Here is a 57671-nt window from a genome sequence, read left to right as displayed (position 1 = left end):
CTGGTGTACGTCCGGTGACGACCGAGCGTTTGCATACGCAGGGCAACCTGTCGCAAACCAACAACTCAAAAGATATCGCCATTAACGGCCAGGGTTTTTTCCAAATCCAGATGCCAGATGGAACTTCTGCGTATACACGTGATGGTTCATTTCAGGTTGACCAGAACGGCCAACTGGTGACCAACGCGGGTTTCCCTGTGCAGCCTGGTATTACCATTCCAGCCAACGCCACAAGTATCACCGTGTCGCGTGATGGTGTGGTGAGCGTAACCCAGCAGGGGCAGACGCAGGCCGCCCAGGTCGGACAGTTAACGCTGAGCACCTTCATGAACAATGCGGGTCTCGATAGCGTGGGTGAAAACCTCTACAAGGAAACGCAGGCATCGGGTGCGCCGACGGACAGTACGCCTGGGCAGAACGGTGCCGGTTTGCTGTATCAGGGTTATACCGAAACCTCTAACGTAAACGTCGCGGAAGAACTGGTTACGATGATCCAGACGCAGCGTGCTTACGAAATTAACAGCAAAGCGATCAGCACCTCCGATCAAATGCTGGCGAAGTTGACACAGCTGTAACACGAACAGGGCCAGCTAAGGCTGGCCTGAAGACTAGTCATGAATAAGGTCGTAACTCCGTGGCGATGCAACATATTCTTAAGCCTGGACATTGGTTAGTAGTCACCGCACTGCTGACGCTTAACGGTTGTGCGTTGGTGCCACGCACGCCACTGGTGCAAGGAGCGACCACGGCTCAGCCGTTGCCCTCTGCGCCACCTGTGGTAAATGGGTCCATTTTTCAGGGTGTTGCGCCGCTCAACTACGGCTATCAGCCGCTGTTTGAAGATCGCCGCCCACGTAATATCGGCGATACGCTGACTATCACCTTGCAGGAAAACGTCAGTGCCAGCAAAAGTTCGACCTCGAATGCCAGCCGTAACGGCAGCGGCAGTCTGGGTATCACTGCAGTGCCTACCGGTTTAGAAGGTTTAGCCGGCGCAACGGGCGAAAAAGCCAACTTTGCGGCGGGTGGCAAAAATGATTTCGCAGGCAAAGGTGGGGCATCTGCTAACAACACCTTTACCGGCACCATCACCGTCACGGTGGATCAGGTTCTGTCGAACGGCAACCTGCACGTGGTCGGAGAAAAACAAATTGAGATCAACCAGGGCACCGAGTTTATTCGTTTCTCGGGCGTGGTTAACCCACGCACCATCAGTGCGAGTAACGCCGTGTTGTCTACAGCCGTGGCCGATGCACGTATTGAGTACGTCGGAAATGGTTATATCAATGAAGCGCAAAATATGGGCTGGTTGCAGCGCTTCTTCCTGAATATCTCGCCGTTCTAAGAGGTTGTAATGAAAAAGCTAACATTATGGCGTGTCGGTCTGGGATTACTGTTAGGCGTAAGCCTGATGGCGCGTGCCGATCTGATCCGCGACTTAACCACCGTACAGGGTGTGCGTGATAACCAACTGCTGGGTTATGGCCTTGTCGTGGGCCTGGACGGAACAGGCGATCAGACAACGCAGACGCCGTTCACGACCCAAACCGTCAGCAACATGCTGTCGCAACTGGGCATTACCGTGCCGCCGGGCACCAACATGCAGCTCAAAAACGTCGCCGCCGTGATGGTTACCGCCAGGCTGCCTTCGTTTGCCCGCCAGGGCCAGACGCTGGATGTGGTGGTGTCGTCCATGGGTAACGCGAAAAGCCTGCGCGGCGGCACGCTGTTAATGACGCCACTGAAAGGCGTGGATAACCAGGTTTATGCGCTGGCCCAGGGTAACATTCTGGTCGGCGGCGCGGGTGCCGCAGCAGGCGGCAGCAGCGTTCAGGTCAACCAGCTTAACGGTGGACGGATTACCGATGGAGCAACGGTTGAACGTGAACTGCAGAGCAACTTTGGTTCGCAGAATACGATTAACCTGCAGCTGAACACCGAAGATTTCTCCATGGCGCAACGAATTGCTGATGCGATCAACGCCCGTGGCGGATACGGTTCGGCCCAGCCGCTGGACGCCCGTACGGTCCAGGTCCGCGTGTCCCCGAATAATGGTGCGCAGGTTCGTTTACTGGCAGAGATTCAGAACATTGATGTCTCCGTGCCGGTTGAGGATGCCAAAGTCATCATTAACTCACGCACCGGCTCTGTTGTGATGAATCGTGAAGTGAAACTGAACACCTGTGCGGTCGCTCAGGGCAACCTGTCTGTCACGGTCAATCAGCAGCAAAACGTGAGTCAGCCGAACACGCCGCTGGCGGGTGGACAGACTGTCGCTACTACCAATACGCAGATCGATCTGCGTCAGAGCGGCGGTGCGTTGCAACGGGTTAACTCCAGCGCCAACCTGAACAGCGTGGTGCGTGCGCTGAATGCGCTGGGTGCGTCGCCTATCGAACTGATGTCCATTTTGCAGTCAATGCAGAGCGCGGGTTGCCTGCGCGCGAAACTGGAAATTATCTGATGAACGATACGCAATCGCTGATGAATGCGGCTTTTGACAGCCGCTCGTTGAACGACCTGAAACGCGATGTCACTGCCGATCCCAAAGGGAAAGCACTGCAGGTCGCGCAGCAGGTTGAAGGGATGTTTGTTCAGATGATGCTGAAGAGTATGCGTGAAGCGTTACCGCAGGACGGCATTCTCAGCAATGAACAGACCAAGCTTTTCACATCAATGTACGATCAGCAGATTGCGCAGGACATCGGTAAACGTGGCCTGGGCCTGGCGGATATCATCGTTAAACAGATGGAACCCGCCAAAGCCCCGGACGAGCGCGCCGGTACGGTGCCGATGAAGCTGGATAACAGTTTCATCATGAGCACCATTGGCGCCACGCCGCTGGAGCAAATGGTGCGCAAAGCTATGCCGCGCCTGCCCGCGCCTTCGCCCACCGGCCTGCCGAGCGACAGTCGTGACTTTATTGCCCAACTGACTCAGCCCGCTCAGGCCGCCAGTCAGCAGAGTGGTATCCCTCATCACCTGATTCTGGCGCAGGCTGCACTGGAGTCAGGCTGGGGGCAACGTCAAATCCTGACCCGTGATGGAAAGCCGAGCTATAACGTCTTTGGCATCAAAGCCAGCGGGAACTGGAAAGGCGAAACGACCGATGTCATGACCACAGAATATGAGCACGGTGAAGCTAAAAAAGTGCGTGCGACATTCCGGGTTTACAGTTCTTATTTCGAAGCGTTAAACGACTACGTCAAACTGCTTTCAAATAACCCACGTTATGCGGCTGTCACCAATGCACAGAGCGCGGAGCAGGGCGCCCAGGCATTGCAGGCTGCGGGTTATGCCACCGATCCGAAATATGCGCAAAAACTGATGGGAATGATTCAGCAATTCAAGAGCATGGGTGAAAAAGTGGTGAAAGCCTATAGCCAGGATTTAAGCACATTGTTCTGAGAATTGTGCCTCAAGTTTCACTTAAGCATGCCGATAATAGCAGCAAGAGCCAGGCGCGCCAGCGCACGCTGGCGACCACACTGATGACAGCGACCCGTGTAGCGGGGAATGTAAGGAACCGAGATGTCCAGCATAATTAACTCCGCAATGAGCGGGCTCAGTGCCGCACAGGCCGCCTTAAGCACCACCAGTAATAACATCAGCAATTACACCGTTGCCGGCTATTCACGTCAGACGACGATTCTTGCAGAAGCCAACAGTACCCTGCAGGGAAAAAGTTATTACGGTAACGGGGTTAACGTAACCGGTGTTCAGCGTGAATACGACAGTTTTATCGCAGCGCAGCTGCGTGGGTCTTCAGCCACCTACAATGCGGCAAATACGCAGTATTCGCAGGTCTCCAATATCGACGATCTGATGTCAACCTCGACGACAAACCTGTCGAGCGCGATTCAGGGCTTCTTTAGCAACATGCAGAACGTGGTCAGTAATGCCAACGATCCTGCAGCGCGTCAGTCTTTGCTCAGCAACTCCCAGGGCCTGGTCAACCAGTTTCAGACCCAGGCGCAATACCTGACCAACATGCAAGACAGCGTGAATACCAACGTGACCTCTGACGTAGATCAGATCAATACCTTTACCAGCCAGATCTCCAGTCTTAACCAGCAGATTGCCAAACTGACAACCGGTAATGGCGCCGCTCCCAATGACTTACTGGATCAACGTGATCAGTTGGTTAATGGTCTGAATAATATCGTCGGTGTGACAGTGTCACAGCAGGATGGAAGCTACACGGTTTCCATGGCCAACGGCCTTTCTCTGGTCAGTGGCTTCCAGTCAACCAAGCTGGTGGCAATGCCATCCAGCAGCGATCTGACGCGCACCACGGTGGGCTATGTTGATCCGCAGGCTGGCAATGTGCAGATTCCGGAATCTTCCATTACCACCGGCTCACTGGGTGGGATGTTAAGCTTCCGCTCGCAGGATCTGGACCTGGCACAAAACCAGCTGGGACAGCTTGCCGCCGCCTTCACCACCAATTTCAATACCGTGCACAAGCAAGGCTATGACAGCAACGGTAACCAGGGCGTCGACTTCTTTACTATCGGCAGCCCAACAGCGCAGGGCAACAGCAAAAATACCTCTTCCGCCACCTTAACCGCGGCGTGGAGCAATACCAATGCGCTGCAGGCTTCCAATTATACCGTGACTTATGACGGAACAAACTGGTCAGCCACGCGTCTGTCAGACAACACCAAAACGACGCTCACGCCCACTACTTCTGGCGGCGTCACCACGCTCAGCCTGGACGGGATGAGCCTGACGGTCAATGGTACACCAAACGCCAAAGACAGTTTCCTGGTAAAACCCGTTCAAAACGTGGTTAACGGGATGTCAGTGGCGATTACCAGCGGCTCGCAGATTGCGGCGGCGGCGGCACCAGGCGGTGAAAGTGATAACCGCAATGCCCAAAATTTGCTGGCGCTACAGGATGCCAAAATCGTCAACGGTAATTCTACGTTGTCCCAGGCCTACGGCGCGATGGTGAGTACCGTTGGTAACAAAACACAGGCCCTGAAAACGGCCAGTACAACGCAGCAGAACGTGGTGACGCAGTTAACAAACCGTCAGCAGTCTGTCTCCGGCGTTAACCTGGACGAAGAGTATGCGAACCTGACCAAATACCAGCAATATTACATGGCGAATGCGCAGGTTTTAAAAGCGGCCAGCACCGTTTTTGACGCCCTGCTTAGCATTAACTAAGAGCAGAGGACATCATGCGACTCAGTACAAATATGATTTTTGACCAGCAGGTTCGCGGCGTAAGTGATGCGCAATCCTCCTGGTTGAGTGCGGGCAAACAACTGTCTACCGGATACAGAGTATCTAACCCCTCTGACGATCCGATCGCCGCTTCCCGCGCCGTGGTGTTATCGCAAACTCAGGCGCAGGCAAGCCAGTATGCGGTTGCCCGTACCTTCGCCGACCAGGGCTTATCCCTGGAAGAAAACACGCTGGACGGTGTGACAAACAGCATTATGAGCGCGCAGTCGATGATTGTGGCCGCCTCAAACGGCTCATTGAGCGACGATGACCGTGCCTCGTATGCGACGCAGCTGGAAGGGTTGCGTGCGCAGTTACTGAACCAGGTCAACAGCAAAGACGCCAACGGGCGTTATATCTTTGCCGGCTATAAGACCGATACACCACCGTTTGTGGATGGTGCCGGCGGCGTGACCTATCAGGGCGGAACCGACGCGATTACGCAAAAAGTCGATACGGACCGTACGATGACGATCGGTCATACCGGCAACAGCATCGTAATGTCGATCACCAGCAACGCGGTGAAAGAACCGAACGGTGGCACCAGTGAAACGAATTTATTCAATATGCTGGACAGTGCTATCAGTGCGCTAAAAGTGCCCCAGAATGGCGCGGATGATGCCACCAAAGCGACCTTTTCAGCGGCAATGGATAAAACCAACCGTGGTCTGAGCAACTCGCTTAACAACGTGCTCAGCGTGCGTTCCGAAATCGGAACACAGCTGAAAGAGCTGGATACGTTGAATGCGCAGGGTGACGATCGCAAAGTGATTTATGACTCGCAGATGAGTAGCCTGGTGGATGTGGATTACACCCAAGCGATTTCCAGCTACACCATGCAACAACAGGCGCTGCAGGCTTCTTATAAGACCTTCACTGATATGTCTCAGATGTCATTGTTCCAGTTAAATTCATAAAAATTTTAGGCGTACTTTAACCGGGTGCGCTTAGTTTTTCCCATCGTCCTACAGGGACGGTGGGATTTTTTTTGTCTGCGTAATGCCTCTTTCGCTGCTCAATTAACATGGCGACCTGTGCGGAGAACCTTTGCTGCATGATTGACGCCGCGCTGCACGGATCAGGCTAATGTAGCGCTGATTACATACCTCAGGATGATCCCTCCGTGGTGTTTCTGCCCGCATACCTCACCCGAAATGTCCGTAACAGACAATAAAAAACCCGGCCGGAGCCGGGTTTATCACGTCTGCGAACCATGCTTATGGCTTGGTCGCAGGGGCCGTTGCCTGGTGGGTAGCACTATGGCCGCCCGCAGAACCTTTGCCTTCAAAATTGAAGGAAGGACGCTGCCAGTCGCTGTGACGCGCAGGCTCTGGTTGCCATGCTGGCGCAGGCGCTTTGGTCATTGGGGCTGACGCAAAGTGCTTCCAGCGCGTTTCCGCATTGGCCTGGAGGGCTTCTACAGCAACGTCGCGCGCAGCCACAGGCGCATGCGGTTCGGTGATGGGTGCAACGGTTTCCTCTGCAGCAACCGGTGCATTTAACACTGCGTCAACCTGAGCTTCGGTTGTCGGGCTCACCGCCGTACCGGCCTGCTCTGCGGGCTCAACGTGCTCGTGTTGGGCAACCTCAGGCGCGGCGGTCACGTCGGACTTATGCGCGTCTTCAGCCGTAACATCGGCAGGTTGTGCCTGCTGCGCGACGGCGTCGGCGCGGGCTTCTGCAGCCGCAGGAATCACAGAGGGTTCCTGATGCACAGGGGCATCAATCGCCTGCGTGTCATCCGTATTCACCACAGTAACCGGCGTGTCTGTCTGGGGTTCAGCAACCTGTACTGGATCGGGCTGTGAAACCGGCGCCTCGTCTACGGCCGCTGCCACAGGCAGGGCGATAGCAGGTGCTGTGTCTGCATGGCTGTCGTCCTGTGCGGTTTTAACTGCATCCTGTGTGGTCTGCTCTTCGTTCGTCTGTGCGACCGGATAGCGCACCCAGACTTTGCCTGACGCCATCTCAGGTGAGGCCGAAGCGGCTTCTAATGGCATAGCAGACTGTGTTGGGTAGCGTTCATCGCGGTAACGACGGCGCCGCTGACCACTGACGCGCAGATGACGCGGTGAACGACGAGAGCGACGCGGCATGTTGGCGTTGTCACGCGCTTCGGTTTCGTCCGCGTCGTCGACCTGTGAGGCTTCTGCAACCGGCTGAATCTGACGGGCTTCAACAGATTCTGCTGACTCGACGGCAGCATGCTGAGGCTGAGCATTGTTGTCACCAACGCGCACTTTTTGCGTCAGCTGACGCGGTTTGCGGCGTGGCATAGCCTGAACGCGCTCATCGTCCTGTGCTTCAGCTGCAACGGGCTCAGCGGTTTCAACGGCCTGTTCAACCGCGCTGTTCGCTTCCTGCTGGGCACGTTTCTCTTCCTGACGACGACGCTGACGTTCAGCACGCTGTTCACGACGCTGCTGCTGTTGCTCATCGCGTTGCTGGCGAGCTTCATCGCTCAGCGCCGGACGTTCATCACGCGCCTCGTTAGACTGCCCCTGACGCTTATTACGACGGTTGTCTTCACGCGGTTCACGATTGTCACGGGTTTCGCGGTTGTCCCGAGATTCACGCTGCTGGGTGGTGTCACCATTACGTGGCGTGCGCTCACGGCGGTTATTGTTACGGCGGTTGTTACGACGATCGCCACGCTGATTGCCGTTCTCCTCACCGCTGGTTTTCTGCGGTTCGGTCACTTCAGCAACGGGCTCTGCCGTGGCAGGCGCAGGCTCACCGGCGAACATTTTTTTCAGGCCCGCCAGCAGGCGACCAACAAAGCCTGTTCCGTTGGATGGCGTTGCAGGGGCGGTTTCAGCAACCGGCGCAGTTCGCGCTTTGGTCGCTTCCGGCGCTGCTTCCGTCGGTGCCGGTGGCGCATCAGGCATCACAAATGCCGCCAGGGCCGGTTGTTCTGGACGACGACGTTCGGCATGTTCTTCTTCCGAAGGCATCGCCATTTCGGCTTCGTGCAGCTTAGGCAGGTGATAGCTCAGCGTCTGCGTTTCTTCACCTTTCCGCACGCGCAACACGGAGTAGTGCGGCGTTTCCATCCGGTCGTCCGGTACGATAACCGCACGCACGCCGCCCTGGCGTTTTTCGATAGCATTGACCGCTTCACGTTTTTCATTCAGCAGGTAAGAGGCCACAGGCACCGGGACAATAGCATGCACTTCTTTGGTGTTGTCCTTCAGCGCTTCTTCTTCGATCAGGCGCAGAATAGACAGTGACAGCGACTCGTTATCACGAATGGTGCCGGTACCGCTACAGCGCGGGCAGACATGATGGCTCGACTCACCCAGTGACGGGCTGAGACGCTGGCGGGACATTTCCAGCAGGCCAAAACGTGAAATATGGCTGATCTGAATACGGGCGCGATCCTGACGGACCGCTTCACGCAGACGGTTTTCTACCGCGCGCTGATGGCGAACCGGCGTCATATCGATAAAGTCGATAACAATCAAACCGCCGAGGTCGCGCAGGCGTAACTGGCGGGCGATTTCATCTGCTGCTTCAAGGTTCGTGTTAAACGCGGTTTCTTCGATATCGCCACCACGCGTAGCGCGTGCCGAGTTGATATCGATGGCGGTCAGTGCTTCGGTGCTGTCGATAACAATCGAGCCACCGGAAGGCAGGCGCACTTCACGCTGGAAAGCGGACTCGATCTGCGACTCGATTTGATAGTGGCTGAACAACGGGATTTCGCCGGTGTAGAGCTTGATCTTGCTGGTAAAGTCCGGACGGCCCAGAGCCGCAATATGCTGACGCGCCAGTTCCAGGACCTTCGGGTTATCGATAAGAATTTCGCCGATGTCCTGGCGCAGGTAATCGCGGAATGCGCGCACGATTACGTTACTTTCCTGATGAATCAGGAAGGGCGCAGGACGGCTGTCAGCGGCTTTCTTAATCGCTTCCCAGTGTTTCAGACGGAAGCTGAGATCCCACTGCAGCGATTCGGCTGATTTGCCTACACCTGCGGTACGGACAATCAGCCCCATACCATCAGGCAGTTCCAGTGCCGAAAGCGCTTCTTTCAGTTCGGTACGGTCGTCACCTTCAATCCGACGAGAAATGCCGCCCGCGCGCGGGTTGTTCGGCATCAATACCAGATAACTTCCTGCCAGCGAGATAAAGGTGGTCAGGGCGGCGCCTTTATTACCCCGTTCTTCTTTATCGATCTGAACAATAACTTCCTGGCCTTCACGCAGCACATCCTTAATGTTTGGACGACCGTGAGCGTTGTAGGAAGCAGGGAAGTATTCGCGAGAAATTTCTTTGAGAGGGAGAAAACCGTGACGTTCTGCACCGTAGTCGACGAAAGCCGCTTCAAGGCTGGGTTCGATACGGGTGATTTTACCTTTGTAGATATTGGCTTTTTTCTGTTCGTGTCCGGGACTTTCGATATCCAGATCGTACAGACGTTGACCATCAACCAGGGCAACGCGCAACTCCTCCTGCTGAGTTGCGTTAATTAACATTCTTTTCATCGTAACGTACTCGTTATTCTTTCATGAGTGATTAAAGCTGCGGGCATAGTTACCCTGGACGAGTATCAACCGATGGCCCCGTGACTTAGTGCAATGTCGTCAACCTCACGGTTATCGACCGCGCGAGGGGCGCAAATAACGTCGGTGGCCTGTTTTTCATAAGGAACAACAGCACCAGATAGTGGAAATGCGAGAGATAATTCTGTAAACCCGTGCACTCCATCTCATGTCCAGGCCGCAACCCGCAGCCCGCTAAGTGCCTGATTTCGCATTACGTCTTACGCCATTGCTGCGTGTCTGCTCAATCCGACAAAATAACTAATTTCGCTTTTTTTCTTATCTGAATCCTCAGCTAAGAAACCTAAGCATTATTCCACTGCTAACCTTCATATAGCAAGGTGACTTTAACTGACTGATCAATTTTCTTTACATTTTAAGAACCCTGCGACAGAAAGCGCATTCAGGCTGTTGAAAATGCCAGCAATCTGATTGCTCATCCCGACGCTACGCAGAGAGTTAAGCACATAAAAAGGGGTGGCGCTATCAGGGGACACTATTTAGAATCGCCGCCATGAAAACAGAGAATCCCGGCGTACAGTTTGTCGCCATCACGGCTGAAAACGCCGGACAACGTATTGATAACTTTTTGCGCACCCAGTTAAAGGGCGTGCCGAAGAGCATGATTTATCGCATCGTGCGAAAAGGTGAAGTGCGCGTGAATAAAAAACGCATCAAGCCTGAATATAAACTCGAAGAGGGCGATGAGGTGCGCATTCCGCCAGTACGTGTGGCGGAGCGTGATGAGGACGCTGTCTCGCCCAAACTGGCCAAAGTTGCCTCACTGGCTAACGCCATCCTCTTTGAAGACGATCATTTGCTGGTCATGAACAAACCGTCCGGTACAGCCGTACACGGCGGCAGCGGCTTAAGCTTTGGTGTGATTGAAGGACTGCGCGCCCTGCGTCCGGAAGCGCGCTTTCTGGAGCTGGTACATCGCCTTGACCGCGATACGTCCGGCATTTTACTGGTGGCCAAAAAGCGCTCAGCATTGCGTTCGCTGCATGAACAGCTGCGTGAGAAGGGCATGCAGAAAGATTATCTTGCGCTGGTGCAGGGCAACTGGCCCTCGCATATCAAAGTGGTTCAGGCGCCGCTGCTGAAAAATATTCTGCAAAGCGGTGAACGTATGGTGCGTGTCAGCAGTGACGGCAAACCGTCGGAAACCCGCTTTAAAGTGGAAGAACGTTTTGCGTTTGCCACGCTGGTCAAAGCCAGTCCGGTAACCGGGCGTACGCACCAGATTCGTGTACACACCTTGCACGCCGGTCATCCCATCGCCTTTGACGATCGTTACGGCGAGCGCGACTTTGACAGCAAACTGGCCTCTACGGGGCTGGATCGGCTCTTCCTGCACGCGGCTGCGTTGACATTTACGCACCCGAATACAGGGGAAACCCTGCGTATGGAAGCGCCGCTGGATGACACGTTACAGCAGTGCCTGACGAAGCTGCGCCAGCAAAAAAACTGACGCAGGGCGGCATCACGTTCCCAGGGGATTGATGCCCGCTTCACGCAGCATCGCGCTGAGCGCGATAAGCGGTAGTCCCACCAACGCATTCGGATCGCGCCCTTCAAGCCGGTCAAATAAGCAGATGCCCAGTCCTTCACTTTTGAAACTGCCGGCGCACTGTAGCGGTTGCTCTTTCTTTATATAGTTGGTGATGTCGGCCTGACTCAGCGTGCGGAAATGCACGGTAAAAGGTTCGCAGCACTGCATCAGCCGCTGGCTGGCAGGGTGGTAGAGGGCGAGGCCGGTGTAAAAGGTTACGCGGTTGCCACTGGCAGCGCGCAGTTGTGCTTCTGCGTTCTTCGCCGTATGGGGTTTTCCGGTAATCCTGCCGTTAAGGACGCAAACCTGATCGGAACCAATGATCCAGTGATGTGGATAACGCTCAGCCAGCGCCTGAGCTTTGGCTATGGCCAGGCGCGTAACCAGATCCTCTGCGCGTTCATTTTCTAACGGCGTTTCATCTGTCTGGGGTGAATCTACTGTAAAAGGCAGGCCAAGCTTGCTCAGCAGCGCCTGACGAAACGGTGAGGTTGATGCTAAAAGAATCGATGCTGTCATTTTTTTTCAATATTGATAGCGAATTGGTGGCAGTCATTTTAAACTGTGCGCCGCACTGGATGCGAATAGTGGTTGAAAGATGCTGTCCAACGGCCTTTTTCTTTGACTCTATGTGATTACAAAGTTAATATGCGCGCCCTATGCAAAAGGTAAAATTACCCCTGACGCTGGACCCCGTCCGCACCGCTCAAAAACGCCTTGATTACCAGGGTGTTTATACCTCGCAACAGGTAGAGCGTGTGGCTGAGTCGGTCGTCAGTGTGGACAGTGATGTTGAATGTGCCATGTCGTTCGCGGTTGATAACCAGCGTCTGGCAGTACTGACGGGTACTGCTGATGTTGAGGTTACGCTTCGTTGTCAGCGCTGCAACCAGGTTTTTCCACATCATGTTCACGTAAGCTATTGCTTCAGTCCTGTTTCATCTGATGAGCAGGCCGAGGCGTTGCCGGAAGCGTACGAGCCGGTTGATGTCAACGAATTCGGTGAGATCGACTTGCTGGCGGTTATCGAGGATGAAGTTATTCTCGCGCTGCCTGTGGTTCCGGTGCACGATTCTGAACACTGTGAAGTGTCCGAGGCGGACATGGTCTTTGGTCAATTGCCTGCAGAGGCAGAAAAACCAAACCCATTTGCCGTATTAGCCAGTTTAAAGCGTAAGTAATAGGAGTAAGGTCCATGGCCGTACAACAGAATAAACCCACCCGTTCTAAGCGTGGTATGCGTCGTTCGCACGATGCGCTGACCACTGCTGCTCTGTCAGTAGATAAAGTTTCTGGTGAAACTCATCTGCGTCACCACATCACTGCGGATGGTTACTACCGCGGTCGCAAGGTTATCGTTAAGTAAGATCTTTGCTTAGCAAGGCGATACCTTGACACGTTTGACCCTGGCTATCGATGCCATGGGCGGGGATTTCGGTCCCTGCGTGACGGTGCCTGCAGCATTGCAGGCACTGGCCTCTCATTCGGAACTTATCCTTCTTCTGGTCGGAGACCCCGACATTCTCACGCCATTGCTTGCCAAAGCCGATTCCGCCCTGCTGGCGCGTTTGCAGGTTGTCCCTGCCGAATCCGTTATTGCAAGTGATGCGCGACCCGCACAAGCCATACGTAACAGCCGCGGCAGTTCAATGCGAGTGGCGTTAGAGTTGGTGAAAGAAGGGCGGGCAGAGGCCTGCGTCAGCAGCGGCAGTACCGGCGCGCTGATGGGGCTGGCGACATTATTACTGAAGCCGCTGGACGGCATTAAGCGTCCGGCGTTGATGACCGTTTTACCCCACCAACATCAGGGAAAGACGGTCATTCTGGATTTAGGTGCCAACGTCGATTCTGACAGTGCGATGCTGGTGCAGTTTGCGGTAATGGGCGCGGTCATGGCCGAAGAAGTGTTAGGCATAGCGCATCCCCGCGTGGCACTTCTCAATATTGGCCATGAAGAGCATAAAGGGCTTGAAAGCATTCGCGATGCGGCGTTAAGTCTGAAGGCATTACCGCAAATTAATTACATTGGTTACCTTGAAGGTAATGATTTGCTGACCGGCAAAACGGACGTGCTGGTTTGTGATGGTTTCGCTGGAAACATCACACTGAAGACAATGGAAGGCGTGGTAAGAATGTTCCTTTCTCTGCTGAAATCATCGGGAGAAGGTGAAAAGCGGTCGTGGTGGCTGACGTTGCTGGGGCGCTGGGTTAAAAAGCGTTTGGTCAGGCGTTTCGGCCATCTCAACCCCGACCAGTATAATGGCGCTTGTCTGTTAGGATTGCGCGGGACAGTGATCAAGAGTCATGGCGCAGCAAATCAACATGCCTTTGCCATGGCGATCAATCAGGCCGAGCAGGCGGTGAGGCGGCAGGTTCCTGAACACATTGCCGCCCGTCTGGACGCTGTATTAGCCAGGAGTGACAAAGCCTAGATGTTTACCAAAATTATCGGTACGGGCAGTTATTTGCCCAGCCAGGTCCGCACCAATGCCGACCTGGAAAAAATGGTGGAGACCTCGGACGAGTGGATTGTTACCCGTACCGGCATCCGTGAGCGCCGTATTGCTGCGCCGGATGAGACTGTTGCAAGTATGGGCCACCAGGCAGCACAACGTGCCCTGGAGATGGCGGGCGTCGATGCCAATGACGTGGGCCTGATCATTGTGGCGACCACGTCTTCCAGTCATGCCTTCCCCAGCTCTGCCTGCCTGATTCAGCAGATGCTTGAAATCAAGGATTGCGCCGCGTTTGACCTGGCTGCGGCCTGTGCAGGCTTTACTTATGCGTTAAGCGTTGCCGATCAATACATCAAAAATGGTGCAGTGAAACATGCGTTGGTCATCGGTTCTGATGTCCTAGCGCGTACGCTCGATCCTGAAGATCGTGGCACGATCATTCTGTTCGGTGACGGTGCGGGCGCAGTGGTACTGGGTCAAAGTGAAGAGCAGGGCATCATTTCTACCCATCTGCATGCTGATGGCCGTTACGCCAAATTGCTGACGCTGCCTTATCAGGATCGCGCGCATCAGGATCAACCCGCTTACCTGACAATGGCAGGTAATGAAGTCTTCAAAGTGGCCGTGACAGAACTGGCGCACATCGTTGATGAGACCTTGCAGGCGAACAACATTGCGCGTGAAGAGCTGGACTGGCTGGTGCCGCATCAGGCAAACCTTCGCATTATCAGCGCCACGGCGAAAAAACTGGGCATGACCATGGAAAAAGTGGTAGTCACGCTGGATCGTCATGGAAATACCTCAGCCGCATCGGTGCCCAGCGCACTGGATGAAGCCGTGCGCGATGGCCGCATCAAACCCGGACAACTTATTTTGCTGGAAGCCTTTGGTGGTGGATTCACCTGGGGTTCTGCGCTGGTTCGCTTTTGATTGACAGGAACTGAAAATGACGCAACTTGCTTTTGTTTTCCCAGGTCAGGGCTCACAGTCTGTGGGCATGTTGACAGAACTCGCTGCCGCTTATCCGGTGGTTGAAGAGACGTTCCGTGAAGCCTCTGAGGCCCTCGGTTATGATCTGTGGCAGTTAGTGAGCCAGGGGCCCGCGGAAGAGTTGAACAAAACCTGGCAGACGCAGCCTGCGCTGCTGGCCGCTTCTGTGGCGATTTACCGTGTCTGGCAGCAGCAGGGGGGCAAACAGCCTGTGCTGATGGCGGGCCACAGCCTGGGCGAATATTCTGCGCTGGTCTGTGCGGGCGTACTGGATTTCGCGGACGCAATCAAACTGGTTGAACTGCGCGGTAAACTGATGCAGGAAGCCGTGCCAGAAGGTACCGGTGCCATGCAGGCGATCATCGGTCTTGATGATGCGGCCATTGCGAAAGCCTGTGAAGAAAGCGCGCAGGGTGAAGTCGTTTCGCCGGTGAACTTCAATTCGCCAGGCCAGGTCGTTATCGCGGGTAACAAAGATGCGGTAGAACGTGCAGGCGCGGCCTGTAAAGCGGCGGGCGCCAAGCGCGCGTTGCCGCTGCCGGTCAGCGTACCTTCGCATTGTGCACTGATGAAGCCTGCGGCGGAAAAACTGGCACTGACGCTGGAAACGCTCACCTTTAAAGCACCCCAGGTGCCGGTGATTAACAACGTCGACGTGAAAGCCGAAACGGATGCCGACGCGATTCGTCAGGCGCTGATTCGCCAGCTTTACAGCCCGGTACGCTGGACAGAAAGCGTAGAGGCGATGGCTGCGCAGGGCGTGACGCAACTGATTGAAATGGGTCCGGGTAAAGTGCTCACTGGCCTGACCAAACGTATCGTAGATGGCCTGTCTGCGGCAGCGGTGAACGATACTGCGTCATTGGCTGCGGCACTTGCACAGGAATAAGAGGAAAATCATGAGCTTTGAAGGTAAAGTAGCGCTGGTAACGGGCGCGAGCCGCGGCATTGGCCGTGCGATTGCAGAAACCCTGGCTGCACGTGGTGCAAAAGTGGTGGGAACTGCAACCAGCCAAAGTGGTGCCGATGCGATCAGTGCTTACCTTGGCGATAAGGGACTGGGCCTGCTGTTAAATGTGACAGATGCCGCTTCCATCGACAGCGTTTTAGAGAAAATTCGCGCTGAATTTGGCGAAGTGGACATTTTGGTCAATAATGCAGGCATTACGCGTGATAATTTACTGATGCGTATGAAAGACGATGAGTGGCAGGATATCCTTGATACCAACCTCACATCAGTTTTCCGTCTTTCTAAGGCGGTGATGCGTGCCATGATGAAAAAGCGCATGGGACGTATCATCACCATTGGTTCCGTTGTCGGAACCATGGGTAATGCGGGTCAGGCAAACTATGCTGCAGCAAAAGCGGGTTTGATTGGCTTTAGCAAATCACTGGCGCGGGAAATCGCGTCACGTGGCATTACCGTCAACGTCGTGGCTCCGGGCTTCATAGAGACCGACATGACGCGGGCACTGAACGAAGATCAACGTTCCGGTATTCTGGCAGAAGTGCCTGCGGGTCGCTTAGGCGAAGCGCAGGAAATTGCTAATGCTGTTGCATTCTTAGCCTCTGACGAAGCAGCCTACATCACGGGTGAGACGCTGCACGTCAATGGCGGCATGTATATGGTCTGATAATCACGAAATCATTTGCATTATTTGCGTATAAAACCGCACAATAGCGTAAATCGTGGTTAGACCAGCCGGGATTTTGTTGCATCTTTTTCAACATTTTATACACTACGAAAACCATCGCGAAAGCGAGTTTTGATAGGAAATTAAATAGTATGAGCGATATCGAACAACGCGTTAAGAAAATCATCAGTGAGCAGCTGGGTGTGAAAGAGGAAGAAGTGACCAACTCTGCATCTTTCGTAGAAGACCTGGGTGCCGATTCTCTTGATACCGTTGAGCTGGTAATGGCTCTGGAAGAAGAGTTTGATACTGAAATTCCAGACGAAGAAGCTGAGAAAATCACTACCGTTCAGGCAGCGATCGACTATATCAATAGCCACAAAGGCTAATGAATATCTTCAGGCGGTCAATTGACCGCCTGAGTTTTATGTTTGCCCCACAATAGTCATTTTTTTCCCTCCCTGGAGGACGAACGTGTCTAAGCGTCGTGTAGTTGTGACTGGTCTTGGCATGTTGTCTCCTGTCGGCAATACCGTAGAGTCTACCTGGAGTGCTCTCCTTGCCGGTCAGAGCGGCATTAACCTGATCGACCATTTTGATACCAGCGCCTATGCAACACGCTTTGCAGGTCTGGTAAGAGATTTCAATTGCGATGACTTTATTTCCCGTAAAGATCAACGCAAGATGGATGACTTCATTCAGTACGGCATCGTGGCAGGCATTCAGGCCATGCAGGACAGCGGTCTTGAAGTGACCGAGGAAAATGCAGGCCGGATTGGCGCGGCAATTGGTTCGGGCATTGGTGGTTTGGGTCTGATTGAAGAAAACCATACCTCGCTGGTGAACGGCGGTCCGCGTAAAATCAGCCCTTTCTTCGTGCCTTCCACAATCGTCAATATGGTGGCGGGACATCTCACCATCATGTATGGCCTGAAAGGCCCCAGCATTTCCATTGCGACCGCCTGTACTTCTGGCGTTCACAACATTGGTCATGCGGCACGTATCATCGCCTATAACGATGCTGACGTGATGCTGGCAGGTGGCGCGGAAAAAGCCAGTACACCATTGGGTGTAGGTGGGTTTGGCGCGGCGCGTGCACTGTCTACACGTAACGACAACCCACAGGCGGCAAGCCGTCCATGGGATAAAGACCGTGATGGTTTTGTACTGGGCGACGGCGCGGGCATTATCGTACTGGAAGAGTACGAGCATGCTAAGAAGCGTGGCGCTAAAATCTACGCGGAAATCGTGGGCTTTGGGATGAGCAGCGATGCCTATCACATGACCTCGCCACCGGAAGACGGCTCTGGCGCAGCCGCAGCGATGATCAATGCGCTGCGTGATGCACAGATGACGCCTGACAGGATCGGTTACGTCAACGCGCATGGCACGTCAACGCCAGCAGGCGATAAAGCCGAAGCGCAGGCGGTGAAATCAGTGTTTGGTGAGGCTGCCAGCAAGGTTATGGTCAGCTCAACTAAGTCGATGACCGGCCATTTACTGGGTGCGGCAGGCGCGGTTGAATCGATCTATTCGATTCTGGCGCTGCGCGATCAGGCGGTTCCACCGACCCTGAACCTGGATAACCCGGACGAAGGTTGCGATCTTGATTTCGTTCCTCACACTGCACGTCAGGTGTCTGGACTGGAATATACGCTGTGTAACTCTTTCGGTTTCGGTGGCACTAACGGTTCACTGATTTTCCGTAAAATCTAAACCTGGCGTTTATGATTGCTTAAAAGGCCCGCTATGCGGGCCTTTTTTCTGTCCAGCGACGAAGAGAAACCGATAAAATCACCGTCATGACAACCACGATATCGATACGGGAGACGCGGTAATGTGGATTAACGGCATCGAACAATCTCATCTCACGGCCCGCGATCGCGCCGTACAATTTGGCGATGGCTGCTTTACCACGGCCGCTATCATCAAGGGCAATATCGCGCTGTTTGACTGGCATATTCAGCGGCTACAGCAAAGCTGCGAACGCCTGTGGTTACAGAATGTTGACTGGCAGGCTCTGGCGGGGGAAATGCTGCAGGCGGCCTCGGGCCATGACAGCGCGGTGCTTAAAGTCATTATCAGCGCAGGCAGTGGGGGACGCGGTTACAGTCGTGCGGGCTGTAGCGGGCCGACGCGCATTGTCTCGGTCTCTGACTGGCCCGGACACTATGCTGCGTTAGAAAATACCGGTGTCAGGCTGGTGGTCAGTCCGGTCCGGCTGGCACGCAACCCCCAGTTTGCCGGGCTAAAACATCTCAACCGGCTTGAACAGGTGATGATTCGTGCCCATCTTGAGCAGACAGACGCGGATGAAGCCCTGGTGCTTGACACCGAAGGTTGGGTGGTGGAATGCTGTGCGGCCAATTTATTCTGGCGGAGCGGCAACACGATCTTTACGCCCCGGCTGGATCAGGCTGGCGTTGACGGCATTATGCGGCAGAATCTGATAGCGCAAATACGTGCAGCAGGACAGAGTTGTCAGGTGGTGCAGGCGACGCTGGCGGCGCTGTTAGCCGCAGACGAAATTGTCATCTGTAATACGCTCATGCCCGTCTTGCCCGTTCGACAACTTGATGCGGTGACCTTTCATCAACGCACATTGTTTAACCAGCTACAGGCAAGCTGTAAAACGATAATGGAAGCAGAATGAGTCGAAGCAAAAAAATTATTGCGGGTGTGCTGGCAGTGCTGCTGGCGGCCGCAGGCGTCAGCTACTGGCAGGTGAAGCAACTTGCTGCCAGCCGTCTGACCCTTTCCCAGGAAACGATTTACACGCTGCCCGCCGGGACGGGCCGTGTGGCGTTAGAAGCCCAGATGGAAAGTCAGCATATTATTCCCCACAGCATCTGGTTTGGCGCGTTGCTTAAGTTTGAGCCTGAACTGGCAAAATTCAAAGCCGGGACCTATCGTCTGGAACCGTCAATGACGGTGCGCGAGCTACTGGCGTTGCTGGCCAGCGGCAAAGAGGCCCAGTTCCCGCTGCGCTTTGTAGAAGGACAACGCCTGCAGGAGTGGCTGAGTGAATTACGCCAGGCACCCTATGTAAAACATACGTTGCCTGATGATAAGTATGCCACCGTGGCAAAGGCGCTCAGGCTGGATGAAAATCAGCTGGAAGGGAGCTTCTGTCCGGATACCTATCTGTATACCGCCAATACAACGGATATTGCGTTGCTGACGCGTGCGCATCAGCGAATGCAAAAGATGGTTGATGAAGTCTGGCAAGGCCGCATGGACAACCTGCCCTACAAGAATGAGCAGGAGATGGTGACGATGGCGTCGATCATTGAAAAAGAGACGGGCGTCAGCGAAGAGCGGGCGAAAGTGGCCTCTGTGTTTATTAACCGACTGCGGACGGGCATGCGTCTGCAGACCGATCCGACCGTGATTTACGGTATGGGCGCAGCCTACAATGGCACGCTGACGCGCAAAGATCTGGAAACAGCGACGCCGTACAATACCTATATCATCAGTGGTTTGCCGCCAGGCCCGATTGCGATGCCGGGTAAGGCCTCATTGATTGCCGCCGCCCATCCGGAAAAGACCAATTACCTCTATTTTGTGGCGGATGGCAAAGGTGGACATACGTTCACGACCAATCTTGCCAGCCATAACAAGGCCGTCCAGGCTTACCGGCTTGCGTTAAAGGAAAAAAATGGACAGTAAGTTTATTGTGATTGAAGGCCTGGAAGGCGCGGGAAAAACCACGGCCCGTGAGGCCATTGTGGCAACGTTACAGGCAAACGGGATTGAAGACATCGTCTTTACCCGTGAACCCGGTGGTACGCCGCTGGCTGAACAGCTCCGTATTCTGGTGAAGCAGGGCATTGAGGGCGAGCAGGTGACCGATAAAGCGGAACTGTTAATGCTGTACGCCGCCCGTGTCCAGCTGGTCGAAACCGTGATTAAACCGGCCCTTGCGCGCGGCGCCTGGGTGGTGGGCGATCGGCATGATCTCTCCTCTCAGGCTTACCAGGGCGGCGGCCGTGGGGTTGATGCCGAATTGATGCGTACATTGCGTGATACGGTGCTGGGGGATTTTCGTCCTGACCTGACGTTGTATCTGGATGTCACACCGGAAACAGGATTACAACGTGCCCGCGCTCGTGGTGTGCTGGATCGCATTGAGCAGGAGTCACTGCGCTTTTTCGAACGCACGCGTGACCGCTACCTGGCCCTGGCGGCGGAAGATGCGACGATTCGGACAATCGATGCGACGCAGCCTCTGGAACAGGTGACCACCGCGCTGCAATCCACATTGTCTGCCTGGCTGGCGGAACAGCGGGCATGAACTGGTATCCCTGGCTAAACCAGCCTTACCGGCAGGTGATTGCACAGCACCAGGCGGATCGCGCGCATCACGCGCTGCTGGTGAATGCCATGGAAGGCATGGGCGATGATGCCCTGGTGTGGGGAATGAGCCGCTGGCTGATGTGTCAGCGCCGCGACGGACTGAAAAGCTGCGGTCACTGTCATGGCTGTCAACTGATGCAGGCAAACACGCATCCTGACTGGTACCGGCTGGAAGCCGAAAAAGGCAAAGCCACGCTCGGCATTGATGCCGTGCGCCAGGTGACGGAAAAAATGTACCACCACGCACAGCAGGGCGGGGCTAAAGTCGTTTGGCTACCCGATGCGTCGCAGCTCAGTGATGCGGCAGCGAACGCCTTGCTGAAAACCCTTGAAGAACCGCCGGCAAACAGCTGGTTCTTTCTGAGCAGTCGTGAACCTTCGCGTTTGCTGGCGACGCTGCGCAGCCGCTGTATGGTGTTAACGCTGGCACCGCCAGACGAAGCCCACAGTCTGGCATGGCTCAGAAAGCAGGGAGCGTATGACGAGTCACACTTACTGGCTGCGCTGCGCCTGAGTGCGGGCGCGCCCGGTGCCGCCCTGGCGCTGCTGGATGAGCGAGCATGGCAGGCAAGGCAGGCACTCTGTGATGCCCTTGCCAGCGCCCTGCAACAGGACATCCTGCAACTGCTTCCAGTACTGAATACTGATAACCCAGGCACGCGCATAGGCTGGCTGCTGGCGTTGATACTGGATGCCATCAAGTGGCAGCAGGGTGCGACACAGTGGCTGACCAATGTGGATCGTCAGGATGTAGTGGTGATGCTGGCGCAGCATTTCTCGCAAACGGCGCTGAACAACAGCGCTCAGGACTGGATGCGCTGCCGCGAAACGCTGTCAGAGGTTGCGGCAGTGAATCGTGAACTTTTGTTAACTGACAGGCTACTGAGCTGGGCGGACAACCTGAAGCCCGCAGTACCCGGCTGACTGAGAAAACTATGTTTATTGTTGATTCCCACTGCCATCTTGATGGCCTTGACTATGAAAAAAACCATCAGGATCTTGATGACGTGATCGCCAAAGCGGCAGCGCGCGACGTCAGGTTTATGCTGGCGATTGCCACAACGTTACCTGGCTTTAGCACGTTAAAGGCGCTGGTAGGCGGTCGCGAAAATATCGCACTCTCCTGCGGTGTACATCCGCTTAATCAGGAGGAACCTTACGATGTCGACGAATTCCGTCGGCTGGCCGCCGATCCACAGGTGGTGGCCTTGGGTGAAACCGGACTGGATTATTATTACCAGCAGGAAACCAAAGCGCAGCAGCAGCACTCGTTTCGCGAGCATATCCGTACCGGGATCGCGCTGAACAAGCCGATCATCGTGCACACGCGTGATGCGCGTGAAGATACCCTGGCGATTCTGCGTGAAGAACAGGTTGAACGCTGCGGCGGTGTACTACACTGTTTTACGGAAGATCAGGCGACAGCGGCGAAGCTGCTGGATATGGGGTTCTACATTTCTTTCTCAGGGATCGTGACGTTCCGCAATGCTGAGCAGATACGCGAGGCGGCACGCTATGTTCCCCTTGATCGTATTCTGGTTGAAACCGATTCGCCCTATCTGGCACCTGTACCTTATCGCGGCAAGGAGAATCAACCGGCCTATACACGCGATGTGGCCGACTATCTGGCGGTACTGAAAGGCGTGGATATCGAGACGCTGGCGGCAACCACCACGCAGAATTTCTCCACGCTTTTCCATATCCCCATGAGCCGCCTCGGCGCCTGACAGTTAGTTTATTTCAGGCTTTGTAATAAATACGAAATATCCGCTGCTGACTCTGTTTTTGTCCAACAGAGTCAGAGGATTTCGCTGAAAAAATAGGCGGTTATGCACGTATGTTTACTCGTCTGAGCGCTCTGGTTTGCGAAACGTGATAGCCGTCAAAGTAACGAGGCATAATTTATTTTACCCTTCGTAATAAATCAAAATGGCGGATAACGCCAACCGGTAAAGAACCTCCCTCTTTACCACGCGCACTGCGCGAAAAACGCACTCATACTCAGGAGTTTCACGTTATGTTCAAAAACGCTTTTGCCAACTTACAAAAGGTTGGTAAATCGCTCATGCTGCCGGTGTCGGTTCTGCCTATCGCCGGTATTTTATTAGGAGTAGGTTCCGCCAATTTCAGCTGGTTACCTGTGGTCGTCTCACATGTTATGGCGGAAGCGGGCGGCTCGGTCTTTGCGAATATGCCGTTGATTTTTGCCATCGGTGTTGCGCTGGGCTTCACCAATAACGATGGCGTTTCGGCCCTGGCGGCGGTAGTGGCTTATGGCATCATGGTGAAAACCATGGCCGTGGTGGCACCGTTAGTGCTGCATCTGCCTGCGGCAGAAATTGAGGCCAAACACCTGGCGGACACCGGTGTGCTGGGCGGTATCATTGCCGGCTCCATCGCGGCTTACATGTTCAACCGCTTCTATCGCATCAAGCTGCCTGAGTATCTGGGCTTTTTTGCGGGCAAGCGCTTTGTGCCGATTATTTCCGGTCTGGCGGCTATCGCGATGGGCCTGGTACTGTCATTTATCTGGCCGCCGGTCGGTTCAGCGATTCAGGATTTCTCACAGTGGGCAGCCTATCAGAACCCTGTGGTCGCTTTTGGTATTTACGGCGTGGTTGAACGTGCGCTGGTGCCATTTGGTCTGCACCACATCTGGAACGTCCCTTTCCAGATGCAGATTGGTGAATATACCAATGCGGCAGGTCAGGTCTTCCACGGCGATATTCCGCGCTATATGGCGGGTGACCCAACCGCAGGTAAACTGTCGGGTGGCTTCCTGTTTAAGATGTATGGCTTGCCTGCGGCCGCCATTGCGATTTGGCATTCGGCAAAACCCGAAAACCGGGCGAAAGTGGGCGGCATCATGATTTCGGCTGCACTGACCTCGTTCCTGACCGGGATTACCGAGCCGATCGAATTCTCGTTCATGTTCGTTGCGCCTGTCCTGTATGTCATCCATGCGATCCTGGCCGGTCTGGCGTTCCCGATTTGTATTCTGCTCGGCATGCGTGATGGCACCAGCTTCTCTCACGGACTGATCGACTTTATCGTTCTGAGTGGTAACAGCAGCAAAATCTGGCTGTTCCCGATCATCGGGATGATTTATGCGGCGGTTTACTACACCGTGTTCCGTGTGCTGATCGTTAAGCTGGATCTGAAAACGCCAGGCCGTGAAGACAGCGCCAGCGAGCAGTCGTCATCAGCAACCGGCACCGAAATGGCGGGCAAACTGGTTACGGCGTTTGGCGGTAAAGATAACATTACCAACCTGGATGCCTGTATTACCCGTCTGCGCGTCAGCGTGGCGGATGTCAGCAAGGTCGATCAAACAGAACTGAAAAACCTGGGTGCACGCGGTGTGGTCGTGGCAGGTTCAGGGGTTCAGGCCATTTTCGGCACCAAATCTGATAACCTGAAAACCGATATGGATGACTATATCCGTAAAATGTAACAGGCCGTAGCGTACGTTTTTGCCTTTCATAAACAGCGTTGAGTTCCGACTCAACGCTGTTTTTTTATGGCATGACATAACGGCATGACGGCGATAACCTGTTTTGGGCTGGCTTTAGCTGGCCTGACGCGTCACAAATTTAGAGGTCGTCTGCAACAGCAGATCGGACAACCGTTGCAGCTGAGCTGTGGCCGCCGCCGTTTCTTCAACCAGTGCCGCATTCTGCTGCGTATCGCTGTCCATCTGCGCTACGGCAATGCCGACCTGTTTCACGCCGGTACTCTGCTCATGGCTTCCGGTGCTGATTTCGGCAACCAGATCGTTAACGCGATGAATCTCTTTCACCACCGCCTTCATGGTCTCGCCCGCCACGCTGACATTATTCACCCCGGTTGCTACCCGCGAGTGGCTCTCCGTAATCAACGCTTTGATTTCCTGAGCCGCCACGGCACTGCGTTGTGCCAGACTGCGAACCTCACCGGCTACCACAGCAAAACCCCGTCCCTGATCGCCCGCCCGGGCCGCTTCGACCGCCGCGTTAAGCGCCAGGATATTGGTCTGAAAAGCAATGCCGTCAATCACGCTAATGATTTCACCTATCCGGCTGCTGCTGTCCTGGATAGCGTGCATGGTCTCTTCTACATCCGAGACGGACTGGCCGCCGCTGGCCACAATCTGAAACGCGTGTTTGACGACATCATTGGCCACCCGCGCATTATCTGCATTGCTCTGTACTGCCGAAGAGAGCTGTTCCATTGAGGCGCTGGTTTCTTCCAGTGCAGATGCCTGAGACTCGGTACGGCGTGACAAATCCTGCGTGCCGTTGGCGATTTCTGCGGAGGATTTTGCCACCTGCTCAGCGGCGTCCTGAACTTCACTGATCAGATCGCGGATGTGCTGACGCATCACAGACAACTGAAAAATCAGGCTGGAGGTATCACCGGGTTTTGTTTCGTTGTGCCCGTGAAGGTCACCGCGCGCAATCAGTCCCGCCATGTGGACCGCCACTTCCGGTTCCGCCCCCAGTTGCTTCATGACGGAGATAAAAATCAGCGTACCGAGTACGCCGCCGGCGAGGAAGGTCAGACCGATTAACAGAATGAGCGTGAACGAGGTACTGTCTATGTGGGAAACATTGTCATCAATGACCTGATGCACAGAGGCGTTGTAAATCTTCACGGCCTCCAGCAGCGGATCTCTGACAGCGACGTGCAGGCGGTCGGTCTGAGTGGCAATTTCCTTCAGGGCGCCCGGAATGTCGTTATTGTTCGCCAGCGCATAAACCCGCTGCATAGAGGCCAGATAGTCCGGCCAGGCCTGCAACACTTTTTGCGTAATCGCGACCAACGCGGGATCCTGGGACTGTTTCAGAAAATCCACTGCGGTCTGGACCGACTGCTGTGATTTTTGGTTAAATTTTATCGTATTTTGACGGGATTCGGCCGCGGTGACGTTGCCACCCGGAAAAACATACGCATAGCCCCGACGAAAGTGGGTCGCCATTTCGCGGGCCGCCACGTTCATCATCTGAACCGGCTCAAGCCGCGATGTGTATAACTGCTGTTCTGACGTCGCCAGTGTTCTGAGAGAATGAAGACAGATAACGGCAATAATGACCATGGCGATGAGGAAAAAAGCGGTGAGAAAAATCAGTCGGTGTGACAGTTTAACGCGTTGTAAGAATCGCATAATTAACATCCTGTTTAACGGTTAATTGTAATCGTTTTCATTCAGGCACGTTATTGCGCATCAAGATTTAACGGCCTGAAGCGGTGTAAAACGCGACGGGCTCGGGATCAAACTAATCCGACACGTTATTTATAGTTTCGGCAAGAAATGATGGGGCTTTAATGATCAAATGTTGCAACCTTTTGCTGTCACCCCCGCTCAGTAATGCAGGGACTTAAGCAACGCCCGTCACGCTGTGGATGAGCCGACTGTTGGGGTCAACAGTGCGTAGAGCAGAAAGGGCTGTTGTTGCACGGAAAGACAGCGGGTGATATCCGTCAACCCGGCCAGGACAGCAGGGGAGCGGAGACTGTGGCAACGACCCAACGTTTGCAGGGCTACTGCGCGTGAAAACCAGAGATACGTGATCGTTTCATTACCCGGCAGGTCGCAGGAAAGGAGACGACACTGACTGTGGGGTGATAAAAATGGAAAGGCCCGTTTCGTGTCCTTACAAGGGCGGAAATGCGTTAAACACCGCCACTTAATGTAAGAAAGAGCGGCGCGAGGTTGAAAGAAAACGAATTTCTCCCGCATACTGAGAGATTATCTACCCAGGCTAAAGGAACTGCTCTCTATGGCTGAAGAAACGATTTTCAGTAAAATCATCCGTCGCGAAATTCCCGCCGACGTGGTTTATCAGGATGAACTCGTCACGGCGTTTCGCGATATCTCGCCTAAAGCCCCCACGCACATCCTGATTGTCCCTAACATTCTTATCCCGACCGCCAACGATGTTGAGGCGGCACATGAGCAGGCGCTTGGCCGGATGTTCACGGCGGCGGCGAAGATTGCGCGTGAAGAAGGGATTGATAAAGAGGGTTATCGCCTGATCGTCAACTGCAATCAGCACGGTGGTCAGGAAGTTTACCATATTCATATGCATCTGGTAGGCGGTAAACCGCTTGGTCCGATGCTGTCACATTGATCCCTGAAGGGGACCTTGCTATGCGTTCATGGCTGACAGGACTGGCCGTTTTGCTGAGTCTGACCGGTTGCAGTAGTGATAAACCGATGATCAATACGTCTCAGTCGCTGGTGATGGAATCATCCGTGCTTTCAGCGGGCATTATTACCGATGAGCCCACGCTGGATGACCACGACGGTCAGAAACGTGCCAGCAGCATACTCTACAATCAGCGTGAAATGCCGGTTGTGGTGCACTATCGTTATTACTGGTACGACGATAAAGGGCTGGAAATAACGCCGCGTGAACCCGCGCAGATTGTCACGGTGCCGCCTGACGGCAGCGTCGCTGCGGTGTCGCAACTGGGTAACCTGACGGCCAGCAAGGTTCGTCTCTATATCTATCTCTGAGGACTGTTACGTGATTCGCAGTGTTAATCGTACTGGCGCACTGATGATGGCGCTTATTCTTTCGGGCTGTGTGTTGAAACAGCAGCAGCCTGCCCCCGTGGAACAGCAAACTCAGCCCGAGGAGCAGACTCAGCCCGTTCCTCAGCCTGAGCCGCAGCCGGTTCCTCAGCCTCAACCCGTTCCGCAGCCGCCAAAGCTGGTGACAATTAACTGGGATGCCACCGTACAGCCGCTGGTCGCCCAAATGGTGCGTGCCGCAACTGTGCAGCCGGGCAGCGTGCTGTTGGTTGATCGTATCAAAAACAACACTAACGGTTCACTCCAGTCGGAGAAGGCAACCAGTGCCATTCAGACGGCGCTGAACAACAATGGTAAGTTCAGCCTGGTGTCGCCGGAGCAGCTGGCGCAGGCCAAACAGGCGCTGGGGCTTTCGCCGGACGACAGTCTTAACTCACGCAGTAAAGCGATTGGCCTGGCGCGTAACGTTAACGCCCAGTATGTGCTTTACAGCACGGCGAAGGGTGACGTCAAAACGCCGACCATCCAGATGCAGCTCATGCTGGTGCAGACGGGCGAAATTATCTGGTCGGGCAACGGTGTCGCCCAGAATTAATGCCGCTTTTTTACAGCTGATTCAGGCTACAACGGGTGAACAGCCGGGCAACCTGACCTCACTCGCGGGCTTAACCGGGCAGAGTTGTCGCATCCTGACCGCACAGGGACGCTATCTTCTCCGCCCGGCACCGCATCCCGCGATACCGTTCGTTAATCGCCAGCGCGAGCACCGTGTGTTGCGCAAGTTGCAGCCCAGCGGGCTGGTGAACGCGCCGCTGGCGGGTAACCGCCATGGCCTTATCCTGCCCTGGCAGGAAGGTGAGGTGCTGGATGAGGCGGGTTTTCGTGCACAGCGGTACGAGGTGATTACGCTCCTCCAGCGGCTTCATCACCAGCCGCTGACCGGTTATCGTGTCGTGCTGTTACCCCTGCTGTGGCAATACTGGCAGCAGTGCCAGCAGCGTCAGTATTGCTGGCTGCGCCAGCTAAAACGGCTGACAGAGCAGGGTGAGCCGCGTCCGTTGCGCCTTGCCCCGCTGCATATGGATGTTCATCCTGCCAACCTGATCCAGTCATCGCAGGGGCTGCATCTTATCGACTGGGAATATGCCGCGGACGGGGATGTGGCGCTGGAGCTGGCCGCCGTCTGTTTAGCCGTGCCGGATCAGCAAACGGGTTGGCTAACCGACTATGCTGAGCGGATGCAGTTACCGCTGGCTTCACTTCAGCGTCAGGTTCGTCGCTGGCAACCATGGCTGCACCTGCTAGTGGCCAGCTGGTATCAACTGCGCGCAGAACAGAGTGGCGATGCCCAATTACAACAGCTGGCTCAACAGAGCTGGTCACAGATTTAACGGCTTTGCGCAGAGGCGCAGAGAGACAGGATACAGGTTATGACAACACGTTTTCCCGGCCCACTCATGCTGGACGTTGAGCGTTTCGAGCTGGATGCCGAAGAGCGCGACATACTGCGCCATCCGCTGGTAGGTGGCGTGATTCTTTTTGCCCGCAATTACCACGATCCGGCGCAACTGGCCGAGCTGGTCCGTCAGATCCGCGCCGCGTCGCACACTCGTCTGGTTGTGGCCGTCGATCAGGAAGGTGGGCGGGTACAGCGTTTTCGTGACGGCTTCACCACACTACCGGCGATGCAGTCATTTGCTGCGCTCCACGATATGAGCACGGCAGGGGAGTTGGCCCAGCAGGCAGGCTGGCAGATGGCCGCCGAAATGATAGCGATGGATATCGACATCAGCTTTGCGCCGGTGCTGGATATCGGCCACATCAGTGCGGCCATTGGCGACCGCTCATTTCACGCGGATCCGCAGATCGCTCTCGCGATAGCGCGCCGCTTTATTGCCGGTATGCATGAGGCGGGAATGAAGACGACCGGTAAGCATTTCCCCGGTCATGGTGCGGTCAGCGCAGATTCCCATAAAGAAACCCCGCGTGACAATCGCCGTGAAGCCGAGGTGCGCGAGCACGATATGGCCATTTTCCGTACGCTGATTCATGAACAGGCGCTGGATGCCATTATGCCTGCCCATGTGATCTACAGCGAAGCGGACCCGCTTCCTGCCAGCGGATCACCCTACTGGCTGAAAACGGTGTTACGCCAGGAACTGGGCTTTAAGGGCGTGATTTTCTCTGACGATCTCTCCATGGAAGGTGCCGCCGTGATGGGCAGCTATGCGGAGCGTGCGCAGCAGTCACTGTCTGCCGGTTGTGACATGGTTCTGGTTTGTAACGATCGCAAGGGCGCCGTCAGTGTCATAGATAATTTGACCCTGATCGAAGCGGAGCCTGTCATGCAGTTGTATCATCGTGGAACCCTGAGCCGGGAGAGCCTGAAAGCGAGTCGCCGCTGGAAAGACAATGCGCAGCAGCTCAGTGCGCTACAGGCGCGCTGGCTGGCACATAAAGCCGCGTTATAGCCATCAGGTTGCCCGGCGCGAAAGCCATAGAGGATAAACATGATTATTTATCTGCACGGTTTTGACGCGACGAGCCCGGGCAACCACGAAAAAGTGTTGCAACTGCAGTTTATCGATCCTGATGTCAGACTCATCAGTTACAGCACCCGTCATCCTAAACATGACATGCAATTTCTGCTGAAAGAAACGGATAAGATGCTGGGCCTCAGTGATGATCCCCGTCCGCTGATCTGCGGAGTCGGCTTAGGAGGCTACTGGTCCGAGCGTATTGGTTTTTTATGCGGTATCCGTCAGGTCCTGTTTAATCCCAACCTCTTTCCCTTCAAGACCATGGAAGGCAGGATTGATCGTCCTGAAGAGTACCTGGATATAGCCACCAAGTGCGTCAGCGATTTTCGCGAGCGTAATCGTGACCGCTGCCTGACCATTTTAGCGCGTCATGATGAGGCGCTTGACAGCCAGCGCACCGCAACGCTGCTCCAGCCTTATTACCCCCTTATCTGGGACGAAAGCGAAAGCCATAAGTTCAGGAATCTCTCGCCCCATCTCCAGCGAATCAACGCCTTCAAAACCACCGTGTAACACAACGCGGCAACCGCACGATGCCGGGCTTTATGCCAGGAACAGTCTGCTAAATTTGATGTACATCAATTTTCTGAGGCCCATCCGGGGCCGTCATGGTATTCTGCCTTCAGATAGCGATGTTATGTCGCCAACCCTATGTTTATTAAGGTTTAATTTAACCATTGATTAACTTTTGGTTCACAATTTGAGGGGGTCCTTGTTGACTGCATCTGTTAAGAAAATTGTTATTGTTGGCGGCGGTGCCGGCGGGCTGGAAATGGCCACGCAACTGGGCCACAAGCTGGGGCGTAAAAAGAAAGCCGAGATTATTCTGGTCGATCGCAACCACAGTCACTTGTGGAAGCCGCTGCTGCATGAAGTCGCTACCGGATCGATGGATGAAGGGATTGATGCGCTGAGTTATCTGGCGCATGCCCGTAATCACGGTTTCCAGTTCCAGCTGGGTTCGCTCACTAACATCAACCGCGAAAAGAAAGTGATTCAGCTGGCCGAAGTGGTCAATGCGCAGGGGGGCGTATTAGTGCCCGAGCGCGAACTGGCCTACGACACGCTGGTGATGGCGCTGGGCAGTACCTCAAACGACTTTGGGACGCCGGGCGTCAAAGATCACTGCATTTTTCTCGATAACCCGCAACAGGCTCGCCGTTTCCATAACGAAATGCTCAACCTGTTCCTGAAATTCTCGGCCAGTGAAGGGGCGCTGGAGAAGGTCAATATCGCCATCGTCGGGGGCGGAGCAACAGGCGTTGAGCTGTCGGCGGAGCTGCATAATGCCGTAAAGCAACTGCACAGCTATGGCTATAAGGCGCTCGACAGTGAAGCGCTGAACGTAACGCTGGTGGAAGCGGGCGAACGTATCCTGCCGGCCTTACCACCGCGTATTTCGGCTGCGGCCCATCAGGAACTGTCAAAGCTGGGTGTTCGCGTGCTGACACAAACGATGGTCACCAGCGCAGATAAGCAGGGCCTGCACACGAAGAGCGGCGAATTTATCGAAGCCGATTTAATGGTCTGGGCAGCGGGCATCAAAGCGCCTGATTTTATGAAAGGCATTGGTGGACTGGAAACGAATCGCATTAATCAACTGGTGGTCAAAGACACGCTGCAAACCACGCTGGATGAGGATATCTACGCTATCGGCGACTGCGCATCCTGTGCCTTGCCGGGTGGCGGATTCGTACCACCGCGTGCGCAGTCAGCTCACCAGATGGCTTCCTGTGCGCTGGATAACATCCTGCTGCAGTACCGGGGGAAGCCGTTGAAAGCCTACGTCTATAAAGACCACGGCTCGCTGGTGTCGCTGTCGCGCTTTAGTACGGTAGGAAGCCTGATGGGCAACCTGATGCGTGGCTCTATGATGATTGAAGGGCGCATCGCCCGTGTTGTCTATATCTCCCTGTACCGCATGCATCAGGTCGCCCTGCATGGCTATATCAAAACTGGCCTGATGATGGTGGTGGGGAGCCTGAACCGGGTGATTCGCCCCCGGCTGAAACTGCACTAAGAGTACGGGGCGGATTCGCCTGACTTCGCCACCGGTGCTGTTCCGGTGGCGAAACCCGCGCACGATTTTACGCTGTCATTTCTGTTCAGAACTCTCCGAAAACGTGGTAGTACCACTGTTGGCGCGATTTTCTTCCCAAATTCCGATATTGCAAAAGCTTTACATCTGTAAAACTTATCTCAACCAAACGGCGAGTCGCGCACGCCGGTTCTGCCAGTGCTGTGAGGGATATCCAGCGGCAGGAATGCGCGGTAACACTTTCAGGAGGAACTTCCTGTGAATAAATCAATGTTAGCGGGTATCGGTATTGGCGTGGCAGCGGCACTGGGTGTTGCCGCCGTAGCAAGCATTAACGTGTTTGACCGCGGTCCTCAATACGCACAGGTGCTGTCAGCAACACCAATAAAAGAATCTATCAAACAACCGCGTCAGGAATGTCGTAACGTGACGCTGACGCATCGTCGTCCGGTTCAGGATGAAAACCGTATCGCCGGTTCAGTACTGGGTGCGGTAGCGGGCGGTGTGCTGGGTCATCAGTTTGGCGGCGGTCGCGGACGCGATGTCGCAACGGTAGCCGGTGCGCTGGCAGGTGGTTATGCCGGTAACCAGGTTCAGGGCGGCCTGCAGGATCGTGATACCTACACGACGTCTGAACAGCGTTGCAGAACCGTATACGACAAACAAGAAAAGATGCTGGGTTATGACGTAACCTACAAGATCGGCGACCAGCAGGGTAAAATCCGTATGGAAAACGATCCGGGTACGCGTATTCCGGTTGACCGTAACGGACAATTGATCCTGAACGGCGACAAGGCTTAAGGGCAAAGCTTGCCGCATTGCGGTCACACAGCACACATAACAAAAATGATAAGCGCATCTCCGGATGCGCTTTTTTTTGCTTATCCGAACGCTAAAGCGCGCAACCGAACGATAGCCTCTTCCAGGCTGCTCGCCGTGCGTGGCTGACCTTATGCATCAGATCCCCGCTGCCCGGTAAATATGGCTGCGTTAAAGCGGCGGCGTCAGGCTGACATTTTCATTCACGTGATTCACAGACAGTCACGTCAGGACAGTTTTTGTAACACATTACTTGCTGGATTTTTACATATTTATAACAAAGTGCACAGTCAGGGAAAGAGCATTACGCTTAATTACTCTTTCTTATCAAATGCATTGAGAAAGCAGGCTAACCGTTGATAACAAAACCGGTTTGCTTCGGTGCAAAAGTAAAAGGGAGCAGTTCAATGCGTGATAACACCTCAGTCGAGCACAGCACGGTGCGCAAGATGGCATGGCGGCTGATGCCGCTGTTTACGGTAGGCTATTTTCTGGCGTCCCTGGACCGCGTCAACGTCGGCTTTGCGGCATTACAAATGAATGGCGACATCGGCTTATCCGCTGCCGCATACGGCCTGGGTGCAGGGCTGTTTTTCTTTGCCTACTGCCTTTTCGCCGTGCCCTGCAATATGATAATGACAAAAGTGGGCGCAACCCGCTGGCTGTCTGCCGTCATGATTGCATGGGGATTGCTGGCGGCGGGCATGTCAATGGCGCAGGGCCCGGTATCTTTTTATCTTCTCCGGTTTTTACTGGGGATTGCGGAAGCCGGCTTTTTCCCGGGCGTCATTTATTACTTTACGCTTTGTTTTCCCAAACGTTATCGCGGACAAATGGTGGCCATCCTGATGATGGCGCTGCCGGTGTCCAGCGTGCTGGGTTCACCGCTGTCCGCCGCACTGCTTAATTTCGATGGCCTGATGAACCTGCGTGGCTGGCATTGGTTATTTATCCTTGAAGGTGCGCCGGCTGTCGCGCTGGGCTTCCTGACTTTTCTGATGTTGCCGAAGCAGCCTCTGGAGGCTAAATGGCTGAGCCCGCAGGAAAGCAGCTGGTTACGTCATACGATGGCAGAAGAGCAGAAAAGTACCGCCCCGACAACTCCGCGCGTCAGCCTGTTCGCCACGTTGTTCAGTCCGCGCGTGCTGCTGCTGACGCTTATTTATCTGGGCGGAACCGCCGTTACCAATGGTCTGGCATTATGGCAACCTCAAATCATTAAAACCTTTAACCTGAGCGTTATTCAGATTGGCTTAGTCAATGCCATTCCGTTCGCGGTGGCGAGCCTGGCCATGTATCTGTGGGGACGTCACTCTGACCAGACAGGCGAGCGTCGTCTGCACACCGCTTTTCCGTTATTGCTGGGAGCGACCGGTCTTGCGGCCAGCATGTATGTTACTCATCTCTGGCCGATGCTGATGGTGCTATGCCTGACCATTACCGCAGCGTCAATGATTAAGGGCCCGTTCTGGGCGATGGCAACCGAGATGATCCCCGCCAGCGCGGCGGCTGTGGTCATCGGGCAAATCAATGCCCTTAATAATCTGGGCGTGTTTGTGGGCACCTGGCTAATCGGCTTAATTCGCACCAGCACGGGGAGTTTTACCTATGCGCTGACGCCCCTGATGCTGGTCACGTCCTGTGCCTGCCTTGGCGCGCTGTTGATTGGCCGACGTCAGTCACCGTGTGATCCGCATAAAAAGCCTGTCTGACACCACGGCATGAATGCACGCTCCTGATGAAAAGCGTGGCAGCGGAAACAGGCGCATGATACGCACTTCTCAGCCAACCATAAAAAAAGCCGCCGTAAGGCGGCTTGTCAGCTGCATGAATGCAAAACGATAAGCGAGTTTAAGACGCGACCTGATTTTCCAGTAACTGGTTCATAAATGACTGCACCCAGTCCATGCGCACCTTTCGTTCCGTCAGCTCACGGGTAAAGCGTAACCGTGTCGGACCTTCCAGTTTCCACTGCTTTGCATCTTTCTGCAGCAGACCAATGAGCCAGGCCGGATCGACACTGTTCTGCGGAGCAAAATCAAAATAACCGCCTTTGTCGCTGGCTTCAATTTTGCGCACGCCCACCGCTCGCGCTTTCATGCGCAGCACGGCGATGTCCAGCAGATTACGCGCCGGATCGGGTAACAGACCGAAGCGATCGATCATTTCCACCTTCAGCTCCTGCAACTCCTCTTCCGTTTCGGCACTGGCTACGCGTTTATACAGCGATAAACGGGTATTCACGTCCGGAATAAAGTCTTCCGGCAGCAGGGCAGGCATACGCAGTTCCACTTCGGTCTGGTTACTGGTGAGATCTTCCAGCGAAGGCTCGCGACCGGCTTTCAATGCATCGACCGCATTTTCCAGCAGTTCCATGTACAGCGAGAAGCCCAGGGTTTCCATCTGACCACTTTGCTCTTCACCCAGCAGTTCACCGGCACCCCGAATTTCGAGATCGTGCGTAGCCAGCGCAAAGCCTGCCCCCAGATCTTCCAGGGAGGCGATGGCTTCCAGACGTTTTTGCGCGTCGGTCGTCATGGCTTTGGGATGTGGGGTCAGCAGCCAGGCATAAGCCTGATGGTGCGACCGGCCCACGCGACCACGCAACTGATGTAGCTGTGCCAGCCCGAAGTGATCGGCCCGTTCAATAATGATGGTATTCGCCGTCGGAATATCAATGCCGGTTTCGATGATGGTGGTACATACCAGAACATTGAAACGCTGATGATGGAAGTCATTCATCACCCGTTCCAGATCGCGTTCGCGCATCTGTCCGTGACCAATGGCAATGCGCGCTTCCGGCACCAGTTCCGCCAGCCGCTGCGAGGCTTTCTCGATATTTTCGACATCGTTATACAGGTAATAGACCTGACCACCGCGCAAAATTTCACGCAAAATGGCTTCGCGAATCACTAAGTCGTCGTATTCCCGTACAAAGGTTTTTACCGCCAGACGACGCGCGGGTGGCGTGGCGATGATGGACAGGTCGCGCATCCCGCTCATGGCCATATTCAGCGTACGGGGAATCGGCGTGGCGGTCAGCGTAAGGATATCCACATCGGCGCGCATCGCCTTGATGCGCTCTTTATGACGCACGCCAAAGCGGTGTTCTTCATCGACGATCAGTAAGCCCAGATCGTGCCACTTAATGTCGCTCATCAACAGCTTGTGAGTGCCAATCAGCACATCAATTTTGCCTTCGCTGGCCTCCTGCAAAATCTGATTCTGCTCTTTGGCGCTACGGAAGCGTGACAGCATTTCGATGCGCACCGGCCAGTTAGCGAAGCGGTCACGGAAATTATCGAAATGCTGCTGAGCCAGCAGGGTGGTGGGAACCAGCACCGCCACCTGCTTGTTGTTCTCCACCGCCAGGAAGGCCGCGCGCATGGCAACTTCGGTTTTACCAAAGCCCACATCACCGCACACCAGACGATCCATGGCCAGCGGCTGGCACATGTCACTTAACACGGCATTGATGGCCTGGGTTTGATCGGGTGTGGTTTCAAACGGAAAACTTTCGCAGAACAGTTGATACTGCTCACGGTCATGTTTGAAGGCAAAACCGGCCTTGGCGGCACGCTGAGCATAGATATCCAGCAGTTCAGCGGCCACGTCGCGCACTTTCTCCGCCGCTTTCTGCCGCGCGCGCGACCAGGCATCGCTGCCCAGTTTATGCAGCGGTGCATTTTCGTCGGCACCGCCGGCATAACGACTGATAAGATGCAGGGAGGAAACCGGGACGTACAACTTGGCGTCATTGGCATAGGAGAGCATCAAATACTCTGCCTGAATGCCGCCGGCTTCCAGCGTGGTCAGGCCGATGTAGCGCCCGACGCCGTGTTCAAGGTGCACCACAGGCTGGCCTGGATGCAGTTCCGCCAGGTTGCGAATCAGGATGTCTGGATTAATGGTGCGGCGCGTATCCTGGCGGCGGCGGCTGATGCGTTCGCCCAGCAAATCGCTTTCACAGATGAAAGCCAGCTTCCCCTGTGTATCCACAAAGCCACGCTCGCTGGCACCGATCATCAGACCATACTGTGCCTCACGGGCCTCGCGCAGATGACGAATGGGTTTCGGCCGTACTTTAATGCGCGCCAGCAACTCCTGCAGGCTTTCACGGCGGCCTTCGCTTTCCACAGAAAACACCACGTCGCCGGTAAACTGTTCCAGGAACTGACGTAAATGATCCAGCGGCGCTTTCGCCTGCGCCTGAACGGACAGATCGGGCAGGGATTCATAGCCCAGGTTGGTATTGGCGGCCCTGGCCGGCAGCACCTCATGGGTCATACGGATACGCGGCCAGGCTTTGAGTTCCCCCATTAAGGCATCCGGGCGCAGCCACAGCGTGGTCGGCTCCAGCAGCGGGCGCATGGGATCGACACGGCGGTTTTCGTAACGCGCATTCGCATCCTGCCAGAAGCGCTCGGCACTGCCTTCCAGATCGCCACAGTTCACGATCAACGTGTTGTCAGGCAGATAGCTAAACAGCGACGGTAACGGCTGGTCGAAGAACAGCGGTTGCCAGTATTCAATACCGGCCGGCAGGGTGCCTTTGCTCACCTGCTGATAAATATGCTCTGCCTCACGGCGCACATCAAAGTTTTCACGCCAGCGGCTACGGAACAGTTCAATGGCTGTTTTATCGCTGGGAAATTCATGGGCCGGCAGCAAATTAATGGCGGGAACGGCTTCCAGCGTTCGCTGGCTGTCGACATCAAACAGGCGCAGGCTGTCGATCTCGTCATCAAAAAAATCGATACGGTAGGGCTGATCACTGCCCATCGGGAACAGATCGAGCAGGGCGCCGCGTGTGGCGTACTCGCCGTGCTCCATCACCTGATCGACATGGCGATAGCCGGCCTGTTCAAGCTGGTCGCGCAGGCGGTCGCGTGACAGTTTCTGGCCCTGCTGCATCACCAGCGCATGACCGTGCAGGTAGCTGTGAGGACAAACACGCTGCATCAGCGTGTTGACCGGCATAATCAGCATGCCGCGTTGCAGCGTGGGCAACTGATACAGGGTGGACAGACGTGCCGAGATAATATCCTGGTGGGGTGAGAAGCTGTCATAAGGCAGCGTTTCCCAGTCCGCAAGGTGGGTAACAGGTAAATCGGTAAACTGACGAATCTCGTCCAGCAGACGCAGAGCGGTTTGCGTATCGGGTGTAATCATTAACACCGGACCTGCATGGCGCTCAGTGATGCTGGCACACTCAACCGCGTGCGCAGCGCCAGTCAGCTGACCGAGCAGGCGTTGGTCGCCTGATTTCACGGGCAGGGTATAGCGAGTCGGTTCGGACATGTGATCTCGAGGTTGCTCCATTTTTACCAGGGCGTCATCATTCCATAATACGCCATGGGGATCACCTCTGCGGCAGATTTTTTCTGCCGCTTCGCCTGAAGCAGGCGATGCAGAAGGGTTGCTGTGTGTAAATCTTTTTTGCGAACAGGGCTCGCAGGAAAGTGAATCGGGTACATCAGAGTCACGGTCATAGCCGTCACCGCTTTACCCGAATAAGTATACCGATGTGGGGCGTGAATGATCGTACGATAAACATCATCTTTGTGGCGTAATCCTGTGCATCAAACCGTCTGCTAACCTATTCTGATACAACTTTGCAGCAGACTCAGAGGGTTAGAGGTTTCATAAAGTGCACAGCTCCTTTATCATCCTCTCTACTTATTTTCCAGCAACTGCACATTGGATACCATGTATCAACCTGTCGCGCTATTTATCGGTCTGCGCTACATGCGCGGAAGAGCAGCGGATCGTTTCGGTCGCTTTGTCTCCTGGCTCTCCACCATTGGTATCACGCTTGGCGTGCTGGCCATGATTACTGTGCTGTCTGTGATGAACGGTTTCGAGCGCGAGCTTGAGGGCAACATCCTGGGCCTGATGCCACAGGCGCTGATCACCAGCAACACGGGCAGCATCAATCCGCAGCAATTCCCTGCCTCTGCACTCAAGCTCAACGGCGTTGACCGCATCGCGCCGCTGACCACCGGTAATGTGGTGCTGCAAAGTGCACACAACGTCTCAGTCGGGGTGATGCTGGGGATCCAGCCGGACGAAAAGGATCCCCTGACGCCTTTTCTCGTTAACACGCCGCAAAGCGTGTTACAGCCCGGTCAGTATAACGTCATCCTGGGCGAACAACTGGCCTCGCAGTTGGGCGTGAAACGGGGTGATCAGATCCGCCTGATGGTGCCGTCCGTCAGCCAGTTCACGCCCATGGGGCGCGTGCCGAGCCAGCGCCTGTTTACCGTGGCGGGCACGTATGCGGCTAACAGCGAAGTTGATGGCTATCAGATTCTGGTTAACCAGCAGGATGCGTCGCGCATTATGCGCTATCCCGCGGGCAATATTACCGGCTGGCGTCTGTGGCTGGATAAGCCGCTTGAGGTTGACAGCGTGAGCCAACAGGCTCTGCCCGCGGGCATGGTCTGGAAAGACTGGCGCGAACGCAAAGGGGATTTATTCCAGGCCGTGCGTATGGAGAAAAACATGATGGGGCTGCTACTGAGCCTGATCATTGCCGTTGCGGCCTTCAATATCATCACCTCGCTGGGCCTGCTGATCATGGAGAAGCAAGGTGAAGTGGCCATTCTACAAACCCAGGGATTAACCCGCCGTCAGATTGTCGCCGTTTTTATGGTGCAGGGTGCCAGTGCCGGGATTATTGGCACGTTGCTCGGGGCGCTGCTTGGCGTCCTGTTAGCCAGCCAGCTTAATAACCTGATGCCGGTCATTGGCCTGTTTTTGGACGGTGCCGCGCTGCCTGTGGATATTAATCTGTGGCAGGTGGTGACTATCGCCTTCAGCGCAATGGTGATTGCGCTGCTTTCTACGCTTTACCCTTCATGGCGCGCTGCCGCCGTACAACCCGCTGAGGCTTTACGCTATGAGTAACTCTCCTTTGTTGCAGTGCCGCGACCTGTGCAAACGCTATCAGGAAGGCAGCGTACAGACCGACGTACTGCGCAACGTGAATTTTGATGTGCAACCTGGTGAACTGATGGCGATTGTCGGCAGTTCAGGATCAGGAAAAAGTACCCTGCTGCACCTGCTGGGCGGGCTGGATACGCCCACTGCGGGCGATGTGGTGTTTGACGGACGTTCGCTGAACAGCATGTCTTCTTCTGATAAGGCCGAACTGCGTAACCGCGAACTGGGCTTTATCTACCAGTTTCACCACCTGCTGCCCGACTTTAGCGCGCTGGAAAACGTCGCGATGCCGCTGCTGATTGGCAAAACCGCTAAAGGCGAAGCCCAGGCACGCGCGCGGGAAATGCTGGCCGCCGTCGGGCTGGAACACCGCGCCGCCCATCGTCCGTCTGAACTGTCTGGTGGTGAGCGTCAGCGCGTGGCGATTGCCCGTGCGCTGGTGAATCGTCCCCGCCTGGTCATGGCTGATGAGCCCACCGGTAACCTGGATGCCCGCAATGCGGATGCCATTTTTGAACTGCTGGGGGAGCTGAATGTGCGTCAGGGCACGGCGTTTCTGGTGGTCACCCACGATCTGCATCTGGCAAAACGCATGACGCGTCAGATGGAAATGCGCGACGGCCAGCTCAGCGATCAGATTATCCTGGCGGGAGCGGTCTGATGGGATCGTCGCTATCACTGTTACTGGGGCTGCGTTTTAGCCGTGGCCGTCGTCGCGGCGGCATGGTGTCGCTGATCTCGGTGATTTCCACCGTGGGCATTGCACTCGGCGTTGCGGTGCTGATCATTGGCCTGAGCGCCATGAACGGCTTCGAGCGTGAGCTGAATAAACGCATTCTTGCCGTGGTCCCGCACGGTGAAATCGAAGCCGTTAATCAGCCTTTTCAGCGCTGGCAGTCATTGATCGCGCCGATTGAGCAGGTGCCCGGCATCGCGGCTGCCGCGCCCTATGTCAACTTTACCGGCCTGATTGAAAGTGGCGCGAAGATGGAAGCGTTGCAGGTGAAAGGCGTGGATCCGGCACAGGAGCCACGGCTGAGTGCCTTACCTTCTTTTGTCACCGACAATGCCTGGTCATCCTTTGCGGCAGGGAAACAACAAATCATCCTCGGTGGTGGTATCGCAAAGGCGCTCAACGTGAAGCAGGGCGACTGGATCACCATCATGATCCCGAACAACGACGGTGAGAATAAGCTCCTGCAACCCAAACGTATTCGCCTGCAGGTGAGCGGTATTCTGCAACTGAGCGGAATGCTGGATCACAGCCTGGCTCTGGTGCCGCTGGCGGACGCGCAGCAGTATCTGGATATGGGTGACAGCGTGACCGGCATCGCGCTGAAGATGAACGATCCCTTCCAGGCGGCCAAACTGGTGCGCGCGGCGGGTGAAGTGACGCACGCTTACGTGTATATCAAAAGCTGGATTGGCACCTACGGTTATATGTACCGCGATATCCAGATGATTCGCGCCATCATGTACCTGGCCATGGTGCTGGTGATCGGCGTCGCCTGTTTCAACATTGTGTCGACACTGGTGATGGCCGTTAAAGACAAGAGCAGTGATATCGCCGTTCTGCGGACGCTGGGCGCAAAAGATGGCCTGATTCGGGCAATTTTTATCTGGTACGGCCTGCTGGCAGGCCTGCTGGGCAGCGTGAGCGGCGTGGTGGTCGGTGTACTGGTGGCGCTGAATCTGACATCGCTGATGAAAGGTCTTGAAACGCTGACCGGTCACCATTTGTTAGCCGGCGATATCTACTTCATCGACTTCCTGCCGTCTGAATTGCACTGGCTGGACGTGTTTTCAGTACTGATTACCGCTATTGTGCTAAGCCTGCTGGCAAGTTGGTATCCCGCACGGCGCGCCAGCCGCATCGATCCGGCGCGTGTCCTGAGTGGACAGTAGTCGTACCAGACAGCGCCGTTCATGCTGCGCTGTCGGCCCTGTTCTTTAGATTGTCGGGCCAACTGGCCCAAACTTTGTTGATTGACCTGCGGACGTTTTACTCACCGCACCAGGAGACTTTATGCGTACACCTCGTCGCCGTATACGACTTGCCCGCCTGAAGAAAACACGCAGGAAAGTGCATCAGCGCTTTCGCCAGCGTATTTTCGAACGCGATCGTCAGGCCGAACTGGCGGCGCACCCGTTGCCGCGCATCGTCGTGTTAACGGGGGCAGGGATATCCGCCGAATCCGGTATCAGGACCTTTCGTGCCGCGGACGGATTATGGGAAGAGCATCGGGTTGAAGATGTCGCCACGCCAGAAGGTTTCCGACGCGATCCGGCGCTGGTGCAGCGCTTTTATAACGCGCGGCGTCAGCAGCTTCAGCAGCCCGAGATCCAGCCCAATGCCGCGCATCTGGCGCTGGCAGAACTGGAACAGGTGCTGGGCGACAACTTTTTCCTTGTCACGCAAAATATCGATAACTTGCACGAGCGCGCGGGCAACAGCCGTGTGCTGCATATGCACGGCGAATTGTTAAAAGTGCGCTGTGCCAGTAGCGGACAGGTGATCGACTGGCAGGAAGACGTCACGGAGAACGACCGGTGTACCTGCTGTCAGTTTCCCTCTGTCCTGCGCCCCCATGTCGTCTGGTTTGGCGAAATGCCGCTGGGTATGGAAGACATCTACCAGGCGCTGGAACAGGCCGATCTGTTTATCGCCATCGGCACCTCAGGCCACGTGTATCCCGCGGCGGGCTTTGTTCATGAGGCAAAGCTGCAAGGCGCGCATACGGTGGAACTGAATCTGGAGCCCAGCCAGGTGGGCAATGAGTTTGCCGAAAGTCACTACGGGCTCGCAAGTGAAGTGGTTCCCGCCTTCGTACATAAGCTGTTGCACGGGCTGCACAAATAATCTTGTGTGTGATGCCACCGCACACCTGAAAGAAAACACTTTCAGCAGTAAGACGGTCGCGCCACACGCCGGCCTCAGGGTTTACGGCAGCCCAGCGGCGGCAGGGAGTCAGGCCGCCTGTTGATGCACGGGTTAACGGCCTGCGTGCGGTTTCCGAACGGCATGCGGCTGTTGCCTGCCTCCTCTCGTCCTCAGCCGCGTTAAACCCCGCCGCCGTATGATTAAGCGCAGCCGGATGCTTCCCGGGGCGCATCACAAAGGTTACAGGTGCCCGAAACGGCTGTGTGCGTGCTTACCTTATTAATATTTCTGTCTGCTGACACAAGAGCCTGTCAGCAAAGAAAAGGGCCGCGATAGCGGGAAAAAACGCGCCCCGGTTTTGACTCTGAATCTGGCTGATGCAGCGCAGGATTGCGTTAAGCGCCGCAAAAACCAGCGATTGCCCGTTTTTTTATGCTGTCTGGCGTGCGGAATATGCCCCGGCAGCCTTAACCTGAACGATAATGATTTGACGCAACACGATGTCTTGCCGGTTTATCAATAATGACCGGCGGTAAATTTTAAGGATGGCATATGAAGCAACTATTAGAACGCTTTTTGCGTTATGTGGCAGTAGAGACGCAGGCAAAACCGCAGGCACGTCAGGTGCCCAGCAGCGAAGGTCAGTGGGTACTGGCCCGCCAGTTGCAGGAAGAACTGCTGGCCCTGGGTTTTGTGGATGTCAGCCTGAGCGATCACTGTTGTGTGATGGGCACGCTACCGGCCAATGTGGACTGGCCAACGCCGGTGGTGGGCTTTATTTCGCACATGGATACCTCACCAGATTTCACCGCGAAACATGTTAATCCGCAAATCATCGAAAACTACCGGGGCGGCGATATCGCGTTGGGCAATGGTGATGAAGTGCTGTCACCGGTCATGTTCCCCGTGTTGCATAAGCTTATCGGTCACACCCTGATCACCACCGATGGCAAAACCCTGCTGGGCGCGGATGATAAAGCGGGCATTGCCGAGATCATGACGGCCATGGCCAGACTGGCGGAAGGCGATATTCCGCACGGTGCCATTCGCGTTGCCTTTACCCCAGACGAAGAGATTGGGCGGGGCACGTCGCATTTCGATGTTGAAGGCTTTGCGGCTGACTGGGCCTATACCGTCGACGGCAGCGATCTGGGCGAATTTGAATACGAAAACTTCAATGCGGCCTCGGCGCTGGTGAAAGTCGTGGGCAACAATGTTCATCCCGGGTCTGCGAAAAATGTCATGGTCAATGCGCTGGAGCTGGCGACGCGTTTCAGTGCAGCGTTGCCTGCGAAAGAGAAGCCGGAATGGACAGACGGTTATGAGGGCTTCTTTCATCTGCACCAGATGAAAGGCACGGTTGAGCACGCTGAGCTGCACTACATCATTCGTGATTTTGATACCGAGGCGTTTGAACAACGCAAACGCACACTGCAGCAAATTGCGGATGAGATCAATAAAGACCTGCATCCCGGCTGTGGTATTACGGTAGAGATCAGCAACAGCTACCGCAATATGCGCGAAAAAGTCGAACCTTTCCCGCACATTATCGATCTGGCCTTGCAGGCGATGCGCGACTGCGGCATCGAGCCGGTGGTGAAACCGATTCGCGGCGGTACGGACGGTTCGTCCCTGTCATGGAAAGGATTGCCCTGTCCAAACCTGTTTACCGGGGGCTATAACTACCACGGCAAGCACGAGTTTGCCTCGCTGAACATCATGGCGCAGTCCGTCGACGTCATCGTTCGCCTGGCAGAACTGGCCGGTCAGAAGAAAGGTTAAAACAACGTCTCCTCGTCCGGGCCGGGCGAGGAGACGGCGTAAACGGATGGGAACAACACTTCTCCAGCGGTTTATTCAGCGCCGAAATACCAGTAACCCGCGTTAATCAGCCCGGCAATCTGCGCCAGCACGGCCGGATCGTCAAGAGCCTCTCCCAAATCATCCAGGGTGATTTCATCACGATGTGCCAGCACGGACATCACGCGCGGATCGGCGCATTCGACGCGCTCGCCGTTGATATAAATCGCATCGCCCAGCGTCAGGACACGTAATCCACCCAGACGGGACAATACATCGCCCTGTTGCAGCGCATCATAGATTTCATCGGGCTGATAAGGCGGTTCCGGTGGCGCAACGTCAAGTTCGTGGCGTGATTGTGAAATAAATTCGCCCAGCCACTGCTCAAAATGTGCAGGCTGATTCACCACATCCAGCATCACCTTGCGTAAGCCTTCCACTTCTTCAGGCAAAATCAGCGACGGGCAGTCGCGCGAAGGCACATCGGGATCGGTATAACGCAGACTGCCCAGCTCGTTGGCCAGCGCATAATCGGCGAAGCCGCTGATGAGTTCACGTCCGCTGGGCGCGCGGAATCCTACAGAGTAGTTCAGCGCATTTTCGAGGGAGTAGCCTTCATGCGGGAAACCCGGCGGAATATAGAGAATATCGCCCGGTTCCATTTCTTCATCGATAATGGCGTCAAACGGCTCGACCTGCAGCAGGTCAGGATGCGGGCAGTGCTGTTTCATCGGCACTTTTTCCCCGACGCGCCAGCGGCGGCGGCCGGTGCCCTGAATAATAAACACATCGTACTGATCGAAATGCGGACCCACGCCGCCGCCGGGCACGGAGAACGAGATCATCAGATCGTCAATGCGCCAGTCCGGCAGAAAGCGGAAAGGGCGCATCAGTGCGGCAGAGGGCTCATGCCAGTGATTGACCGCCTGAACCAGCAGTGACCAGTTGTTTTCGCCCAGGTGATCGTAGCTTTCAAACGGACCATGGCTGACCTGCCACTTTCCGTTTGGCTGGCTGACCAGCCGACTGTCGACCTCATTTTCCATGGCTAAGCCCGCCAGTTCATCCGGCGAAATGGGATCGATAAAATTTTTAAAGCCACGCTTCAGCACTACCGGGCGCTTTTGCCAGTAACGCTGAATAAAATCGGGCCAGTTGAGATCGAGCTGATAATCCATAAGAAAGTCCGCTAAGGGCTGAAAATACCTGCAAGTATAACAGCCCGCAGCCTGAACTACTCGCGGCGATGTTCCATTTCCTGACGCTGAAATACGACTTCCATGCGCGCACCGCCTAACGGGCTGCTGGAGGCGATGACATTACCGGCGTACTGCTCAAGGATATCTCGCACCACGGCCAGCCCGAGCCCCTGGCCTGGTCGCATGGTGTCGACGCGCTGTCCCCGCACGAAAATCAGGTCGCGTTTACTTTCCGGAATGCCCGGACCGTCATCATCAATATAGATGTGCAGCGCATCTTCGGTCTGATGAGCACTGACCTCAATAAATTCCAGACAGTATTTGCAGGCGTTATCCAGCACATTGCCCATCACTTCCATAAAGTCGTTCTGATCGCCAAAGAAGGTGATTTCCGGGGAAATATCCAGGGTAATTTCCACCCCTTTACGCTGATACACTTTATTCAGTGCCGAGCACAGGCTGTCCAGTAAACCCGATACCGAATGCAGATCACGCTGCAGGGGATTATGATCGGCCTGCATGCTGGCTCGGTGCAGGTAATAACCGACCTGCTGAGAGATGCGGCTGATCTGCTCCAGCATCACCGGCTCGGCCTGTTCGATGGTTAACTCTTTTCCGCCGCGCAGCGAACGCAGGGTACTTTGCAGGACCGCCAGCGGTGTTTTCAGGCTGTGGGTCAGGTCGGCCAGGGTCGTGCGGTAACGCGTGTAACGTTGACGCTCGTTGGTCAGCAACAGATTGAGGTTACGCACCAGCGAACGCAGCTCCTGCGGGGGCTTATCGTCCAGATTTTCACGCTGTCCGGTTTCCAGTTCGCGTACCTGAAGCGTCAGATGCCCAATCGGCCGTAAACTCCAGTGCGCCGCCAGCCAGAGCAGCGGGACAATTAAAATCAGGTTAGCGGCCAGAACATAGCTGAACCATGACCAGACCACATCGGAGTGCTGTAGCTCTTGCGGAATGGTATCGACCACCACAATGGTCAGGGCGGGCAGGTTGGTGGTGGCATCGTAGCGGTTGACGGCAACCGAATGGGTAAACGTATCCTGATCGTCATCGTCGTTATCATCCCACGCATGAAGCTGCTGCTGTGCCGTCAGATTGTCGCCCATGGCGGCCCGGCTGGTGCTGTTGTTGGTATCAATCTCGTAGAAATCAGGTTTTAACAGCCATTCGGGTTGAATCTTCTCACGAATTTCCGGCACATCACGCTGCTGCCAGAGCAGCTTGCCGTGTTCATCATAAATAAATACCAGGGTGGGGAAATTAAGCATGGTGCGCTCGGGCTGCGCAATTGTCAGCTTATTATCTTTCCACTGTGCCAGGGTAAAAAATAAATTACTCTCGCCTCGCATCACGCGATAGGTGTTTTTATCAAAACTCACCACATAGCCAATCACGGCGACCATGCCATAAGAAAGCGAGAGAATGAGAACGATGGCTGCGGAGGCCAGTAAAAAGCGTGTCCGCAGCGAAATAGGGCGATAACGTTTAAGCCAGGACATCATCAGAGATCAAAGCGGTAACCCTGGCCGCGAACGGTAGCGATAACTTCGTCAGAATGCAGCGCGAGGATTTTTTTGCGCAGGCGGCCCATTAATACATCGATCGTGTGGCTTTCACGCAATTCCGCATCGGGATACAGCTGCAGCATTAATGAATCTTTACTCACCACTTTACCCGCATTACGAATTAAGGTTTCCACGATGGTATATTCAAAGGCGGTCAGCTTAACCGGGCTTTCATTCACCGTCAGTTCGCGACGCGATAAATCGACCTGAAACGGCGGCATGGCAATAATTTGCGACGCATGACCACTGTTGCGGCGCATTAATGCCTGGAGGCGTGCGGCAACTTCCTCAATATGAAACGGTTTTGTGACGTAATCATCCGCACCGGCTTCCAGCGCTTCGACTTTCGCCTGCCAGCCTTCACGGGCGGTCAGCACCAGAATAGGCTGACGCACGGCATCATTGCGCCAGCGACGAATTAACGACATGCCGTCTTCACCGGGTAAGCCCAGATCAACCAACGCGATATCAGGTAAATGTTCCTGGAGAAAATAATCGGCTTCTTTGGCATCTTCAGCAGCATCAACCTGATGACCCATTTCTCGCAGTTGTACTGAAAGATGGTGGCGCAGCAGGGCATTATCTTCCACAACCAGAACACGCATAGGATTTCCTTAGCATCAGATCGAAACGAATTTAAATAAGTATAAGCGAAATGAATTAAACAGCAGGTTAACGCAGACCGGCGGGAACCGGTCTGCAGAAGGGATATTATTTCAGATCATCAACCATTTGAATCGCACGGCCAAGATAATTTGCCGGGGTCATCTGTTTTAAACGGGTTTTTTCTTCTTCAGGCAGCGCCAGGCTGTCGATAAAGGCCTGCATGCCTGCGGCGTCAACACGTTTACCGCGGGTCAGCTCTTTCAGCTTCTCGTACGGTTTTTCGATGCCGTAACGGCGCATCACGGTCTGAATCGGCTCGGCCAGCACTTCCCAGTTGTGATCCAGTTCATCCAGCAGGCGCTCGCGGTTCACTTCCAGTTTTGAAATGCCTTTTAAGGTGGCCTGATAGGCGATCAGCGCATAGCCTACGCCGACACCCAGGTTACGCAGCACGGTAGAATCGGTCAGATCACGCTGCCAGCGGGAAACCGGCAGTTTGCTGGCCAGATGCTGCATGACCGCGTTGGCCAGGCCCAGATTGCCTTCCGAGTTTTCAAAATCGATAGGGTTTACTTTATGCGGCATGGTCGACGAGCCGATTTCGCCCGCAACGGTTTTCTGTTTGAAGTGGTTGAGTGCCACATAGCCCCAGATATCGCGATCAAAGTCGATCAGGATGGTGTTAAAGCGGGCGATACAGTCAAACAGCTCGGCAATGTAGTCGTGCGGCTCGATTTGCGTCGTATAGGGATTCCAGGTGATGCCCAGCGAGGTAACAAACTCTTCACTCAACTGGTGCCAGTCGGCTTCCGGGTACGCCGCAATGTGCGCGTTGTAGTTACCCACGGCGCCGTTGATTTTGCCCAGCACTTCAATCTGCGACAGCTGACGTAGCTGACGTTCCATGCGGTAGGCTACGTTGGCCATCTCTTTACCCATGGTCGATGGCGTAGCGGGCTGGCCGTGCGTGCGAGACAGCAGGGGAATATCACGGTATTCCTGCGCCAGGCCTTTTACGGCGGCGATCAGCTGCTGCCAGTAAGGCAGAATGACATCGCGGCGTGCTGTTTCCAGCATCAACGCATGGGACAGGTTATTAATGTCTTCCGAGGTGCAGGCAAAATGAATAAATTCCGACACTGCATGCAGGGCGGGCACATCCGCCACTTTTTCTTTCAGGAAATACTCAACCGCTTTCACGTCATGGTTGGTGGTGCGCTCAATGGTTTTGATGCGTGCGGCGTCTGCTTCGCTGAAACGGGCGACGATCTCGTCAAGGAAAGCGTTTGCGTCAGCATCAAATGCAGGAACTTCCTTGATCTCTGCGGTCGCAGCCAGTTTTTGTAACCAGCGAACTTCAACCTCAACGCGGAACTTCAGCAAACCAAATTCGCTGAAAATTGCGCGCAGCGGGCTGACTTTATCGCCGTAACGACCATCGACAGGTGAGACGGCGGTCAGAGAGGATAATTCCATCAGTGCAACTCCTGATTCATTTAACGGTGTTTGCCTCACTGACTCAGTAAGTCAGTGGCAGGCGGGATAAAATCGATTTGGCTTCGCGCAGTAAACGCTGGCGCGAAAACATCAGCTGCAGTCGGCCTCCGCCAACCTGTTGCCACAACACGGCGGCACGAATGCCGGCCAGCAGCGTGGCGCGAACTTTACTCTGTAGCAGGGAATTCTGTAGCACTGCCGGCGATCCGGTTACCTGAATACGTGGGCCGAGCGGGCTAATCACATCGACATAAATACCCGCCATGGCGCTCAGAATAGTGTCGGATTCCAACGCGTAATGCGCCAGCTGACGATCGAGCTGGCTGATACGCTGAGCCAGGGTGTTCATAGCCTGCTTGTTCGCATTGAGCTTGCGCTCCAGTACCATCAGGCTCAACGTGTAACGGGTCAGTTCGGCACCAGCGCCCTGACGTTGCGTGCTGTTCAACACGGCCATCAGGGTTTCCAGCCCCATGCGCAGGTTGGCTTCGTTGTTACCAAATACCGCCAGGGTCGAGGGAGGATTCAGGTCCAGTACGCTGCGCAGTGACACCGTCAGCGCCTCCGGCTGACAATGTCCCTGATTGGCTAACTGCTGCACCAGATGGGCCGCCTGGCAAATCCCCGCCAGTGCAAAGGTAATGTCCTGATAGTTTTTTGCCACGGTTACTCCTGTTTACGCGTTATTCCCACCGGTATTATGCGGCAACCCAAGGCAAACGTTCTTCGATGATACCGCCACCCAGGCAGACTTCATCAAGGTAGAACACCGCAGACTGACCCGGCGTGACCGCAGCAACGGGCTCATCAAACCGGACTTCAATTTTATCCTCGCCGTGCGGGATAATTTCGCAGGGGATATCGGTCTGACGGTAGCGGGTTTTCACCGTACAACGCAGCGGTGCGGTTAGCGGCTGACGATCAACCCAGTGTAACTGCTGGGCAATCAGACCCACTGACATCAGTCGGGGATGGTCGCCGCCCTGCGCCACGATCAGGCGGTTGCGCGCCACATCTTTATCAACGACGTACCAGGGATCGTCTTTGCTTTCTTTAAGACCGCCAATGCCCAGCCCTTTACGCTGGCCGAGCGTGTGATACATCAGGCCCTGGTGCTCACCCACAACCTGTCCGTCGACGGTTTCAATTTCACCCGGCTGGGCAGGGAGGTAGCGCGCGAGGAATTCGGTAAACTTGCGTTCACCAATGAAGCAAATGCCGGTGGAGTCTTTTTTCTTCGCCGTCACCAGCTCAAGTTGTTCAGCGATGCGACGCACTTCAGGCTTTTCCAGCTCGCCGACCGGGAACAGGCTCTGCGCGATTTGCTGGTGGCTGAGTGTGTAAAGGAAATAGCTCTGGTCTTTGTTACCATCCAGACCGCGCAGCAGGTGGCTGCGGCCATCGATATCCTGACGGCGGACATAGTGCCCGGTGGCGATGAAGTCTGCACCCAGATCCTCTGCGGCAAACTCCAGAAACGCCTTGAATTTGATTTCTTTATTACACAGGATATCGGGATTGGGAGTGCGGCCCGCTTTGTACTCTTCCAGGAAGTGTTCAAAGACATTGTCCCAGTACTCTGCCGCAAAGTTCACTTTGTGCAGTTTAATACCTAACTTGTCGCACACGGCTTGCGCATCCGCCAGATCGTCAGCGGCGGTACAGTATTCCTCGCCATCGTCTTCCTCCCAGTTCTTCATGAACAGGCCTTCAACCTGATAGCCCTGCTGTTGCAGTAACCAGGCGGAAACGGAAGAATCGACGCCGCCGGACATTCCGACGATCACTTTTTTCTGGCAGTTATCAGACATCACAAGCTCGCAAAACAGTAAAACAGGCGGCGCATTCTATCACGCTGAACGCGGGTGCGCACCTTCATGAAACGGCCAGTTGAACGGGCTGATCAGGTCGAGCGGATAGCGTACGCCCTGTTGCCAGCGGCGTACGCTTTCGGCAACCAGGGGCGAACGCAGGTTAGAGGCCGACAGAATCTGCTCTGGCGCGACCCACCAGCAGCAATCAATGTCGCTGTCCTGCGGAGCCGTTGGCTGGATATCGTCCAGATCCACGCCAAACAGAAACCGCACAAAAGGCGTATTATCCGGGGCGATCCACTGGTTTATGCCGATAAAATACTGCATTTCGGCCCGAATGCCGGTCTCTTCAAACAATTCCCGTGATGCGGCTTCATGCAGCGTTTCATCGGCTTCAAGATGACCGGCAGGCTGGTTCCAGGTGGCGATGCCGTTGACGCGTTCTTCAACGACCAGTAATGCACCCCGAGCCTGCACCAGGCACGCGACGGTGACATGCGGTTTAAACATCGATCCTCCTGAATTGTTAACTTAAAGTTATGGAAATGATAATGGCAGTCAGTCTTGTGCGCTGATATCGCGCCAGGCACCCGGGGCCAAATCGCCCAGCGTAAACTCGCCCATGGCATAGCGCACCAGACGCAGGGTTGGAAAGCCAATATGGGCCGTCATACGTCTGACCTGACGGTTGCGTCCTTCAAAAAGTGTTATTTTCAGCCACTGTGTTGGAATGGCTTTGCGTTCGCGAATCGGCGGCTGGCGCGGCCACAACCAGTCGGGCTCAGCCACTTTTTCGACGCCAGCCGGTAACGTCGGGCCATCTTTCAGATTAACGCCATCACGCAAAGGTTGTAGATCGGTTTCCTCAGGCGCGCCTTCCACCTGCACATAGTAAATCTTGCCGGTGCGCTTGCCGGGCTGCGTCAGCGCCGCCTGTAGCGGACCATCGTTAGTCAGGACCATCAGTCCTTCGCTGTCGCGATCGAGTCGGCCCGCCGCGTAAACGTCACTCACGTCGATAAAATCTTTGAGTGTGCGGCGGCCGGCTTCATCGGTAAATTGCGGCAGAACATCGAAGGGTTTGTTGAACAGAAGCACGCGGCGGACGGCAGGCGGCGAGGACGCCTTGCGATGCACGGGACGTGTTTGTCGGCTGAATCGTTTATTTGGATGAGAAGTCTGATTAGTTTTTCGCATACGCTTTGCAGTCTGGAACATTCAGCGCATTATAACGCGAAATTGCGGTGATTGGCGTGGCGTGAATATTCAAGTAGTATTGACGCGCATCTTACAAATCATTAACAAAAAATCGCTCGAAGGAGAGGTTAATGGAAAGCAAAGTAGTTGTTCCGGCGGAAGGTCAGAAAATCACCCTGAATCAAGGTAAACTGGTTGTCCCAAATAACCCGGTTATCCCTTACATCGAAGGGGATGGTATCGGCGTTGATGTGTCACCAGTGATGCTGAAAGTGGTTGATGCCGCTGTGAAAAAAGCCTACAACGGCGAGCGTAAAATCTCCTGGATGGAGATTTATACCGGTGAAAAATCGGTTGAACTCTACGGTCAGGATGTCTGGCTGCCGCAAGAAACCCTCGATTTAATCAAAGAATACCGCGTAGCGATCAAAGGCCCACTGACCACGCCAGTTGGCGGCGGCATCCGTTCTCTGAACGTTGCGCTGCGTCAGGAACTGGATCTGTACGTTTGCCTGCGTCCGGTGCGCTACTACACCGGTACACCAAGCCCGGTAAAACGTCCTGAAGACACGGATATGGTGATCTTCCGCGAAAACTCCGAAGATATCTATGCCGGTATCGAATGGAAAGCGGGCACGCCAGAAGCGGATAAAGTCATCAAATTCCTGCGTGAAGAAATGGGCGTGAAGAAAATTCGCTTCCCAGAAAACTGCGGTATCGGTGTTAAACCGTGTTCGGAAGAGGGCACCAAGCGCCTGGTCCGTGCAGCAGTGGAATATACCATCACTAACGATCGTGATTCACTGACGCTGGTACACAAAGGCAACATCATGAAGTTCACCGAAGGCTCCTTCAAAGACTGGGGTTACCAGTTAGTGAAAGACGAGTTCGGCGGCGAGCTGATCGATGGCGGCCCATGGATGAAATTTAAAAATCCAAACACCGGTAAAGAGATCATCGTAAAAGACGTGATCGCCGATGCCTTCCTGCAGCAAATCCTGCTGCGTCCGGCAGAATATGACGTTATCGCCTGTATGAACCTGAACGGTGACTACATCTCTGACGCCCTGGCGGCGCAGGTTGGCGGTATCGGTATTGCACCAGGCGCAAACATCGGTGACGAATGTGCGCTGTTCGAAGCCACCCACGGTACGGCACCGAAGTACGCAGGTCAGGATAAAGTGAACCCAGGTTCCGTGATTCTGTCCGCTGAAATGATGTTGCGTCATATGGAATGGTTCGAAGCCGCAGACCTGATTGTTAAAGGCATGGAAGGCGCAATCGCTGCCAAGACCGTGACCTATGACTTCGAACGTCTGATGGATGGCGCTAAGCTGCTGAAATGTTCAGAGTTTGGTGACGCGATTATCGCGAATATGTAACACTTTCTCATTAAAAATGGAGCCGACATAGATGCTTAATTTATGTCGGCTTTTTGTGTAGCGATTAATTTTGCCAACATTTGCAACATTCTCTCCTCAAGATTACTCACTAAAGAGCACCCTGAGCGTGGGTAGTGGTCCATTCTTTGCCCAGTCATCACGATATTTAACTGTTTATTGAGAAGCCTCGTAACTGCCTCATTCCTGGTATCAGCTACCTTTATACCGTCTTTCAGCCAGTAAATGCTGCTCATAAAATTGGGGTGTTTTAGAACGGCTGTTAATGTCAGTATGGTTTCCGGCATTTTAAAGCTGAAAGCCTGAAATCTAGCGCTCCGAAAGTGTGAATGATGAGAGAAGGGAAACAAGGGGGCAGATATTGCACCATATTTTGTTTGGCAGGCGGTGAGATGGCTTTGAGCTTTTGTCTTTGATAATGAAAAAAGATAGCACATGAACAAATTCGAACCAGAAGAGTATGTCATCATCTTGTCATCAGAGCGTGTATTTAATCAAAGCAGACAGTTTCTTCGCGGTAGGTAATTTATAATATATAATGTGAATTAAGTATTAGTTTAATGCTGATGAGCATACGATGCGTCTGGCACGGTAACGGCATCTGCGACAATCATTACGGCTAATCTGTTAGGTTAATAAGACTTGAGTCGGGACAATTTTAATGAGTAAAATCGCAAAACAAATCGCTGCAAAATTATTCCTTTCCGCGTGGAAAGTTACTGGCTATCGTGTAAAAAAAATTGCTCGTTTTTCTGAAAAAGACGAACTTAAAAGCATTGCTATTATTTCAAATACAGCTTTGGGTGACTTTTTATTTAATACGCCGTCTATCCGCGCGATAAAAGAGCGTTGGCCTGATGCTAAAATCACTTTAGTCATCTTAAAAAGGAATTATCCTCTGGTCGCAGAGAGCGATATTTTTGATGACGTACTGTATTGGGGAGGAAAGGTTTCAGGTATGCTCACTTTAATTAGAGCATTGAGAAAAAAAGAGATTGATGCAACTTTTATCCTTCATTCTCGAACACCTTACGACATCATTACCGCCTCGTTAGCAGGTTCACATTATATACTAAAAGATGTTTATTATACTGATTATCAGGGCAGAGAAGACTTTGTTCTGAAAAATTGCCTTTCTGCATTCTACGATAACAGAACAAAAGGCAATATCCACTTTATCCGACAAAAAACCGAAATGCTTGAATCAGTGGGTATTACTGTCAAGTCCGAATCGATGTTTATTCCTGCACCTTACAAGCCACAGACCTATGATAAACCTGTCATTGGCATACATGCGGGGGCATCCAGTACTGAAAGATGTTGGCCTGAATCAGCTTTTTCGCAGCTCATTAGTAAATTAATTGAGGAGCATAGCGATTTGGTCATTGAGCTCATTGGTGCGCCGGGGGAAAAAGCACTTAACCAACGTATTATTGAGGGAATGAAAACGCCAAGTGACAGGGTGGTAAATGTTGCCGGAAGCACAAATTTGATACAATTGGCTGAAAAAATAAGTGGTTTTACTACGTTGGTTGTTGGAGATACCGGCCCCTTACATCTCGCCATCGCAGTTAAAACACCTACAGTGGCCTTATTTCCCAATCAAAGTACTATAGATGGTGGTGCGCCTATTCAGGACAAAGAAATCCATCAAGTTCTACATCCGGATAATGAGAAAAACGGATTACGTGGGATAAGCTGGACTACGGTATATGTTGCTGTAGCACATAATCTGTCTTAAAAAACATCTCATATGTGCGGTTTAAATCGTTTTGATGGATTAGATTTTAATCAAAATGATTAATAATGATGTTGGTTTGTTAATATTACATAGATGATAAAGTTGTCAAATTTATTAATGAGCAGTGTTGCTGAAGTGCTGCTCTTTGATTTTTCTTGATCCTCTGATTCTTTTAGATTTTTTATAACATTCCTTGATTATTAGGAGGTTATTATCGCTTCATGATGATGGTTAATTGCACGTTTTTATTATTGTTGATATGAAAAATAAATTTTTATACTCTACTTGTCTTTCGGTGATTTTTATTCCATCGCGTGAACAGTTTTTTAGTAGTTATTATTAGGTTAGTGATTTTGGGGTTATTCTGTTATTACTTTATTCCATTAATCATTCTTGCTTTAAACTTTTATTTTTATGTTGGTAATGGTTTCGGTAATAAAATAATGTTCTGAATTTGATTGGGGAAATGACGATGTAATTAACTATTTTAGAGGGTTTTGTTTTATTAGTATTTTTTTTGAATGTAAACTTTATCGTTTTGAGTTTTTTCCCACTTTAATGCTTTTATTGAGGGTGGCGTCCAGCATGATAAAATGACATGCTTCGATGTCTTATCTTCTTTTTTTATTGTAGTGATAATGCATTGTGTGCTTTTTCTTACATTCCCAGGGCTTTTCATAGGGTTTGAATAAGTTTTTTTCTGGTGTCATTCTTTAATTTCCGCGGTGGGTGGTTAAATTTCTTTTTCATTTTTTCTTCTGTCAAGTATTTAAGCGCTGTACTCTTTTTTTTGTGATTAACAGGTTGTGTTTGTAAAATGGCCCGTTTACTGATCTGAAACAATAGTTTATTTCCAGGGTGGTCTATATTCAGATATAAGGTTTTTAGGGGGATTGCCAGCTTCCTCCGGCTTTTATTTATGATGCAGTTTTTTCAAAATTAATAGTGTTTATGCTGGGTGCTGCCGATATTCTGTGAGTCGATCAGGTTTTATTTGAATTAATTTAACATGTTTATATTAACAGGCGTACTTCTATACGCGATCCCGTCATATTCGGGGTGGCTGCAATAATGTGAGATAGTTTTAATTTTGAAAATATTACAGCTGTGAATAGTATCCAAAGGTGATTTGTCCTTATATATAGGAGCGATATATGTGGTTTTTCAGAAATGCAAAAATGATCCCATGGAGTCTGAACGGTCATCAGCCCGGAGATATTCTTTCTATGGGGGCAGTAGAAATCAATCCGGACGTTACGGAGGCGCAAAAAAAATACAAGGTAGCGATGCGCCTTTATCGGGTCGGATGCGATACCGGCATAATACACTGGTCCGGTGGTCCATTTGTCAGCCCTGGATACGTATTCATTAACTACAACGGTACGCGAAATATTTTTCCTTATGGAACTACGGCTGACAGGTTCGACACTGTCGGCGACTTCCTGGAATATCAAAAGGAGAATGTTAAAATTTACCATAATCTTGTCGAGGACGGTATAATTAATGAAAACATGTTTATTTTGCCCATTAATGGCTATCTGTTTACCGAGGCAATTATGGAAATTATGGTGTATGAAAATGAAGAAGATAAGAGAGATAATATCGAATATGGAAGTTTCCAGTTGAATGCCGTGTTTTGCCCGCTTACGAAAAATTAAAAAGATAAAAACTGCGCTTCATCGAAGAACGAACCTTGTCAGAGGCACTGCGTTTCAGTGCCTCATCAGCGTTCCATATCATCTCTCTTTGTGCCAAAAATAGGTAATTCGGCTACTTCCCAACTGTCGCGCGAAGCGTGCTGCGATGTTTCTCAACGTTACCGTTCTGATCAATCACTTCATATTCGACGTTTGCGCCAGGATTAACGGAAGTGGTGACGGGAACCACAATATCAGACAGCGGTGCGACCATAATATTTCTCAATACCGCTTTTTCCACTTTCGCGTTCAGGCTCATATACCAGGGCGTAGGGTTAGAAATCATGATTTGCTGGCTTTGTCGGGTAAAGCGTAGTTTTTGTGCATCTTCCGGCCGGGGTGCACCCAGCCCTGTCGGACGTACAAAAACCTTCAGGCGAAGACGCAGCGGCAGAACGACTTTTTTATCGCGCTGGTTGTCAGATTTTTTGAGCGCCGGTATCTGGTAGATATTCAGCCAGTACAGGGTTTCTTTCCCGGGGGGTAAGCCAGCGCGTGAGGTCAGCATCAGCTTTATAGAGCGTAATTCGCCGGGCTGCATTTTCAAGACCGGCGGCATAGCCATGACCGGTGTTTTGCTCTTCTCTGGCGGGGCATAGATATCGCCGTCATCTGTCCAGATTTGTAAAACGGCAGGGCTGTTTT

The 57671-nt window shown here is 53.8% G+C and carries 52 protein-coding genes (2 of these 52 running past the window's edge); 38 read left to right on the top strand and 14 right to left on the bottom strand.

What is annotated here, in order from left to right:
• The 6 genes from flgG to flgL form a co-directional block, all read left to right on the top strand.
• A protein-coding gene (gene flgG / locus GC090_RS13115; protein WP_006118820.1) for a flagellar basal-body rod protein FlgG crosses the window boundary here: on the top strand, positions 1-575 show its 3' portion. The gene continues 208 nt to the left of window position 1, outside the view; only the last 575 of its 783 coding nucleotides appear in the window; its start codon lies beyond the left edge, outside the window; its stop codon occupies positions 573-575.
• Between the two features lie 65 nt (positions 576-640).
• A complete protein-coding gene (locus GC090_RS13110) occupies positions 641-1345 on the top strand; it encodes a flagellar basal body L-ring protein FlgH (protein WP_170317968.1) in 705 nt (234 codons plus the stop codon).
• Between the two features lie 9 nt (positions 1346-1354).
• Entirely contained in the window at positions 1355-2464 is a 1110-nt protein-coding gene (locus GC090_RS13105) for a flagellar basal body P-ring protein FlgI (RefSeq protein ID WP_006118822.1), read from the top strand.
• Positions 2464-3408: a flagellar assembly peptidoglycan hydrolase FlgJ gene (gene flgJ / locus GC090_RS13100; RefSeq protein ID WP_039341124.1), complete on the top strand. Its 945-nt coding sequence runs from the start codon at positions 2464-2466 to the stop codon at positions 3406-3408. The genes GC090_RS13105 and flgJ overlap by 1 nt, the downstream gene beginning before the upstream one ends.
• Before the next feature lie 123 nt (positions 3409-3531).
• Positions 3532-5172: a flagellar hook-associated protein FlgK gene (gene flgK, locus GC090_RS13095; protein ID WP_039341122.1), complete on the top strand. Its 1641-nt coding sequence runs from the start codon at positions 3532-3534 to the stop codon at positions 5170-5172.
• Positions 5173-5186: 14 nt separating this feature from the next.
• Entirely contained in the window at positions 5187-6149 is a 963-nt protein-coding gene (gene flgL, locus GC090_RS13090; protein ID WP_039341120.1) for a flagellar hook-associated protein FlgL, read from the top strand.
• A 300-nt stretch (positions 6150-6449) separates the two neighbouring features.
• Here flgL and rne read toward each other — a convergent pair whose 3' ends face one another.
• Positions 6450-9719: a ribonuclease E gene (gene rne / locus GC090_RS13085; protein ID WP_039341119.1), complete on the bottom strand. Its 3270-nt coding sequence runs from the start codon at positions 9717-9719 to the stop codon at positions 6450-6452.
• 571 nt (positions 9720-10290) lie between these two features.
• Between rne and rluC the strand changes: the two genes are divergently transcribed.
• A complete protein-coding gene (rluC, locus tag GC090_RS13080) occupies positions 10291-11247 on the top strand; it encodes a 23S rRNA pseudouridine(955/2504/2580) synthase RluC (protein ID WP_039341117.1) in 957 nt (318 codons plus the stop codon).
• A 12-nt stretch (positions 11248-11259) separates the two neighbouring features.
• On the opposite strand, the gene GC090_RS13075 is transcribed toward rluC, so the two are convergent.
• Positions 11260-11847 (bottom strand): Maf family protein, encoded by a 588-nt coding sequence (locus GC090_RS13075; RefSeq protein ID WP_039341115.1) that lies wholly within the window; start codon positions 11845-11847, stop codon positions 11260-11262.
• A gap of 140 nt (positions 11848-11987) precedes the next feature.
• Here GC090_RS13075 and yceD point away from each other — a divergent pair, with 140 nt between their 5' ends.
• From yceD to ptsG, 14 genes are all read left to right on the top strand, one after another.
• Complete coding sequence (yceD, locus tag GC090_RS13070; protein WP_006118829.1) at positions 11988-12509, top strand: 23S rRNA accumulation protein YceD; 522 nt, start codon at positions 11988-11990, stop codon at positions 12507-12509.
• A 14-nt stretch (positions 12510-12523) separates the two neighbouring features.
• Positions 12524-12694, top strand: a complete 171-nt coding sequence (rpmF, locus tag GC090_RS13065; protein ID WP_003849870.1) for a 50S ribosomal protein L32 — start codon at positions 12524-12526, stop codon at positions 12692-12694.
• Between the two features lie 25 nt (positions 12695-12719).
• The gene (plsX, locus tag GC090_RS13060; RefSeq protein ID WP_039341112.1) at positions 12720-13760 is read left to right on the top strand and encodes a phosphate acyltransferase PlsX; all 1041 of its coding nucleotides are present in this window, start codon (positions 12720-12722) and stop codon (positions 13758-13760) included.
• The gene (locus tag GC090_RS13055) at positions 13761-14714 is read left to right on the top strand and encodes a beta-ketoacyl-ACP synthase III (protein ID WP_006118831.1); all 954 of its coding nucleotides are present in this window, start codon (positions 13761-13763) and stop codon (positions 14712-14714) included.
• Between the two features lie 16 nt (positions 14715-14730).
• Positions 14731-15663 carry an ACP S-malonyltransferase gene (fabD, locus tag GC090_RS13050; protein WP_039341109.1) on the top strand — a complete coding sequence of 311 codons (933 nt, stop codon included), beginning with the start codon at positions 14731-14733 and terminating at the stop codon, positions 15661-15663.
• A 10-nt stretch (positions 15664-15673) separates the two neighbouring features.
• Positions 15674-16408: a 3-oxoacyl-ACP reductase FabG gene (gene fabG / locus GC090_RS13045; protein ID WP_006118833.1), complete on the top strand. Its 735-nt coding sequence runs from the start codon at positions 15674-15676 to the stop codon at positions 16406-16408.
• 152 nt (positions 16409-16560) lie between these two features.
• The gene (gene acpP / locus GC090_RS13040; protein WP_003849865.1) at positions 16561-16797 is read left to right on the top strand and encodes an acyl carrier protein; all 237 of its coding nucleotides are present in this window, start codon (positions 16561-16563) and stop codon (positions 16795-16797) included.
• An 85-nt stretch (positions 16798-16882) separates the two neighbouring features.
• A complete protein-coding gene (fabF, locus tag GC090_RS13035; RefSeq protein WP_033737555.1) occupies positions 16883-18124 on the top strand; it encodes a beta-ketoacyl-ACP synthase II in 1242 nt (413 codons plus the stop codon).
• 121 nt (positions 18125-18245) lie between these two features.
• Positions 18246-19061, top strand: coding sequence for an aminodeoxychorismate lyase (pabC, locus tag GC090_RS13030; RefSeq protein WP_039341093.1), 816 nt, complete (start codon positions 18246-18248; stop codon positions 19059-19061).
• On the top strand, positions 19058-20077 hold the full coding sequence (gene yceG / locus GC090_RS13025) for a cell division protein YceG (protein WP_324020031.1): 1020 nt from the start codon (positions 19058-19060) through the stop codon (positions 20075-20077). Before pabC ends, yceG begins: the two co-directional genes overlap by 4 nt.
• Entirely contained in the window at positions 20067-20702 is a 636-nt protein-coding gene (tmk, locus tag GC090_RS13020; protein WP_324020029.1) for a dTMP kinase, read from the top strand. The genes yceG and tmk overlap by 11 nt, the downstream gene beginning before the upstream one ends.
• Positions 20699-21688: a DNA polymerase III subunit delta' gene (gene holB, locus GC090_RS13015; protein ID WP_324020027.1), complete on the top strand. Its 990-nt coding sequence runs from the start codon at positions 20699-20701 to the stop codon at positions 21686-21688. Before tmk ends, holB begins: the two co-directional genes overlap by 4 nt.
• 11 nt (positions 21689-21699) lie before the next feature.
• On the top strand, positions 21700-22491 hold the full coding sequence (locus tag GC090_RS13010; protein WP_039341084.1) for a metal-dependent hydrolase: 792 nt from the start codon (positions 21700-21702) through the stop codon (positions 22489-22491).
• 290 nt (positions 22492-22781) lie between these two features.
• Complete coding sequence (ptsG, locus tag GC090_RS13005) at positions 22782-24218, top strand: PTS glucose transporter subunit IIBC (RefSeq protein WP_006118840.1); 1437 nt, start codon at positions 22782-22784, stop codon at positions 24216-24218.
• 114 nt (positions 24219-24332) lie between these two features.
• On the opposite strand, the gene GC090_RS13000 is transcribed toward ptsG, so the two are convergent.
• Complete coding sequence (locus GC090_RS13000) at positions 24333-25907, bottom strand: methyl-accepting chemotaxis protein (RefSeq protein ID WP_039341081.1); 1575 nt, start codon at positions 25905-25907, stop codon at positions 24333-24335.
• A 616-nt stretch (positions 25908-26523) separates the two neighbouring features.
• Here GC090_RS13000 and hinT point away from each other — a divergent pair.
• The 9 genes from hinT (at position 26524) to GC090_RS12955 (ending at position 34390) form a co-directional block, all read left to right on the top strand.
• The gene (gene hinT, locus GC090_RS12995) at positions 26524-26874 is read left to right on the top strand and encodes a purine nucleoside phosphoramidase (protein WP_006118842.1); all 351 of its coding nucleotides are present in this window, start codon (positions 26524-26526) and stop codon (positions 26872-26874) included.
• Between the two features lie 20 nt (positions 26875-26894).
• Positions 26895-27263, top strand: coding sequence for a YcfL family putative periplasmic lipoprotein (locus GC090_RS12990; RefSeq protein ID WP_039341077.1), 369 nt, complete (start codon positions 26895-26897; stop codon positions 27261-27263).
• A gap of 10 nt (positions 27264-27273) precedes the next feature.
• Positions 27274-27876 (top strand): penicillin-binding protein activator LpoB, encoded by a 603-nt coding sequence (lpoB, locus tag GC090_RS12985; protein ID WP_039341074.1) that lies wholly within the window; start codon positions 27274-27276, stop codon positions 27874-27876.
• On the top strand, positions 27860-28672 hold the full coding sequence (gene thiK / locus GC090_RS12980) for a thiamine kinase (protein ID WP_039341071.1): 813 nt from the start codon (positions 27860-27862) through the stop codon (positions 28670-28672). Before lpoB ends, thiK begins: the two co-directional genes overlap by 17 nt.
• Before the next feature lie 39 nt (positions 28673-28711).
• Positions 28712-29752 (top strand): beta-N-acetylhexosaminidase, encoded by a 1041-nt coding sequence (nagZ, locus tag GC090_RS12975; protein ID WP_039341068.1) that lies wholly within the window; start codon positions 28712-28714, stop codon positions 29750-29752.
• A 39-nt stretch (positions 29753-29791) separates the two neighbouring features.
• Positions 29792-30334, top strand: coding sequence for an alpha/beta hydrolase YcfP (gene ycfP / locus GC090_RS12970; protein WP_324020025.1), 543 nt, complete (start codon positions 29792-29794; stop codon positions 30332-30334).
• Between the two features lie 202 nt (positions 30335-30536).
• Complete coding sequence (locus tag GC090_RS12965; RefSeq protein WP_324020023.1) at positions 30537-31841, top strand: NAD(P)/FAD-dependent oxidoreductase; 1305 nt, start codon at positions 30537-30539, stop codon at positions 31839-31841.
• A gap of 276 nt (positions 31842-32117) precedes the next feature.
• A complete protein-coding gene (locus GC090_RS12960) occupies positions 32118-32660 on the top strand; it encodes a glycine zipper 2TM domain-containing protein (RefSeq protein WP_033737545.1) in 543 nt (180 codons plus the stop codon).
• Between the two features lie 425 nt (positions 32661-33085).
• Entirely contained in the window at positions 33086-34390 is a 1305-nt protein-coding gene (locus GC090_RS12955; RefSeq protein ID WP_039341061.1) for an MFS transporter, read from the top strand.
• Between the two features lie 139 nt (positions 34391-34529).
• On the opposite strand, the gene mfd is transcribed toward GC090_RS12955, so the two are convergent.
• Entirely contained in the window at positions 34530-37979 is a 3450-nt protein-coding gene (gene mfd / locus GC090_RS12950; protein ID WP_324020020.1) for a transcription-repair coupling factor, read from the bottom strand.
• Positions 37980-38387: 408 nt separating this feature from the next.
• Between mfd and lolC the strand changes: the two genes are divergently transcribed.
• From lolC to pepT, 5 genes are all read left to right on the top strand, one after another.
• Complete coding sequence (gene lolC / locus GC090_RS12945) at positions 38388-39587, top strand: lipoprotein-releasing ABC transporter permease subunit LolC (RefSeq protein ID WP_033737765.1); 1200 nt, start codon at positions 38388-38390, stop codon at positions 39585-39587.
• On the top strand, positions 39580-40284 hold the full coding sequence (lolD, locus tag GC090_RS12940; RefSeq protein WP_033737542.1) for a lipoprotein-releasing ABC transporter ATP-binding protein LolD: 705 nt from the start codon (positions 39580-39582) through the stop codon (positions 40282-40284). Before lolC ends, lolD begins: the two co-directional genes overlap by 8 nt.
• The gene (lolE, locus tag GC090_RS12935; protein ID WP_033737541.1) at positions 40284-41528 is read left to right on the top strand and encodes a lipoprotein-releasing ABC transporter permease subunit LolE; all 1245 of its coding nucleotides are present in this window, start codon (positions 40284-40286) and stop codon (positions 41526-41528) included. The genes lolD and lolE overlap by 1 nt, the downstream gene beginning before the upstream one ends.
• Positions 41529-41649: 121 nt before the next feature.
• Complete coding sequence (gene cobB / locus GC090_RS12930; protein WP_033737540.1) at positions 41650-42483, top strand: Sir2 family NAD+-dependent deacetylase; 834 nt, start codon at positions 41650-41652, stop codon at positions 42481-42483.
• Positions 42484-43056: 573 nt separating this feature from the next.
• Positions 43057-44286, top strand: coding sequence for a peptidase T (pepT, locus tag GC090_RS12925; RefSeq protein WP_039341051.1), 1230 nt, complete (start codon positions 43057-43059; stop codon positions 44284-44286).
• A gap of 71 nt (positions 44287-44357) precedes the next feature.
• Here pepT and GC090_RS12920 read toward each other — a convergent pair whose 3' ends face one another.
• From GC090_RS12920 to rluE, 8 genes are all read right to left on the bottom strand, one after another.
• Positions 44358-45482: a ribosomal protein uL16 3-hydroxylase gene (locus tag GC090_RS12920; protein ID WP_006118859.1), complete on the bottom strand. Its 1125-nt coding sequence runs from the start codon at positions 45480-45482 to the stop codon at positions 44358-44360.
• A gap of 56 nt (positions 45483-45538) precedes the next feature.
• Entirely contained in the window at positions 45539-47008 is a 1470-nt protein-coding gene (phoQ, locus tag GC090_RS12915; RefSeq protein WP_033737764.1) for a two-component system sensor histidine kinase PhoQ, read from the bottom strand.
• Positions 47009-47010: 2 nt separating this feature from the next.
• The gene (gene phoP, locus GC090_RS12910; RefSeq protein ID WP_033737538.1) at positions 47011-47679 is read right to left on the bottom strand and encodes a two-component system response regulator PhoP; all 669 of its coding nucleotides are present in this window, start codon (positions 47677-47679) and stop codon (positions 47011-47013) included.
• A gap of 106 nt (positions 47680-47785) precedes the next feature.
• Positions 47786-49156, bottom strand: coding sequence for an adenylosuccinate lyase (gene purB, locus GC090_RS12905; RefSeq protein ID WP_039341046.1), 1371 nt, complete (start codon positions 49154-49156; stop codon positions 47786-47788).
• Between the two features lie 43 nt (positions 49157-49199).
• On the bottom strand, positions 49200-49841 hold the full coding sequence (gene hflD, locus GC090_RS12900) for a high frequency lysogenization protein HflD (protein ID WP_324020014.1): 642 nt from the start codon (positions 49839-49841) through the stop codon (positions 49200-49202).
• 34 nt (positions 49842-49875) lie between these two features.
• Positions 49876-50988: a tRNA 2-thiouridine(34) synthase MnmA gene (mnmA, locus tag GC090_RS12895; RefSeq protein ID WP_039341044.1), complete on the bottom strand. Its 1113-nt coding sequence runs from the start codon at positions 50986-50988 to the stop codon at positions 49876-49878.
• A 39-nt stretch (positions 50989-51027) separates the two neighbouring features.
• Positions 51028-51501, bottom strand: coding sequence for an NUDIX domain-containing protein (locus tag GC090_RS12890; RefSeq protein WP_033737534.1), 474 nt, complete (start codon positions 51499-51501; stop codon positions 51028-51030).
• 48 nt (positions 51502-51549) lie between these two features.
• Positions 51550-52209 carry a 23S rRNA pseudouridine(2457) synthase RluE gene (gene rluE, locus GC090_RS12885; RefSeq protein WP_054687913.1) on the bottom strand — a complete coding sequence of 220 codons (660 nt, stop codon included), beginning with the start codon at positions 52207-52209 and terminating at the stop codon, positions 51550-51552.
• 110 nt (positions 52210-52319) lie between these two features.
• Here rluE and icd point away from each other — a divergent pair, with 110 nt between their 5' ends.
• A complete protein-coding gene (gene icd, locus GC090_RS12880; protein WP_033737532.1) occupies positions 52320-53570 on the top strand; it encodes an NADP-dependent isocitrate dehydrogenase in 1251 nt (416 codons plus the stop codon).
• A gap of 35 nt (positions 53571-53605) precedes the next feature.
• On the opposite strand, the gene GC090_RS12875 is transcribed toward icd, so the two are convergent.
• Positions 53606-54058 carry a hypothetical protein gene (locus tag GC090_RS12875; protein ID WP_324020010.1) on the bottom strand — a complete coding sequence of 151 codons (453 nt, stop codon included), beginning with the start codon at positions 54056-54058 and terminating at the stop codon, positions 53606-53608.
• 191 nt (positions 54059-54249) lie between these two features.
• Here GC090_RS12875 and GC090_RS12870 point away from each other — a divergent pair, with 191 nt between their 5' ends.
• Together GC090_RS12870 and GC090_RS12865 are read left to right on the top strand one after the other, a co-directional pair.
• Entirely contained in the window at positions 54250-55329 is a 1080-nt protein-coding gene (locus GC090_RS12870; protein WP_324020009.1) for a glycosyltransferase family 9 protein, read from the top strand.
• A gap of 1154 nt (positions 55330-56483) precedes the next feature.
• The gene (locus tag GC090_RS12865; RefSeq protein WP_324020008.1) at positions 56484-56987 is read left to right on the top strand and encodes a hypothetical protein; all 504 of its coding nucleotides are present in this window, start codon (positions 56484-56486) and stop codon (positions 56985-56987) included.
• A 112-nt stretch (positions 56988-57099) separates the two neighbouring features.
• Here the strand turns inward: GC090_RS12865 and GC090_RS12860 are convergent, their stop codons facing one another.
• Positions 57100-57671, bottom strand: the 3' portion of a protein-coding gene (locus GC090_RS12860) for a fimbrial assembly chaperone (protein WP_039341034.1). The gene runs 157 nt beyond the window's last position; 572 of the gene's 729 nt are visible here — the last part of the coding sequence; its start codon lies beyond the right edge, outside the window — the gene reads right to left on this strand; the stop codon is at positions 57100-57102.

It is taken from the genome of Pantoea sp. JZ29, assembly GCF_035190385.1.
GTDB classification, from domain to species: Bacteria; Pseudomonadota; Gammaproteobacteria; order Enterobacterales; family Enterobacteriaceae; genus Pantoea; species Pantoea stewartii.
This window is presented reverse-complemented; position numbering and strand designations above follow the sequence as displayed.

Excerpts from the sequence above, each read along its gene's own strand:
- GC090_RS13110 (WP_170317968.1), top strand. The coding sequence starts at position 641 with ATGCAACATATTCTTAAGCCTGGACATTGGTTAGTAGTCACCGCACTG.
- GC090_RS13105 (WP_006118822.1), top strand. The coding sequence starts at position 1,355 with ATGAAAAAGCTAACATTATGGCGTGTCGGTCTGGGATTACTGTTAGGC.
- flgJ (WP_039341124.1), top strand. The coding sequence starts at position 2,464 with ATGAACGATACGCAATCGCTGATGAATGCGGCTTTTGACAGCCGCTCG.
- flgK (WP_039341122.1), top strand. The coding sequence starts at position 3,532 with ATGTCCAGCATAATTAACTCCGCAATGAGCGGGCTCAGTGCCGCACAG.
- flgL (WP_039341120.1), top strand. The coding sequence starts at position 5,187 with ATGCGACTCAGTACAAATATGATTTTTGACCAGCAGGTTCGCGGCGTA.
- rne (WP_039341119.1), bottom strand. The coding sequence starts at position 9,719 with ATGAAAAGAATGTTAATTAACGCAACTCAGCAGGAGGAGTTGCGCGTT.
- rluC (WP_039341117.1), top strand. The coding sequence starts at position 10,291 with ATGAAAACAGAGAATCCCGGCGTACAGTTTGTCGCCATCACGGCTGAA.
- GC090_RS13075 (WP_039341115.1), bottom strand. The coding sequence starts at position 11,847 with ATGACAGCATCGATTCTTTTAGCATCAACCTCACCGTTTCGTCAGGCG.
- yceD (WP_006118829.1), top strand. The coding sequence starts at position 11,988 with ATGCAAAAGGTAAAATTACCCCTGACGCTGGACCCCGTCCGCACCGCT.
- rpmF (WP_003849870.1), top strand. The coding sequence starts at position 12,524 with ATGGCCGTACAACAGAATAAACCCACCCGTTCTAAGCGTGGTATGCGT.
- GC090_RS13055 (WP_006118831.1), top strand. The coding sequence starts at position 13,761 with ATGTTTACCAAAATTATCGGTACGGGCAGTTATTTGCCCAGCCAGGTC.
- fabD (WP_039341109.1), top strand. The coding sequence starts at position 14,731 with ATGACGCAACTTGCTTTTGTTTTCCCAGGTCAGGGCTCACAGTCTGTG.
- fabG (WP_006118833.1), top strand. The coding sequence starts at position 15,674 with ATGAGCTTTGAAGGTAAAGTAGCGCTGGTAACGGGCGCGAGCCGCGGC.
- acpP (WP_003849865.1), top strand. The coding sequence starts at position 16,561 with ATGAGCGATATCGAACAACGCGTTAAGAAAATCATCAGTGAGCAGCTG.
- pabC (WP_039341093.1), top strand. The coding sequence starts at position 18,246 with ATGTGGATTAACGGCATCGAACAATCTCATCTCACGGCCCGCGATCGC.
- yceG (WP_324020031.1), top strand. The coding sequence starts at position 19,058 with ATGAGTCGAAGCAAAAAAATTATTGCGGGTGTGCTGGCAGTGCTGCTG.
- tmk (WP_324020029.1), top strand. The coding sequence starts at position 20,067 with ATGGACAGTAAGTTTATTGTGATTGAAGGCCTGGAAGGCGCGGGAAAA.
- holB (WP_324020027.1), top strand. The coding sequence starts at position 20,699 with ATGAACTGGTATCCCTGGCTAAACCAGCCTTACCGGCAGGTGATTGCA.
- GC090_RS13010 (WP_039341084.1), top strand. The coding sequence starts at position 21,700 with ATGTTTATTGTTGATTCCCACTGCCATCTTGATGGCCTTGACTATGAA.
- ptsG (WP_006118840.1), top strand. The coding sequence starts at position 22,782 with ATGTTCAAAAACGCTTTTGCCAACTTACAAAAGGTTGGTAAATCGCTC.
- GC090_RS13000 (WP_039341081.1), bottom strand. The coding sequence starts at position 25,907 with ATGCGATTCTTACAACGCGTTAAACTGTCACACCGACTGATTTTTCTC.
- hinT (WP_006118842.1), top strand. The coding sequence starts at position 26,524 with ATGGCTGAAGAAACGATTTTCAGTAAAATCATCCGTCGCGAAATTCCC.
- GC090_RS12990 (WP_039341077.1), top strand. The coding sequence starts at position 26,895 with ATGCGTTCATGGCTGACAGGACTGGCCGTTTTGCTGAGTCTGACCGGT.
- nagZ (WP_039341068.1), top strand. The coding sequence starts at position 28,712 with ATGACAACACGTTTTCCCGGCCCACTCATGCTGGACGTTGAGCGTTTC.
- ycfP (WP_324020025.1), top strand. The coding sequence starts at position 29,792 with ATGATTATTTATCTGCACGGTTTTGACGCGACGAGCCCGGGCAACCAC.
- GC090_RS12955 (WP_039341061.1), top strand. The coding sequence starts at position 33,086 with ATGCGTGATAACACCTCAGTCGAGCACAGCACGGTGCGCAAGATGGCA.
- mfd (WP_324020020.1), bottom strand. The coding sequence starts at position 37,979 with ATGTCCGAACCGACTCGCTATACCCTGCCCGTGAAATCAGGCGACCAA.
- lolC (WP_033737765.1), top strand. The coding sequence starts at position 38,388 with ATGTATCAACCTGTCGCGCTATTTATCGGTCTGCGCTACATGCGCGGA.
- lolD (WP_033737542.1), top strand. The coding sequence starts at position 39,580 with ATGAGTAACTCTCCTTTGTTGCAGTGCCGCGACCTGTGCAAACGCTAT.
- lolE (WP_033737541.1), top strand. The coding sequence starts at position 40,284 with ATGGGATCGTCGCTATCACTGTTACTGGGGCTGCGTTTTAGCCGTGGC.
- cobB (WP_033737540.1), top strand. The coding sequence starts at position 41,650 with ATGCGTACACCTCGTCGCCGTATACGACTTGCCCGCCTGAAGAAAACA.
- pepT (WP_039341051.1), top strand. The coding sequence starts at position 43,057 with ATGAAGCAACTATTAGAACGCTTTTTGCGTTATGTGGCAGTAGAGACG.
- GC090_RS12920 (WP_006118859.1), bottom strand. The coding sequence starts at position 45,482 with ATGGATTATCAGCTCGATCTCAACTGGCCCGATTTTATTCAGCGTTAC.
- phoQ (WP_033737764.1), bottom strand. The coding sequence starts at position 47,008 with ATGTCCTGGCTTAAACGTTATCGCCCTATTTCGCTGCGGACACGCTTT.
- phoP (WP_033737538.1), bottom strand. The coding sequence starts at position 47,679 with ATGCGTGTTCTGGTTGTGGAAGATAATGCCCTGCTGCGCCACCATCTT.
- purB (WP_039341046.1), bottom strand. The coding sequence starts at position 49,156 with ATGGAATTATCCTCTCTGACCGCCGTCTCACCTGTCGATGGTCGTTAC.
- mnmA (WP_039341044.1), bottom strand. The coding sequence starts at position 50,988 with ATGTCTGATAACTGCCAGAAAAAAGTGATCGTCGGAATGTCCGGCGGC.
- GC090_RS12890 (WP_033737534.1), bottom strand. The coding sequence starts at position 51,501 with ATGTTTAAACCGCATGTCACCGTCGCGTGCCTGGTGCAGGCTCGGGGT.
- rluE (WP_054687913.1), bottom strand. The coding sequence starts at position 52,209 with ATGTTCCAGACTGCAAAGCGTATGCGAAAAACTAATCAGACTTCTCAT.
- icd (WP_033737532.1), top strand. The coding sequence starts at position 52,320 with ATGGAAAGCAAAGTAGTTGTTCCGGCGGAAGGTCAGAAAATCACCCTG.
- GC090_RS12875 (WP_324020010.1), bottom strand. The coding sequence starts at position 54,058 with ATGATGACATACTCTTCTGGTTCGAATTTGTTCATGTGCTATCTTTTT.
- GC090_RS12870 (WP_324020009.1), top strand. The coding sequence starts at position 54,250 with ATGAGTAAAATCGCAAAACAAATCGCTGCAAAATTATTCCTTTCCGCG.
- GC090_RS12865 (WP_324020008.1), top strand. The coding sequence starts at position 56,484 with ATGTGGTTTTTCAGAAATGCAAAAATGATCCCATGGAGTCTGAACGGT.